General features: G+C 55.3%; 28 protein-coding genes (1 of these 28 running past the window's edge). 2 read left to right on the plus strand and 26 right to left on the minus strand.

The genetic code is table 11. The features are described 5' to 3' along the window. Positions 1-286, minus strand: partial view of a glycoside hydrolase family 43 protein gene (locus tag F556_RS0126205; protein ID WP_020619978.1) — the start only. It extends 692 nt beyond the left edge of the window; only the first 286 of its 978 coding nucleotides appear in the window; the start codon lies at positions 284-286; the stop codon falls past the left edge of the window. A gap of 276 nt (positions 287-562) precedes the next feature. Here F556_RS0126205 and F556_RS0126210 point away from each other — a divergent pair, with 276 nt between their 5' ends. Further along, complete coding sequence (locus F556_RS0126210; protein WP_020619979.1) at positions 563-1,318, plus strand: helix-turn-helix transcriptional regulator; 756 nt, start codon at positions 563-565, stop codon at positions 1,316-1,318. Between the two features lie 25 nt (positions 1,319-1,343). Here the strand turns inward: F556_RS0126210 and F556_RS0126215 are convergent, their stop codons facing one another. From F556_RS0126215 to F556_RS0126340, 24 genes are all read right to left on the minus strand, one after another. After that, on the minus strand, positions 1,344-2,618 hold the full coding sequence (locus F556_RS0126215; protein ID WP_020619980.1) for an endo-1,4-beta-xylanase: 1,275 nt from the start codon (positions 2,616-2,618) through the stop codon (positions 1,344-1,346). Positions 2,619-2,652: 34 nt separating this feature from the next. Further along, positions 2,653-3,600 carry a carbohydrate ABC transporter permease gene (locus F556_RS0126220; RefSeq protein ID WP_020619981.1) on the minus strand — a complete coding sequence of 316 codons (948 nt, stop codon included), beginning with the start codon at positions 3,598-3,600 and terminating at the stop codon, positions 2,653-2,655. A gap of 24 nt (positions 3,601-3,624) precedes the next feature. Continuing rightward, the gene (locus F556_RS0126225) at positions 3,625-4,536 is read right to left on the minus strand and encodes a carbohydrate ABC transporter permease (protein WP_020619982.1); all 912 of its coding nucleotides are present in this window, start codon (positions 4,534-4,536) and stop codon (positions 3,625-3,627) included. Then, positions 4,536-7,088, minus strand: a complete 2,553-nt coding sequence (locus F556_RS0126230; protein WP_020619983.1) for a DUF5696 domain-containing protein — start codon at positions 7,086-7,088, stop codon at positions 4,536-4,538. Before F556_RS0126230 ends, F556_RS0126225 begins: the two co-directional genes overlap by 1 nt. Positions 7,089-7,103: 15 nt before the next feature. After that, positions 7,104-7,730: a Yip1 family protein gene (locus tag F556_RS0126235; protein WP_020619984.1), complete on the minus strand. Its 627-nt coding sequence runs from the start codon at positions 7,728-7,730 to the stop codon at positions 7,104-7,106. Continuing rightward, complete coding sequence (locus F556_RS0126240) at positions 7,727-9,187, minus strand: NHL repeat-containing protein (RefSeq protein ID WP_020619985.1); 1,461 nt, start codon at positions 9,185-9,187, stop codon at positions 7,727-7,729. Before F556_RS0126240 ends, F556_RS0126235 begins: the two co-directional genes overlap by 4 nt. Before the next feature lie 206 nt (positions 9,188-9,393). After that, a complete protein-coding gene (locus F556_RS0126245) occupies positions 9,394-10,269 on the minus strand; it encodes a carbohydrate ABC transporter permease (protein ID WP_020619986.1) in 876 nt (291 codons plus the stop codon). A gap of 1 nt (position 10,270) precedes the next feature. Beyond that, positions 10,271-11,227 carry a carbohydrate ABC transporter permease gene (locus F556_RS0126250; protein WP_020619987.1) on the minus strand — a complete coding sequence of 319 codons (957 nt, stop codon included), beginning with the start codon at positions 11,225-11,227 and terminating at the stop codon, positions 10,271-10,273. 12 nt (positions 11,228-11,239) lie between these two features. Next, positions 11,240-14,137: an extracellular solute-binding protein gene (locus F556_RS0126255; RefSeq protein WP_020619988.1), complete on the minus strand. Its 2,898-nt coding sequence runs from the start codon at positions 14,135-14,137 to the stop codon at positions 11,240-11,242. Positions 14,138-14,256: 119 nt separating this feature from the next. Continuing rightward, on the minus strand, positions 14,257-15,621 hold the full coding sequence (locus tag F556_RS0126260) for an ABC transporter substrate-binding protein (RefSeq protein ID WP_020619989.1): 1,365 nt from the start codon (positions 15,619-15,621) through the stop codon (positions 14,257-14,259). An 824-nt stretch (positions 15,622-16,445) separates the two neighbouring features. After that, entirely contained in the window at positions 16,446-18,068 is a 1,623-nt protein-coding gene (locus tag F556_RS0126265; RefSeq protein WP_020619990.1) for a glycoside hydrolase family 43 protein, read from the minus strand. Between the two features lie 9 nt (positions 18,069-18,077). After that, positions 18,078-19,715: a helix-turn-helix domain-containing protein gene (locus tag F556_RS0126270; protein ID WP_020619991.1), complete on the minus strand. Its 1,638-nt coding sequence runs from the start codon at positions 19,713-19,715 to the stop codon at positions 18,078-18,080. Further along, the gene (locus F556_RS0126275) at positions 19,690-21,480 is read right to left on the minus strand and encodes a sensor histidine kinase (RefSeq protein WP_211222640.1); all 1,791 of its coding nucleotides are present in this window, start codon (positions 21,478-21,480) and stop codon (positions 19,690-19,692) included. Before F556_RS0126275 ends, F556_RS0126270 begins: the two co-directional genes overlap by 26 nt. Positions 21,481-21,523: 43 nt before the next feature. Continuing rightward, positions 21,524-23,197, minus strand: coding sequence for an extracellular solute-binding protein (locus F556_RS0126280; RefSeq protein WP_020619993.1), 1,674 nt, complete (start codon positions 23,195-23,197; stop codon positions 21,524-21,526). Positions 23,198-23,383: 186 nt separating this feature from the next. Continuing rightward, positions 23,384-23,884, minus strand: a complete 501-nt coding sequence (locus F556_RS0126285) for a DUF1854 domain-containing protein (RefSeq protein ID WP_020619994.1) — start codon at positions 23,882-23,884, stop codon at positions 23,384-23,386. After that, positions 23,884-26,073: an ABC transporter ATP-binding protein gene (locus tag F556_RS0126290; RefSeq protein WP_245583139.1), complete on the minus strand. Its 2,190-nt coding sequence runs from the start codon at positions 26,071-26,073 to the stop codon at positions 23,884-23,886. The genes F556_RS0126285 and F556_RS0126290 overlap by 1 nt, the downstream gene beginning before the upstream one ends. A gap of 779 nt (positions 26,074-26,852) precedes the next feature. Continuing rightward, on the minus strand, positions 26,853-29,489 hold the full coding sequence (locus F556_RS0126295; RefSeq protein WP_020619996.1) for an exo-rhamnogalacturonan lyase family protein: 2,637 nt from the start codon (positions 29,487-29,489) through the stop codon (positions 26,853-26,855). A 17-nt stretch (positions 29,490-29,506) separates the two neighbouring features. Beyond that, entirely contained in the window at positions 29,507-30,214 is a 708-nt protein-coding gene (locus F556_RS0126300; protein ID WP_020619997.1) for a DUF1961 family protein, read from the minus strand. Next, complete coding sequence (locus tag F556_RS0126305; RefSeq protein ID WP_020619998.1) at positions 30,207-31,481, minus strand: rhamnogalacturonan lyase family protein; 1,275 nt, start codon at positions 31,479-31,481, stop codon at positions 30,207-30,209. Before F556_RS0126305 ends, F556_RS0126300 begins: the two co-directional genes overlap by 8 nt. 210 nt (positions 31,482-31,691) lie before the next feature. After that, on the minus strand, positions 31,692-33,278 hold the full coding sequence (locus F556_RS0126315; protein WP_020620000.1) for an extracellular solute-binding protein: 1,587 nt from the start codon (positions 33,276-33,278) through the stop codon (positions 31,692-31,694). A gap of 132 nt (positions 33,279-33,410) precedes the next feature. Further along, positions 33,411-34,295: a carbohydrate ABC transporter permease gene (locus F556_RS0126320; RefSeq protein WP_020620001.1), complete on the minus strand. Its 885-nt coding sequence runs from the start codon at positions 34,293-34,295 to the stop codon at positions 33,411-33,413. 39 nt (positions 34,296-34,334) lie between these two features. Then, entirely contained in the window at positions 34,335-35,303 is a 969-nt protein-coding gene (locus F556_RS0126325) for an ABC transporter permease (protein WP_020620002.1), read from the minus strand. A gap of 197 nt (positions 35,304-35,500) precedes the next feature. Further along, on the minus strand, positions 35,501-37,870 hold the full coding sequence (locus F556_RS0126330; protein WP_020620003.1) for a helix-turn-helix transcriptional regulator: 2,370 nt from the start codon (positions 37,868-37,870) through the stop codon (positions 35,501-35,503). Between the two features lie 383 nt (positions 37,871-38,253). Further along, positions 38,254-39,420: a DUF418 domain-containing protein gene (locus tag F556_RS0126340; protein ID WP_020620005.1), complete on the minus strand. Its 1,167-nt coding sequence runs from the start codon at positions 39,418-39,420 to the stop codon at positions 38,254-38,256. 89 nt (positions 39,421-39,509) lie between these two features. Here F556_RS0126340 and F556_RS0126345 point away from each other — a divergent pair, with 89 nt between their 5' ends. Next, on the plus strand, positions 39,510-40,103 hold the full coding sequence (locus F556_RS0126345; RefSeq protein WP_026297507.1) for a TetR/AcrR family transcriptional regulator: 594 nt from the start codon (positions 39,510-39,512) through the stop codon (positions 40,101-40,103). Positions 40,104-40,197: 94 nt separating this feature from the next. On the opposite strand, the gene F556_RS0126350 is transcribed toward F556_RS0126345, so the two are convergent. After that, positions 40,198-40,872 (minus strand): hypothetical protein, encoded by a 675-nt coding sequence (locus F556_RS0126350; RefSeq protein WP_020620007.1) that lies wholly within the window; start codon positions 40,870-40,872, stop codon positions 40,198-40,200. Positions 40,873-41,533 lie beyond the last annotated feature (661 nt).

Raw genomic sequence — 41,533 nt, forward strand, 5'->3', positions numbered from 1 at the left:
CGCCCTTGTAGGCAGCATCCGGCGCCCATAGCTGCTTGGAAGCCCACGGAATATCTCTCAGATGCAGGGCTTCGCCATGATCGGTCACCGGCGAATCGAAATCATCCAGCGACAGAATATGATAGTCCTCCATTTTGTACTGGTCGCCATTATCATTGGATGGTCCGTCATGATCAAGATCATGGGAAGGATAGATATACAGCTTGCCTTCGAAGACGTGGGCCGATGGATCGGCGGTGTAGATATGGGTAACCAGCGGACGGTGCTGTTGCGGTAGTTGGCTCATAACGTCTCTCCTTCATTTCCGTAGAATGCAATCAACCCCATTGTAGCGCTTACACGTACGTCCAACAACCCGTCAAACCTTAGATAATCTATCAAAAACTATAGGTTTCTCTGTTCGGAATGCTCCCTTCTCTCGGCGCTGCAGATCAGGTAAACGACGGTGAGCGATCCAAAGAATAGCACATTGTGCAGCATCTCTTTTCAGATGATAATGAAAGCGTACTCAATTCTGCTGCGCCTGGAACGGCAAGCGAACTCACCAAGGAGGGGATTGATTGTGTTCAATGCACTACTGGTGGACCCCAGTATCTATTCCCGGGAGAAAACGCGCTTGATTCTCGAGCGGCACCCGGCTGAATGGAGAATATCCGGCTATGCTGACGGTTACGAGGAAGCGGCAGCCATGCTGGCGGCCGCATCAGACGATATGGCTTATGCACTAATCATCATCCAGATGAACGGGGGTCCGGCGGAGCAGCGTCAGCTCTTCGCGCGCGTGAGCCAGTCGGCCGCCCTGCCTGTCATTCTGCTGGGTGGCCATGCCAGTTGGCTCGAGGAGGTGCAGGCACCCCGCGGATGCATCCGCGCAATCCTGCCGGAGCCTGCCGGGCCCAAGGCGCTCCAAGCGGCGCTGGCTGACATCCGGCGCGACCTGGAGCAGCCGCCGGGAGCGGGCACGCCCAAGAGCTGGACGGGTGGAACACCTTGTCCGGATATTGAGAAGGTCAAGAGCTACGTCGAGCAAGAGCTCCACTGCCATGTGACGCTCAAGAAGATTTCGAATCGGCTCCACTTGAACTGCGCCTATTTGGGCCAGAAATTCAAGCTTCACGAGAACATCACCTTCCATGAATATCTGCTGCGCCAGCGCATGGAGAAGGCCAAGACGCTGCTCGCCCAGACCAGTCTGAAGGTGTACGAGGTGGCCCGGGAGGTCGGTTACAGCGAGACCGACTGGTTCTACAAGAAATTCAAGGCGTACACCGGCGTCAGCGCCAACGCCTATCGCAAACAAACGTCCATCACCGCTTAAGGGGATGGACGTTTGTTTGTGTTGCTCAAGATTGAGACGCTTCGAGGATCGCCCAATAGGCCGGTTTGGGCTGCAGCTCACGGTCAAACGGCATCGGCGCATCGGTTCGCTCCACCGGAAAACCATTCAACCAGGTATGATTGTCGGCTATGCCCCAGAACACAACACCGTCTATGATGTCGCTGTGTTCCTGCAGGGCACGGAACAGCTCGCCATATCGCTGAGCCTGTGCTTCCAACCGGTCTTCCGGAATCGGCAGCCCCAGATCGCTGCGGTCTTGGTATTCGTAGACGCTCATGTCCAGCTCGGTAACCTCATTGACAAGTCCCAGCTCAGCGAACATCTGCATGGAGGTAATAATCGAATCCACGGAAGGCCAGCGGTAGTTAATATGCGTCTGATGGCCGACCCCGTCAATGGGCACACCATCGGCCAGCAATGACTGGACCAGCTCGTGGAGCCGATCGCGCTTGCGTAGTTCATTGGTGTTGTAATCGTTAATATAGAGCCGGATATCCGGCCCGCCGGCCTCGCGAGCGGCCCGGAACGCCGTGGCAATATAATCGGTACCGGTCAGCTCATACCACAGGCTGGCCCGCATGCCATCGGGATCGCCCGGCTCGATGACCTCATTGACGACATCCCAGGAGACGATGTCATCCTTGTACCGCTCCACCACGGTACGCACATGCGTCTCCAGTCGCTCCAGCACCAGCTGCTTGTTGGCTTCCCGCTTGGCCTCATCCGTCTCCTCCGCCATCGGCTGCCAGTTCTCATCGAGGAAGAACCAGTCTGGCGACTGATTGTGCCAGACCAGCGTATGAAAGCGGAGCGCCATCCCGTTCTCGCGGGCAAAAGCAACGATTCGGTCAGCCGGCTCAAAGCGGAATTGGCCTTCCACCGGCTGTAATGACGCCGGCTTCATCGCGTTCTCTGCCACCAGGTAGTTGACATGCTGCTTGAGCAGCTCCGCCGTCGGCCCCTCCGTCTGGAAGGGCTCGATGGCAGCGCCAATCGGGAAGCTTGCTGTATACGCATCTGCCAGCGAACGCAGCTCCTCCGGGGCGATCTGCTCTGCTGGCTCCGGCTCCTCTGCTTCTTCAGATACAGGCAGCGGCTCCGCTGATACAGGCTCAGCACCGGCTGTCTCGCCTTCAGGCACGGACGATTCTTCCGTGATCTCCGTGTCGTCCTTGGCAGGCGGCTCCGTTTCCGGACGGAGCGCGATTACCGCCAGGATCACCACGACAGCAGCCGCCGCACTGAGAATGGCCAGCCTTCGCTTGCTTGATTTGTTCACGTACACGCCTCCTTCCCCTAATTAGCGCTTGCCCTTAGCCAACCAGTCCCGTTCTTTCAATACTCTCGACAAAGTAGCGCTGTACAAACAGGTAGATAATAATGAGCGGCAGGATGGCCATGAGAATGCCGGTGTCCTGCACCATGCTTAGATAGAATGGATCTGTCGTCGACGCATCGCCGCCCTGCAGCAGGATGGCCAGATTATGCGGCAGCGACGAGAGCTGCGTGGCCATGACCTTGCTGCTGGTCAGGTACGTGGTCGTGTAGAAGCTGTCGTTCCACTGCCAGACAAAGGAGAACAGCATGACAGTTACGATAGAAGGAATGGCATTAGGCAGCATGATTCGGGCAAAGGTTGTGCTCACGCCCGCGCCATCTACGTAAGCCGCCTCCTCTACTTCCTTGGGGATGCCCCTGAAGAACTGGCGGAAGATAAAGATGTACAGCCCCGCCTTCAGGGAGGTCGCCGTCAGCGAGGTCAACAGAAACGGCCAATACGAATTGAGCAGGTTGACCGGCTTGCCCGTCAATAGCGGGATAATGCCCATCAGCGTGAAATCCTTCAGATTCAGATACATCGGAATCAGGATCGTTGTCGGCGGGACCAGGATCGTCAGAATGACACCGGCGAACAGCAGATTACTGCCCCGGAACTTCAGCCGGGCGAAGCCATACCCTGCCAGTGCGCAGGAGATAGTCGTCAGTATTGTCGTTGTCCCTGCCAGCGTAAAGGTGTTCAGCAGCGTCTGCCAGTAATCCATCACCGAGATGACTTGCCGGAAGTTTTCCAGCGTATAGTTCTGTGGAATCCATACGACAATTGGCGAATAGAGGTCGGCCTTGTCTTTGATGGCGGTGGCCAGCTTCTGAAAGATCGGGTACAGAATGACGAATGACAATCCTACAATCAATATAAACCGGACCACGGTCCAGAGCCAGCGTTTCCAGTTTTCCAGCGATAATACCCGGGTGGCTTGCATGCGTATACGTCCTCCTTTGCAAGTCTAGTCTTGATAGAACACTCTCTTGGACACAAGGTACGAGATAATGGCCAGGATGAGTGCAATCGCCAGAAAATAAATCCAGGCCATCGCCGAGCTGAGGCCGAAGTTGAACCGGGTGAACCCCGTTTCGCGTACCAGATCCGTCAGCGTATTGCGCGAGAACGAATCGATAATGGTGTAGATAATATTGACCAGGATCAGCGGACTGACCATCGGAAACGTAATTTTCCAGAACGCCTCGTAGCCAGTCGCGCCCTCAATCTTGGAAGCCTCATAGAGCGCCGGCGAGATGGTCTGGATGCCCGCCAGGAAGATCAGAATCTGCACGCCTGATTGGCTGACGATCTGGTAGATCCGATCCACCGCGCCCGTCAGATACACGACGATCCATTCGCTAACGCCAGCCTGTAGCATGATTCGCTCCAACTCGAAGCTGCCCAGTGCGTTGATGACCCCCGACCCACTGTTCTGATCATTCACAGCCTGGATCAGACTCGTGCTCTCCAGCGCCATGATGACGCCGGAAGCCAGGATGACGGGGAGGAAGAAGATCGAGCGGGCCACCGAACGGCCAAAAAACTTCTGATTCAACAGGACCGCCAGGAACAGACTGAAGATGACGATAAGCGGTACATTGACCAGCATGTTGATAATCGACTCCGTCAAGGCACGGTTGAAGCTGGTGTTGACCGTGAGTGCCTCGATGTAGTTTTTCAGACCCGTGAACTGAATGGACAGCCCCTGGGCATTGGCCTCCACTGTGCTGAGACTGTAGCGGAGTGATGTCAGGAGTGGCGTCAGGAAGAAGAAGATGAAGCCCAGCAGCCAGGGCAGGACGTAAACGAAGCCCCAGATTGCTTTTTGCTGTGCATACGTTTTCGGTTTGGACTTGAGTTTCAGTATGGCCTTCATCAACGCTCACCTCCTGTCACATAGCCTTCTGCCTCGATCTGACGTCCCTCTGCCGTTACGGGCACCGTATTATAGTTGACGATGAAATAGATGCCATTCTCATACGTAGATTTGAATACTCCGTCCGCCAGTTTTTCATGGCCTGTCAGACGCTGGCCCGCCACCTTGGAGAGCGCTTCATTGACTTCGCTGTACATCTCGGAGGCGGTGTCGATCCACCGCTCATAGTTGACGGCGTACAGATAGTCGAATTCGGTTTCTTTGACCTTGTGGCTCGGCTGGTAGATCCAGGTGAAGTACACATGGGAGCCGAACTCCAGACTTTTGAGTACATACTGATTGGTATTCGTATGGGTCGACAGATTATAAGGCGCACCCGTGTAGTCGATCGAACCGCGAATGACCATCTGATAGAACGGAATGTCCTCATCCTCCAGCTTGAAGCGGCTGCTGTTCAGCGGTGCATACGTAATATCCGTCAGATACGGGAGGGCATAGGCATTGCCGCCCTGGGCCATCACACGATCCTGGGTGCTGCTGATTCGCGTCAATGCGTCCACCGCAATGGCTTCGGCTTCCGTCCGGTCGATCTGGTTATTCTTGCGCATGTCGCTATTCAACTGCTCAGCCAAATCCCGGAGCGAGATGCCATTCGAAGCATACGGCTCCAGCCCCTTCAGCAGGGAATCGACGTAGCCCGGTACCACTCGTGGCGAGACAAGATAAGCTGGCGAGCGGTTGCGGTCACGGCGGTTAATCGCCTGGTTCATCGGATACAGCGCCGCCGGCGCTTCACTCAGCATCCGCGAAGCTTCGCGGGATACGCGGAATCCTTCCGTCCGGTGAGCTGTCAGCAGTGCCGTGTCCGGGTACAGCTCGACGTCCTGCTCCTCCAGGAACGTAGCCAGCTCCTGCAAGCCCTGCTTGCCGCCAAGCGCACCATCCACTTTTATGCGATCCGGCACCTTGTGATCCAGTCCTTCATTAAACCAACCCGCATATTGCAGCTTGATCTGGTCGACCTGTCGTTCCTTGAGCTGGCTGATGATTGCTTGGGCCTCCTCAAAGGTCGTCAGAGGCTCCAGCGCTTGATACGGAATACCAAGCCGGTGCTTCTGCTTGGGGATGCCACCCACCAGCTGCAGATAAAACGGCGTGTCCCCATCCTCGGAGACCTCGCTGGCAGGAGCCAGTTGTCCGCGCTCGATCAATAGCTCGCGGTAACGGGCGGCCATCCCTACATACGTCGCCTCTTCGCCATTCAGGAATACATAGCGCACCGCGAAGTCCGACCTGGTAGGCGCCTCCTGGAATTTAGGCAGCGTACGTACGGCTCCATCGGCATTCAACGTAATATCGTCCTTGTTGATGACGACAAAGCTCGGGTACGCATAGTTGAAGCTATTCACTTTGCCGCTGATGTCGGCAGTGATGGACGCGACAGCCGCGCCCTGCTCGATCATCCCCAGCATCGCCCGATCCTCCTTAATAATTCCGAAGACCGGCAGACGCACCTTCTCGTCCCTCGAATACGTCTGTGTGCTGTTCATCGTATTATCCATCCCGTATACCGCCTGGCGGTAGGCTGGATAGGCCCGCTTGCCATTGTTGAAATGGATCAGTGCACCGGAGCCGTCGGGAACGAGCATCGAGCCCTCTTCATCCGTGCCGCCGGCGCCGAAGAAATCGAGCACCGAGATGGCGTTAATCGGATAAGCCTCCGGAAAGCGGATATCGGACACCGGCACACGCACCAGCAGACTCTCATCCTCCAGCGTGTATTCGATGGACAGATTGAACATCCGCGGTGTAGGCTTGGGCTGGTCCAGATTATTGTCCGCAATATCCTGCTCCAGGTCCTCCGGCGTATAGCCCGCTTCCTCAAAGGCCGCGAGTGCCCGCTCCAACTGCAGCCCCTGCAGCGCCGAATCGTTCCGGTTATAGAACGGGGCTTCCCGGTCCTCGGTGTAGGCAATGCGCAGGGCGCGCTGTCCCGTATTGTCCAGCTTGCTCAGCACCATCTCCTCGAAGCGCTCCTTGCTGATCCGCATGGGCATATCATCCATCGTTTTCTTGTTCGTGCCGAACTGATAGGACACCCGAAGTCCGTCCGGGATGCGTTCATACTTCATCTGCTGATGCAGGACACTGTCCGTGTACGAGTTGACCGTGCTGATCTGCCCGAGGTTGTTATAGAAGCTCATACGAACCTGTGAGGAGAGCATATCCTTGTTGGTCCCCGTGGCCAGCGTGTCAGCGTACGGATCAGCCGGATTGCTGCGCCAGATCTCTCCGCTCGCCCGATCCAATACGGCAATGCCTGCGTTCGCTTCATCGACGTACAACTGCAGCGATCCGCTCTCGGCAATTCCCTTCATGCCCTGCATCTGTGGATTGGAGAAGGACGCCTCGAGCCGTTCCCCGTCAGCGACAGCAATCACCTCAGGCTCGGCAGCGGCCTGCATGGCTTCCGAATCGCCCCCCGAGCAGCCTGACAGGAGCAGGGCGGTCAGCAACAGTGCGACCCCCAGGTAAGTTTTCGTTACTCTCATCCGTTGCCTTCCTTTCTAGCTTCTTAGCGACAGCTCTTGGTAAATCGTCGAGACGAACGAAACGATCTGCTGGACCAGACTGAAGAACAGCAGGCACAAGAACGCCATGAACCCCATAGCGAGTACCGTGAGCGCCATGGTGACCAGTGTCTTGGATGGCGAGAACTGGTGTACCGTCATATTCCCTACGAATAGCAGGAACAGACACCAGACGACGGCGATGCTTCCCGAGAAATAATAGAAGGCTGTCTCCTGCAGCGTGATATAGTTGCTGAGCCAGATCCAGGGGAACTGAATCAGCACGAGCGGCACCAGCGCAAAACAGGTGGCCATAAAAATCTCGACGAACTTGCCTTCCCCATCCATCAACGTAGTCAGCGACCAGTTCGCTACGCACCAGAACAGCACGGGCACAACAACGTACATCAGCTCCATCAGGCTGTTCAGGTATTTCGGATTGGTGAAATTGACGAGAAAGCCGCTGTACTGGCTTTGCAGAATCATGGTGAGGGCAAGCAGGGCCAGAATGACCCAAGCCGCAATCAAGTTGCCCCTGCGTTCGTGCTCATATTTCATATCCCAGAACCCGTTAAAGGGACGCACGATCAGGTGCAGCGGATACGTAATTCGCTCTCGGTTCATACGGACACGACCTTCTTTCTGGCCTTCATTTTGCGATATCTGCTCACCAATACGAGCAAGACGACCGCCAGCACAATACCGGACATGATGACGGAGAAATGCTCGCGCAGCACCTCTTTACGCAGCAGCTGGAATGCCTTGGAGTAATTCCCGTGATCCATACTTTGTCTGAAATAATGTACCGCATCGCTATAATTGCCTTGACGCAGCTCCGCTTTGCCGATGCCGGCATAGGCGTATTCCAGATTGGCATTCAGGTTAATGGCCTCATAGAAATACTGGGCTGCCTCCGCTTCATTCCCCCGGTAGTAGCTGCGAACCGCTTCGTTCAGTACGCGGCCATATTCGGTCGTCTGAAACCGGGTGATCTCGCCAAGCGCCTTGTCGAGGACGAGAATGTCGTCGCCCGAGCGGGTAATCGCGATCGGGGTGTTGAACTCGCCCAGCCGGTTGCCGAGTCCGCCGAAGATGTACATCAAGTGTCCATCTCCGTTATACGTGAAGATTCTGCCCAGCTTGGCATCCAGGACCGAATACATCTCGCTGTCACCGACATCGATGTCGATCAGTCGCGAGGGCCCGGTGCTGCTCGTGTAGAGGAGGTCACCCATGGGGGAATCCATCCCCTCTCTTCGCAAAATATCAGTTCCCTGGGCATTGAGTTTCTTGATGGGGTCGCCGAAGCGGTCGCCGTTCGTCGCATAGATGAACCCCTCTTCATTAATATCCAGGCTTGTGAACTCTGTCGGCGTGAACATGACCATCTGGCTGCGCTGCTGCCGGGTCGCGAGCATCTTCCACAGGTATTCCACCGGATCCACATAGACGCGGTTCGCACCGATGAAGGTGGAGAAGGTGCCGTCCGAATTGAATTCCATGAACCCGTCGAATACCCCCGCTGCCATCACATAGACCCGCTCGCTATTATCCACGACCAGCCGCATCGGCTGGAACACAAAGTTGGCCTGCAGCAGCTCCGATTCCGGGGAATCAATGATCTTCACCAGCTCATCGTTCTCGTCGAGATGGACGACGCGCCGGTTGCCGGTATCCGCGATGTACAGATGACCTGTCTCTGTAACGAACAATCCCTGCGGATTGGCGAAGCCTTCCTGGGCACCGCCATTCACGAAACCATCGATGACATCAATCGGCTCAAGGCGCTCATCCAGCCGCACGACCCGGTTGTTGCCGGAGTCGAGGATGTAGATCGTGCCATCGGCCCGTACGTACAAGTCGTTTGGTTCCTTGAACGCTCCCAGCCCCAGCGACTGTCCGTCATGCAGATCGGTCGCCTGGTAGGCTGCCGGAGCGGCGACCGCCTCGCCCCAGAAGGAATACATATAGGAAGCCGAGACCTCGGCCGCCTGTGCCCGCTGGCCGCCCCATACGCCCAGGCACAGGCAGCAGCAGAGGGCAACGAGCGTCAATTTGGTAAGACGCGCACTCTTTGGCATCTTGTCGGTCCCCCTTTTTAATCCGTATAACAACGAATGTAATACACGTTCCATTGTTCGCTTTCGAGTACCAAGAAGGTTGGAGGCAGGAAGGCACTGAGGAGCGGAGCGTAGCTGGAAGCTACGTGAGCACCGGAAGTTCCGACTGCATTCAAGATTCGCCGCCGAATCCTCATCCTGAACCACTTCCGTAATCGGAAGCGAACCTAGTCTTTCATGCCTGAGGTGGCCATCGTTTGGATGACACTACTCTGGGAGACGATGAACAAGCTGATCGGCACGATCATGATAACGAGCGCAACCGCCGCCCCTACCCCGGCCCTGGCTATACCGCCCTGGATAATCTGGCTCAAGGCGTAGTTCAGCGGCTTCAAATTCTCACTGTAGATAAAGTTGCCGCCATCCGTTCCCCATAGGGCAGGGAACTGGAGAATCATCAGCGTCAGCCACGCCGGCTTGACATTGGGCATGACAATACTCCAGAAAATGCGATATTCACTGGCACCGTCAATCTTGGCCGCCTCCAGCAGCGCATCCGGGATCTGCTCCATGAATTGCTTCATCAGGAACAGTCCCAGCGAGAAGGCCAGCGACGGCACGATAATAGCTGCATGCGTATTAATCCAGCCGAGCCAGGACATGACCATGTAGTTCGGAATGGCCGTGACATGCGGCGAGAACATGAGCGAGAGAATGACGATGGTGAACAGAATTTTTGAGCCAGGGAAGCGGTATTTGGCCAGTGGGTAAGCAGCAGCCGAGGCCAGGAAGATATGGCCCGCCGTCCCCAAGCTCGTAATCAGAATCGTATTGGAAATATACCGGGTGAAGGGCACCCAGGAATTGCCCATCAATGCCACCAGATCATAGAAGTTATCCATCGTCGGATTGTTGACGAAGAAACGCGGCGGGAAGATAAACAACTCATCCAGTGGCTTGAAGGCATTATTGATGGTATAGACCAGCGGCAGCACCATGAAGGAGCCGAATATCGCCAGCAAGCCAAACAGCAGGAAGCTGACAGTGAACGAGCGATTCAGCCGCTTGCGAACACGCAGCACCGGGAGTACTTTGGTCGACATCTTACTCCCCTACCTTTCGAAGCAATTTCTGCGTCACAATATTGGTGCCCAGCATGAGACCGAAGAGCACCGTTGCGATCGCGGACGCATAACCCATCTCGAAGCGAATGGTACCGAAGTCCATGAGATGCGTGACCACCGTATGGGCCGCATAGTTGACACTCGGGAAGCCAGCCAGCGCGATGGAGATGTCGGCTACCGCGAAGGCGGCCGTAATCTGCATGACCGCACCGAACATCAGCTGCGGCTTCATCGATGGCAGCGTAATGTACCAGAGCTCTTGCCAGCGATTCTTGATACCATCCACGGAGCCTGCCTCCACCAGTGTCTTGTCAATGGTCTGCAAACCGGCGATGAACGCCAGGAAGCTGGTACCCAGGCTTAACCACAGCTGGACAATGATAACGATGGCAAGAATGTATTTCTCGTCCTGCAGCCATTGGATCGGCTCCAGAATGAAGCCGACGCGCATCAGGAAACCATTGAGATAGCCGTAGCTGTCACCGGAGAAGATGATCAGCCAGATGAAGAACACATTGCCTGAGATCGATGGTGCATAGAACACCAGTGTCATGAAGGCCCGGACCTTGGGCGAGAGCTCGTTGATGATCCAGGCAAACAGGAAGCAGGCAACGTAACTGATTGGCCCCGTAATGACGGCGAACAACAGGGTGTTTTTGAGCGCGATCAGGAAGACATCATCGTTCAGAAACAGACGTGCATAGTTCTGCCACCCGATGAAGCGGGGGAACTCCAGCATATTGAAGTAGAAAAAGCTGAGCACGAGCGACATAGCCACCGGGATGACAGTAAATAAGAAGAAAATGAGCATGAACGGACTCATCAGCACGTACAAGTGCCTGTGGGTATGCAATTGCTTCCGCAACAGGGCCCAACGGGAGGTTTTCTCCGGCGGGACGGCATAGACTGCGACGTTCTCGGTTCTTTCAGCTTGCAACGTATTCCCTCCCTACCGGACTGGCAGATCGAACTCCTGCCTCTTGATCGTAATCTCGTCATTAATGTAGACAATATAGTCGGATAACGCCTCGCGCGGATTCTCGCCCGCATTCACGACTCTTCGGAAGGCATTGTCCAGGTGACGGCCGGTAAAATATCCGCCAGGGATTTGAGGAATCCCTTGCACCCATTGCCATTGGCTTTCCAGGTTATTGTAATCCTTGACCGGCCAAGGCAGCTGCTCCAGCGCCTCGATATTGGCCGTTGGGTAGCGGGCTGCCGCTCCCATCAGGCCTTCCATTTCGCGGCCGTATTCAATCTGCGTCTGCTTTTCCGTCCACCACTTCATGAATTCCCAAGCCGCGTCTTTGTCCTGGGCATTCTCCAGCATGAGAACGGCGCTGGTCGAGCTCGCCACTTCATGCGTAATCGAGCCATCGCTCTGCTCCGTACCCGGAACAATCGTGAATTCCCACAGGTTGCGGATCTCAGGTGCCATGACGGTCAGCATATTGTAGGTGATATAATCGGCGATGCCGATTGGCATCTCTCCTGTCCGGAAGCGGTTCGGGAAGTCTGCCCGCAGCGGGAACTTGTAATTGGTATAGAATTGCGTCCACCGCTTGAACGCCTCCATCGAGATTTCCGAATCGAGCGCACTGGCCAAGTGATCTTCCTGATAGAACTTGCCGTCATTCTGATACATCAGCATGGCAAACGTGGCGTTGGGGACCAGTGCCGCATTGTTAATCGTATCCTCGATCGGGAGGAAGAACTCCATGTTGTGCTTTTGCAGCACGGAGATCATCGTGTAGACTTCGTCCCAGGTCTTGGGCGGCGTCAGGCCCAGTTCGGCCAGAATGTCCTTGCGGTAGAACAGCATTGGGAATAGCTGCTGCTCTGGCAGCGCATAGACACCGTCATTGTAACGGTAAGGCGTGATGGCGCTCTCCCTGAATCGTGAAGCGACATTCTCAAAATCGGCAAATCCGCTCAGATCAGCCGCTGCCCCACGCATGGCATAGTTGACCGGCACGTCCTCGCCCATCTGCATTGCCACGTCAGGACCTTGCCCGGCCAGCGTAGCTGGCAGCAGGATGTTAGGGGGCACGAGCCGCAAGCTAACGGAAATGTTAGTTGCAGGTGTGAACGTATCGTCAATCAGGCCTTTCAGCACCTGAGCCTGGTCCCGACCGGTGGTAATCCACACCGTGATGGAACGCTGCATTTCCTCGACGTTCCCGATGCTGTCATAGTCTTCTGTATATGACGCAATGTAAGCCCCAAGCTCATGGCGGGTTTTCTCCAGCAGGGTCGCCTCTGCCCGTGGCAGCTCAGCCCCCGGCGTGGAGACGACCAGGTAATCCAGCGACAGCGGCTGCTCCCGTACCGTCAGAATCCAGGTGCCCAGACCGCCTACATTGATCTTGAAGCTGTCGAGCCTTCTGGCAACCGTCTCTGGGCGCTCGGCCATGTCGTTGAGCTGATGCACCAGTGCATGCAGCACAGCGACTTTGTCACTTGCCTCTCCTGTCACTAATTCCAGATGGTCTGCGACGGAGCCAACAATCTCCGCCTGCTCGCGGAACACCTCCGTCATCTCAGGAATTCGCCGTTCCAGTTGATAGTCACGAAGGGGATCTGGATTATTGGAAGTAATCATCAGAATGTTGCGATACATCTCATTAAGGGCAAGGACACTGGACTCAATTGTCCTCAGCAGCGGGGCAATATCGCCAAGCGTTACCGTCATCCGCAGCCTGTGGGTCCCCTGGGTCAGATGGAACAGGTACGGCTCCTCTTCTCCGCCGAGCACATCCGTCTGCCATTCCGTCCCGTGATTGAAGCGCAGGCGCTTCATTTCCTCAAACGGGAACTCGCCATTAATGGTCAGACTGCGCGTGGAATAAATGCCCCTCAGTTGGTCCTGTTTGCGCTTGAGAGCGATTTGATAGAGTCCATCCTCCGGTACTTCAATGTCCCATTCGATCCATTGTCCTGGTATTTTCCAATTGAGACCACCGATGCTGTTGATGCGAATCTTCGACACATCATAGGGCTCGACAGTCGGTGAAGAACGATCCGACTCGGGATAGAGCGTCGGTGCCGATTTGCTGACCGCATCCTCCGCCTGAATCTGAATGAACTGTCCCTGTGCAGGCTGCAGCCCTTGTGCCTCATAGTCCGCCTTGACCTGCTCATACGTCTGCAGTCCCTTATCCTGGTAGAGCTCAATATATTCAATGACCATGGGCTCGCGCTGAGCCTCCAACGCGATCGTCCGCGTCCCCGCGTCGAAGTGGAACAGATAGGAATCCTCATAGTAGCCTTCACTGTCCTGGAATTCGGCCAGCTGCCATTGCGGACGCTCGACTTGTCGTGGGCGTAGATCATTGCCCCGGTCATCACGCCGGATATAATCTTCGCGATTGTCCCACACCCGGTCGAACAGCAGCAGATCAGCCCCACGGAAGGGCACTTCGCCGTCAATGGTGAGCACTCGCTCGATGGACGAGCTCTTGCCGCTGACCGGATAATAGTGGACGCGCATATTGTACATGCCGGTGGCCGGCACTTCGACCTGCCAGCTAATCGTGCCCGTCTCTGGCGTCAATACCGCCTGGCCTTGCGCACCCATATAATTCTCGACAATCTCGAATTCGCCGCCTGACGTCTCTACGAAATCGGCCCCTGGGATGCGGATGATCTCATCCGGCCTCGCACTTGAGGCATGCCGGTTATAATACTCGTCATAGCTGTCCTCACCCGCCGAGTCCGATACCGCTTCAAAATCCGCCTGCGCTTGGACCTGCCACGACTCAGACTGGTTACTGGGCCAGGCCCAGATGGAGACGAGGAGCGTGAAGGCCAGCAGAACGATCGTATAAGTCTTCCAACGACGCTTCATGATTTACCTCCTAACCTGTAAATATCCCCGAAAACTTATAAATTCTATAATAAGAACAAAGTGCACAGTCCCCATTTCGAAGAATCAAAATGGGGACTGTTCAATGATTCTTATAATCGTTATTGATAGACCTCGTCGATTGCGGCCTGGATCGGCGATTTATATTTCTCAATGACCGTCGATACCGAGACGCCCTGGAGCAGCTCATCCACCATGTCGTAGTAAGGAATGGAAGGGAACGAGTTGCGGTCGATGATGTTCATGTTATCCCCTGCCATCCGTGCATTTGCGATATCATCTTCATTGTCGAAGTTCGTCTCCAGTCCTGCTTGACCCGGATAGTCGTAGATCGACTCGATTTCGTTAATCTTTTCCCAGATGTACATGATCTGCTCCGGGTTCTCCGTCTGCTTCGGAAGCGTCAGGAACTGAACCGCTGGCTCATGTGCATGGTATGTGGAAGCGCTCGGGCCTTTCGGGAAAGGTACAAAGCCGATGTCAAAGTCCTGCATATCCTGCTTCAATCCACTCGTTTCGTATTCAGCCCCGGCATACATCAGTGTGTTGCCCTGACGGAAAAACTGTCCTGGCTCTGTCCAGTCGCCGCCTTCGGTTGGTCTCCCTACCTGTTCAGTTGCCAGTCGGGAGATGAAATTGAAGACTTCCAGCACCCGAGGGTCATCCAGATTCTGTTCTGTGCCGTTGACCAGATCCGTCTCGTTGGCTGCCAGTGCTTGCTCTGTCAGTGAATGACCCGCGAGGCCCCACGTATCCAGCTTGGAGTCGTTGTTCGTGTCCTGATTAGCTTCCTTGGCAACCTGGATAAAGGTGTCCCAGTTCCAGTTGTCTTCATCCACATACTCCTGCAGCGGCTTGAGGCCGAGGTTTTTCATCAGTGTACGGTTGTAGAAGATACCCGTGATAAGGTTGGTCTGGCCTTCCGAGAAGCCGTAGCCTTTACCTTCGTATTGCGAGTACATCGAGGTTATCCGCTGATTGAAAACCTGCTCGTTGGTGGTGTACTCATCTACCGGCCAGAACAGGTCTTGCTTGGTGAGCGCCGGAATCATGTACGCTTTACCCATGCGAACGATATCGCCCAGCGGCTCGCCAGCCATCAGGGAAGCAACCACGCGTTCCTGGTATTCGCCGTAATCGATGGCGATGTATTCGATGTCGAAGTTATGCTTTTCCTTGAGCGCCTCCAGATTTTCCAGACGCTGAATATTGTCGGGGTTATTGTCGGGAATCGTCATATCCCACCAAGAGACGACCTTGATTGTCCGTCCGCCCATATCAAAATCCATCTCGTTGGCCGGTGGCTCCTCTTCCTCGGGAGTATCTTCTGTGTTTTCGGTCACTGCGGGATCTTCGCCCGGTCCTTCATTGACCGGCCCGTTACCTCCGGTATTACCACTGCACGCGGCCAGAGTAATTGCTAGCATCAAACTCAGAAGCATAAACAAATTCTTTGTTGTCTTCATCGTTATCCCCCTCAAATGGATGATCTACTTCGAAAGTGTAGCGCTTTCATTTAGGGTCTACAACCTGCGTAAATACAGGTTTTTTCACCTGTCTATGTATAGGTTTTTTGCGTTTTTTCACCCTTCTGATTTATGGCTCATTGACGAGGCAAAGATCGGGATAGGTAAGTAAAGGATTGCTGCTTCCCCTCGGCCGATTTTCCTGAGATACTAGTAGAGATTTGCAAATTTCTCTTTACCCTTATCGTCCTCTCGCACCCACACTGCGCCACCTGTAGCGCACCTTTCTTCCTCTATTCGCTCGTCCTCCCGCCGATCGTCCTCTGTAGCGCACCTTTCTTCCTCTATTTGCTCGCATTCCCACCACGCGCACTCTGTAGCACACCTTTCTTCCTCTATTCACTCGCATTCCCGCCACACGCACTCTGTAGCGCACCTTTCTTCCTCTATTTACTCGAACCCCTGCCCCACGCCGTCTGCAACGCACCTTTCTTCCTCTATTTGCACGCATTCCCATCACGCGCCCTCTGTAGCGCACCTTTCTTCCTCTATTCGCTCGCACTCCCGCCACACGCACTCTGTAGCACACCTTTGTTCCTCTATTTACTCGCACTCCCGCCGCACGCCGCTGTAACACACCTTTCTTCCTCTATTCGCTCGCATTCCCACCACGCGCACTCTGTAGCACACCTTTTTTCCTCTATTTGCTCGCACTCCCACCCGCCACGCGCCTCTGCAATTCACGCTGGACCAATAGAAAAGGCGCATGCCCGCCAAGCGGACATACGCCTTCTCTGTACAATGGTAGTTACGTGCGGTTAAGCTTACTTGTCGAACGTCCACTCCGCCAGCTGGAACAGCTCGGTCTCCTGCTCGCCCCGGAAGACCAGGTACAGGTCATGGGTGCCAGTCGCGCCCGTAACCTCTGTCGACAGGTCGGCTGCTTCTCCCGATGCCAGCTCCGAGACGCTGAGCGTGCCTGCCAGCTCGCCCTCGGGACTGCCCAGTCGCAGCTCAATGTTCCCTGCTGCACCAGTGCCCAGGAGACGGGCCCGGAACGTGGCTGCACCGTCGCCAAAATCGACCGAAGCCAGCGCCAACCAGTCCCCGTCCTGGATATCGACTGCCTGCGTGCGCGCGTGCGTGTCTGCCGGCGCTGTCAACAGTCCGGCGCTCCAGGCCATGGTGCCACCGCTAGTTGCTGCATAGGGATCATAGGACTGCAGCTGCTCTACGCCTTCGTAGGTCGCTGTAATCTCTGCAATCTTTCCGTCCGCAGGGTCGAACTCCACTTGGTTGAGATGCGTCGAGCGGTATCCCTTGGCTACCCCCATCGCTTTCGATAATGTCTGTGCATGGTAGGCGATGTACCAGCTGTCACGAAATTCAAAGATGGCATGATGGTTGTTGCCGCCAACCCCGAAGAAGTGAACCGGGTTCTTGAGAATCGAGCCCTGATACGTCCAAGGCCCCATCGGATTCTCGCTCGTCATATAGATAATTTCGCCCGCCCGCGGGCTGCCTTCTTCACGGACGCCATCGTAGAAGTTGGAGCAATACGTGTAATAATACAAGCCATTCACCTTATTAATTCCGGCATTCTCGAACATATAAGGGGCAGGGATAACCTCTGCTGTACCGATCACGCTCGTCATATCAGCGCCCAACTGCATGACTCGGGCCGTGTCGGGACGCGCATACTGTCCCTCAGGCACGCCGCCACCAAAATAAATATAGGCCTCGCCGTCATCGTCCACCAGTACCGCCGGGTCGAACAGCCAGGTGACTGACTCCACGCCCGGCGTCTGCCGGGTAATGAGCGGCTTGCCAATTGGATCAACCCAGGGACCCTCGGGACTATCACTCGTCAAGACACCGATGCTGGTTGCATTGTTGGCGAAATACAGGAAGAAACGATCTTTGCCATCGATAACTTTGTGAGCAGCGGCTGGCGCCCACGATTGGGACGCCCAGGTAGCGGCGCCTTGTGGCCCAGCCACCGGAATGGCGCCATGATCCGTCCAGTTCATCAGATCGGCGGATGAGATGACATTCAGCTTGTTGATCGAGCTATACGAATTCTCCTTGATCTCCCCCGCTGCATCATACTCCAGTTGATCACCCGTCATATACAGGTAGACGCGGTCGTTATAGACCAGGGCATACGGGTCAGCACCGAATTTGTGTGCCATCAATGGGTTGCCATGCGGTGGCAGCTTGCCCAGCGGTTTGGTGATCGCCTGCTCTGCTGGTGTCACCGATTGTTCGTTCTGCTCGTTCTGAATGGTTCCGGAATCTGAGTTAAGATGAGAAGTCATCATTGCATCTCCCTTTTGTTTGATAGTATCGGACTGCGTTTCTATTATTACATACACGACGATTGCCAATAGAGTCATAATCGACAGAATGCCTGCCCATGCCCGTGCCCCTTGTCCCCAGCCGCTCATCGTACGCCATCACTCTCCTACGCTACTTAGGGTGTCCCTGTACTCCTGGGGTGTCATCCCCGCTGTTTTCTTGAAAAAACGCGTGAAGGAGTGTGCCGCCTCATAGCCTACCGCCGCAGCAACATCCCGCACCTTGAGCTCTCCCTGCTCCAAGAGCTGCTTGGCCTGACGGACGCGGCACTGATCAATATAGTCGGAAAGATTGATGCCGCACTCCTGCTTGAAAAACCGGGATAAATACGATGGATTGAAATAGTGGATTTCGGCAAGTCGAACCAGCGACAAATCATCCCCGAGATGATCCTGGATATAGTTGCAGATTCGCTCGATGACATGAGCAGTCCTGTCCTTGGCATCCATCCGTCTGACTGCGAAAATACGCCCTGCGATTAATGCGAGGTAATCCACGCCCTTGCGCAGTGAGGCGTGCTCCTCCAGCCGCATCAGCATGCCATAGTCGCCGACATGGGTGTGCAGCCCCCAACGATTAATGAAGGACAAGAGCATGAGGGCCACCGCATAATAGGCCTCCTGGCTCCGCTGAGCCAGCGCTTCAGGCTGCTGCAGCTTGGCCGCAACCTCCTCAAAAAGCTGGTTGAACTCTTCTTCCCGGCCTGCCTCCAAATGCGCCGCCATCTGCTCTACCTTCTGGTTGACCCGTCCGCCGTCTCTAACCGATCCGCTGTCCTGTGCCTCGGTGCGATCTGTAATGATCATGGAAATGCCGTCGCCAATTCGCATCTGCTGTTGCTGCCGCAGCCTTTCGTGCTGCTCCCGGACATCTCTCCAGGCGCTGGGCGCGCCGCTGATGGTGAAAGAGCTGGGCAGTCCAAGCGACTCCATGCAGGCCTCCTGGACCAGCTCCAACGTACCTTCCAGATAACGCACCATATGCTGGGCGACCTTCTCCTCCGCATAGATCGAAGGCTGGATATACCATACCATGTCGCCATGCTTGTCGGTCGTGCCTGCGCTGCGGGTAGGACTGCCCAGGAACTGGCGCCAAATGACGCCAACCGCAGCCGTCATCTCCTGCTTTGCTGCATACGATGTGCCTGCCGGGAAGAACAGATGTCCCAACGCCAAGAGCACTGGGGTTCGCGGGTCAAGCGGCAGCTGACAGCGCGCGAAATCCCGCTCCATGCTCTCCGGATGCTCTGCCAGGGTTGGGCTCTCGTGCAACAGATGCCGCAGATAGTCGCCCTGGGCCATGTATGTGAGTGCATCCATCTGCTCCTGCGACTGCTGGACCAACTCACTCATCTGATTGCTATGATCGATCTCGCGGATGACCTCTGCAATCGTCTCCGTCACCTTGGAGTAGCCTTCCGTCTTCAGCAGATACCGTACATGCGGCATCTGAAATGCCTGGTACGCATAGTCGAATTCGCTGTAGCCCGTCAGGAAGACAATTCGACAACGCGGCCAGTACGTCAGAATTTCCTGGGACAGCTCCAAACCGGACATGCCGGGCATCCGGATATCCGTCAGCACGATGTCGATCCGCGTCCGCTCCATCCACTGCAACGCTTCCTTGCCAGAATAGGCCCGGCAGATGTCCAGCTTCTCCGGCATCAGACGGTGAAACACCTCGTAGAGTCCATCAGTGATAATCTCCTCATCATCCACGATCAACAGACGATACATCACGCGCCTCCTCCCATCCGATTCGAATCACGACTTTCAGTCCGCCCAGCTCGCTTCGGGAGAGCTGCAGGCCGCTGGCTTCGCCATAAGTAAGGATCAGTCGCCGGTGAATATTCATAATTCCGGTCATTTCATACGATTCCGAAGGGTGATGTAGCCGGTACCTCAGATCCTCCAGCGCTTCTTCACTAATGGGTTCCCCGTTGTTTTCAATGATGACACAGACAGCATCCGCTGCTTCTTCGAAGGTTACGCGCAATCGTCCCTCGTCCAGCATCTTCTCCAGGCTGTGCTCGTAGGCATTCTCAATAATGGGCTGGATAATGAGCCGCGGTACGCGAATTCGGTGCATGGACTCTGGAAGCTCGTCGAATTGTACGGTAATCCGCCTGGAGAATCGCAGCTTCTGAATCTCCGTATACATACGGGAATGGCGGACTTCCTCTGCCAACGGAACATGATCCTCGCCATTGCGCGTAATAAATCGGAAATACTCGCCCAGCATGTCGGTGAACTCCTCGATCCGCTCGACATCGCCGGTTTTGGCCAATGAATTCAGGATGAAGAAGCTATTGTAGAGAAAGTGCGGATTGATCTGCGATTGCAGCTGTTTGAGCTCAGCCCGCTGCATCATCATCTTTTGCTTGAAGTCCTGGTCGATGAGACTTTGCAGTTTCTTGAGCATGTGATTGAATCGGTGGTACAAATAACCGAACTCATCCTGCTGCTCGTGCTTGATTGGAATATTCAATGCGCCTCCCTCCATTCGTTTGAAGCCCTGAACAAGTAAAAAGAGCGGCTTGTGAATGAACTTGTAGGTCGAGTATGAGATCAAGATGATGGCCATCAGCGAAGCAATGGCAAAGATCCAGGCCCAGTTGTAAAACTTGGAGAGGGGCAGTCTGACCGTCTCCTCCGGCAAATAGGTCGCAATGGTCATCTCCAGCGGCTCCGAATACACCTGATCCACTTGGTATAGCACGCCATCCATATCCAGCAGAGCCGTAAGCTCGCGGTACGACTTGCGCTCTGAGAGGTAGCTCTGGATAATGGTGGCGGAATCAGGATCACTGCTCAGGACAAAGCCTGAACGCTCAGACATGAGGAAAGAGCCGCTTTCCGGGTATAAATGCACTTGCTGCAGCGAGGAGCGCAGCCGTTCTGGGTCCAGCTCGATCTGGACGATAAAAAGCGGCAGCTCCCCTCGGCGTCCGCTAAATTTGGCCGCACTCAGATGCAGGGTGTCCCCCCACCGGATGAGCCGGTGCTCCCTGCGGATCGAGGCGGCATCAAACCGCGAGAATCGCTCCGAATCAAAAGCGGTGACAGCGTTCGAAGCGGAAACGGTTTTGTTCATCGTCCGGATATGGACGTAAATATCCTTGATATAGGCGCTGCTGTTTTTGAACGAGGTAAGCCGCTGCGCGACATAATTTAAGCGCTCCCGTTGCTCAGGCGGGTCCATACTTGACCAGGTCACCGCGAGCTTGTTCAGTATTTCATCCTCCAGGATGTCGAATTGCTGCAGCCCCATCCATTCCACTTCTCTCTCGAGCTCATCGAAATAATGGGATAGCTGCATATTTGTAGCCCGCGAAATATCCTGACTGGCATTCTCATAGCTCCATTGGTAGAGATAGAAACCGAGCAGGATAATCGGCAGGATGACCAGCACATAAGTGACGACCAGTCGGGTAAATATGGTTTTGCGAAACCGGATCGCAGAAAAGGTACGCAAGCTTCCGCCTCCAATGCGTTCATTCATAGATGCTATGGCCGTCCTTTGCTCCAGTGGCAGCGAAGTTGGATTACGACCTGTCTTTGTCCCGCAGCCAGCGATTGACTTCCTTGGTGGCCGCCTCTCCGCCCAGGGCGAGCCAATCCTCCACAAACCGGTCAAACTCCTCCAGCGGGCGGCCCATAATGATGTTAATGTAGGTCTCGTGCTGGAGATTCGAGAGAATGAACTGACGGTCAATCATCGTCTCTGTGGGAGCACCCGTAAAACCATCCATCAGGAATTGTCCGTTCTGCTCGTACTGATGGACAATACTGAAAGCCCCCTCCGAACCATAGGTACGCTCCCATCCCCAGCCCGACTCGCTATCCTCTCCGCCAGCTTCGTAATCGGCAATGTTATTGTAAATGGCCCTTGCCTCTGCCTGTAGATGCGAGAGATCGCCCGTCCGTCTAGCCTCCTCTAGTTGAAGGAAGGCATCGAGATTTTTCCGGCCGGGAAATGGCGTTACCGGAGATAACTGCCATACGGGACGCGGCGTGCTGTAATACGTCTCATACTCGGCGGTTTCGCCCCAGTTCTTCTCCAGGTGCAGGTTAAACAGCTTCACCAGCGCCTCCGGGTGCTCATAGCCTTTGCGTACGGCGAAATACTGGCTCGGGCTTACCTTGAGCGGCACACGCGACAGCTCCCCGGTATTGGAGACAATCGGGTAGGCCTGCCACTGCGCATCCGGGTCTTCCGTCCGGCTAGGCTGGACAAAAAACGAGCTCCATTGTTCCCCATAGACCAGGCCGATCCGGCCCGCAGTAATATCCTTGAGCACCTTCGTGCCATTCTTCAGGCCAAACTCCGGATCCAGCTGTCCCTGCAAGTACATCTGCTGCAGGACAGCCAGCGCTTCTCGGACCTGGGGCTGAATTCCGCCATAGACCAAGCCACCCTGTCCATCCTCGACCCAGATGGTCGGATAAGCGTTGTAACCAGCCATGAACCCGGTTAAGCCCGCTACCGGATCCCAGATATGGCTGGCAAGGCCGAGCCCATACGTATCCTGAAGGCCATTGGCATCAGGGTCCTTTTCTGTAAACGCTTCCGAAATAGCTAAAAGATCCTGCATCGTGTCAGGAGGCTGCAAACCGAGTTCTTCTAACCAGTCGGTCCGGACCCAGATAAACATGGCTTGGCCGATCGACCCGCTCGTCTCGGGAATCCCCATCAGCATACCATCAATAGTTGCTGTATCGAGCGGCCCTGTTCCCTCCTCGCTCATAATTGTTCGTGTGAGCGGCGAGGCATACGTCTCATATACAGATGTCAGATCCTGCAGCAGATTGGCGTTACTTAATCTCCGCAGCTGCTGCGCGTTCACCCGTACCACGTCGGGGATGTTGCCGGAGGCCAGCGATATACCCATCTTCTGATGGTACAACACGCCTTTTTCGACCCAATCGTACGTAATTTGTATCCCCAGTTCCTCTTCATAAAGCTGGCTCCACCGATTGTCCAGCAGCGTCTCTCCTGGCAGAGCGGCTATCAGCTCCTCGAGTGCATCGGTTGTCTCGCGGACCATGCCAATCTTGATTGGCGGATCGTACGCTGCAAAGGGGCCATCAGCTTCCTGCACGGCCTCTGGCGGAGTCTGAGTCTCCACCTGCTCGTTGCTACGCTTATTGCAAGTCAGGGCCAAAGGCAGCAGCATCACTACCGCAAGTCCCAGCTTCACGGTGTTTGCCAATACCATCCGTCAGCAGCACCCCATCTCCCCTGATCTGGAAAGAGCCTATCTGTATCTTTAATTATCAAAAACGGCTCTCCGAATAACAAGCAGCATTTCTTTGTATAATTACCTTCCTTTTACTCTCTTGCGCGCACTGGAGCGGACGAGCCTCTTCATTATACATGGTTCCTCCCCGTATCGTTATCTCTCTTACAAAAGCTCGCTGAGCTGCCTGCGGCTATGCGCGTCCAGCCTTCGCCAGTCGGGAATCTCACACCGCTTGCCACTCTGGTCGGTCAGCACAATCCGATTGCCCCCGGCATACTGCAGATGCTCATGAAGATTGCGCATGACCAGACGGGTTGGACCCAGATGGGTCTGCAGCTCCCAAATCCACAGATCGGACTGAAAATCGACCCGCTCCACCCGCTCGACCCTCGGAAGAAAGTAGCGGAACTCCAGCTCCAAGCTCAGCTCCTGCCTGCTCTCTCCGTCCAGTTCAGCGATATCGTCAATGATGCCGAGCTCCTCGCCCTCCGGCGTACGGATGGAGAGGTAGCGGCTCGGATAGCGGAAGGGGAAGGTCCGGTAGACCACCAGCTCCTTGTAAGACTTGCCATGGAGAACCCCTTCCAGTACGCCGCCTCTGCTACGACTGAAAGAGACAGACTCCGGCTGCAGCACTCGTACTCCATCGTGTATATCCTGCATCAGCTCTCTACCCCCCTAATTTGCGACAGCTCCTTCTGCGCGTCCACCAGCTTGCGGTAGACACCGCCCTTCTGCTCCAACAGTTCCTCATGCGTGCCGACCTCAACGATTTTCCCCTGATCCAGCACGACGAGCCGATCGGCCCCCCGCAGTGTGGACAACCGGTGGGCAATGGCAAAGGTCGTTCTTCCCCGGATTAACCGTGCGATTGCCTCCTGAATCTGACGTTCGGTCTCCGTATCGACGGATGCCGTTGCCTCGTCCAGAATAAGAATTCGTGGATCATGTATGATGGCCCGGGCGATTGCCACGCGCTGTTTTTCGCCGCCCGAGAGCTTGTGGCCCCGTTCGCCGACTCTTGTGTCGTAACCATCGGGCATTTTAACGATAAAGTCGTGGGCGTTCGCTACCTTGGCAGCCCGCATAATTTCCTCTGGCGTAGCATCCGGCTTGGAGTACGCGATGTTGTCTGCAATGGAACCGTCGAAGAGAAAGGTCTCCTGCAGCACGACGCCAATCTGACTGCGCAGCTCGGACTGAGCAATGTCACGGATCGAGACGCCATCGATATGAATCGCTCCCTCATCCGTATCATAGAACCGGCATAACAGATTAATAAAGGTCGACTTGCCAGCCCCTGAGTGGCCCACCAGCCCTATCATTTCGCCGGGCTTCACATGCAGATCGACGTTTTTCAGTACGGGATGATGCTTCTCATAGCCGTAGGTAACGCCTGCGAATCGAACCTCGCCTTTGATCAGTCCGGGCGAGACCGGCTGGGCCGCATCCGGAACATCCGGGGGTGTATCCATGATTTCAAACACACGATGCGCAGCCGCCATCGCATTGCCTGCCCAGCTGATCATCTGGCTGAACCATTGCAGTGGACCGAATAGCATGCCGAGATAAGCAATCATCGCGATCAGCGTACCCAGTTGCAGCTCGGCCCCCAGTACCTTGGCACCGCCAGCGTACCAGATCAGCAGCGTGCTCAGGCCAGCGATGAAGCCGAAGGCCGGGAAGATGAACTGCCACATGCCTTCGGTCTTGACGTTATTGCGAATGACCTCAGCATTGGCGATGCCATAGCGCGAGGTCTCTTCGCCTTCGCGGCCGAAGGCCTTGATGACGCGGATGCCCTGCAGGGAATCGCCGACCAGCGTGTTGAGCCGGAAGATGGACCGCCATTGCTGATATAGGCGCCGGCCTATCTTGGGCCAGATCTTCATCGACGCCACCAGCATAATCGGCATCGGCAGCAGGGCGAGCAGCGCCAGCTGCCAGTCCATCGACAACAGAATTGCGAAGATCGCCACGATTCGCAGCGTTTCACCGCACACATAGATCACGCCGTCGGTCATGAACTGGCGCATGGACTCGGCGTCATTGTTCACACGGCTAATAAACTGGGAGGTCTGGCGGCGGTCAAAGAAGGCTAACGACAGTTTCATCAGCGAGTTGTAGATGTCACGACGGATATCTCCCATCAGCTTGGAGCCTACCCAAGCCCCGATATAGCCTCGCACGGCCTGCATGATCGCCATCATCAGCATCGTTGCTCCCAAGCCGGCCACTACCGCCAACAGGAGGGTCTCCCGACCTTCCGACTGCAGCACATCGTCAATCATAACCTTAGTCAGATACGGCGGGATGAGCTCCAATACCGTGGTGAGAATTAGCAACACAGCAGCAATCACCATCCGCAACCGATAGGGCTTGGCGTAACGGAGCATGCGGACGGCGAGTTTGCCGTTATTGGCGCAGAGCTGACAGACCTGGGTGGACTCGGGCAGCGGCAGGCCACAATCCGGGCAGTAGCGCGGACAATCCCGCTCGGAGATGGCTGGCGGCTCTTCACTCTTGGCCAGTGCACGGATGAGCTTGGCCATATAATTAAAGACCGACGTCAGTGCCGCCGTGTAACGGACCAGCACCACTGGTCCTGCATGGGTATCGGCTATAAGCATCCCGCCGCCTACCGCCCCCGCCGCCCGGGCATCCTTCAGCTCCGAGACAGACAAGCGATAGACCGGCGTTCCTTCCTCCTTCCAGACGAAGACGTCCTGATCTGTGACCGCAATCCACTGGGAACCGAACCTGCCGTCAGCAAGCAGATCGGTCCGGTAGCTGAATAGCAGCTGCCTGCCTAATAATTGGTTGCGCAGCCGCTCTGGTAATTGCTCTTGCATCGTCATGTAATGAAGTGTCGCTCCTTTTAGGAAATCAAAGTCAGTAACCGCTTACACACTTAACTGAACAGGACCCTCCTTCTTTTAATCTCTTCCCTATTAAGTATGTGAATCCGGCTGAATCACAACAACCATCACTTCTTTGTTTTATTACCTATTGTTTACTTCTTCGCGTTGGTCCTGCTCGCCGTCCATTCACCTGTAGAGGAAGAAAAGTTCGTTACAGCGGTCGTGTGGCGAGAATGCAGGCAAATAGAGGAAGAAAGGTGTGCTGCAGTGGGCGCGGAGTGGGAATGCGGACGAATAGAGGAAGAAAGGTGTGCTACAGCGGGCGTGGGGCGGGAATGCGGGCAAATAGAGGAAGCAAAAGGTGTGCTGCAGAGGGCGCGGTGCGGGGTTACGAGCAGAACGAAAAACCGACATCCCATTTTTGCTCATTCGTAGGTTACTTGCGGGAATACTGGGAGGTAAGTGCAACCCAAAATCCCACAAAGCAGAGCTATAAACAAAAAAGGAGTCGGTTTACTATGAAGTCTTTCACAAAATGTATCGTTTTAAACGTAGCTAAAGCAAAATTAGTGTCGCCACTCACGCAGAGCAAGGTCGCGACGAAGCCGGTTCTATGGAACCATTCATCATAAGAAGACGCTGTGCGGAAACGCATGCAGAAACTGAGTTCTTCCGAAGAGGTCCATTCTGTTGCCTCGATGCGTTACCGTTTACTACCATCGTTCGCCAACATTGTACGCTCCTCCGCCGCGTCGCATTAGCGCATTTCCCTACACCGGGCGGTTCCCCGGCAGTCGCTCGCCAATCAGCTCCAGGCAGACGATGACATTGATCGACCACTGGGAGGCGGTATTGGTGGAGATCCAAGGCAGCTCCTTTACCGCTCGGGGATATTCCGTCAAGGGTACGGGCTGCGGCTGGAGCGGCTGATCCATGCCCCAATGCGTACGGTCCTGAAGCAGCAGCTGCCACGCCTCATCGGCCAACGCCTCTCCCCCGTCCCGCTCTGAGGCATAGGCCATCATGGCTGTCGCCAGCATCGGAATGTTCCAGTCCTTGCCGGGAATGTCGCCGCCGGTGCGCCGCTGCTTCTCTTCTGGAGGCAGCGTGTAGAAAGCTCCGAATTCTGCAAGCATCGCAGACCATTCCTCGTCCTCCAACCACTCGGCCAACTCCATCCAGACCTGTGCACCACCCATGCAGATCATTAAATGATGGCCATAGTTCTCGTGACTAATCATAGCCAGCTCGCTCGTTTTCGGATCATAACCGAAGACCGGCCCGGTCAGCAGGCGATGCGGCGCTTGCTTGAGCGAAGCGATGCCCCGTTTGATTTTGTCCCGGTATCCCGTATCCTCGTATCGCTCCCACTGCACCATCCAGTTGGAGGCGAAGGCCGCCCAATCCGGTCCGCTCCGCGCGTGTGTTGGATGTTCATCCCGGGGCATGTAGGCTCGCATCGGATCGATACCCACCGTTCTGAAGTCGGCATCCTTCACTTCATCCATAATCTCGCCTATGCGCTCATCAGCCGTCAAATAGTAGTAATACCGGTGCAGCCCGGCCATGGCGATCCGGGCCTCCTTGCAGCCGCAGCCCCAGTGGATGACGTTGTGCCGGGAACCGAGTCCTGCATATTCCCCAATATGATAGGTGTCCGTCTCGCTCGTGTGCCGGGTCATCGCCTCCGCCATGCGGAAGAGGTCAGCGCGGCCGGATCGCAGGAACATATACCACAGCCAGATGTTCGGCACCAGTTCGGCGTTCTGCCAGGCACACCCGCCAATATCATACCGCCACGTGTGGCGGACCGGGTCGTAGCTATGCATTACATCGCCGTAGTTCCAGAACCCATACCACCCTCGCTGTTCAATCTCTGCCTGATAAAATGCAATGATCTCATCCAGCTTCTCTTCGATTGCGGCTCTGGCTGGTGTGCTGTCATCCCGCAGACTCCAGATGCCCAGCGTCTGCGTGCTATGGTAGCGCGCTGGCTCGCACACCGGCAATACCGGGTACTCCTTGTGCTTATCCATCCCATCCAGCTCATCCTGGGAGGGGGTGCGTTCACAGCACCAAATCATGCACTCGCTCGTATGTCCAACGCCATAGGGGGTACTGCGCAGCTCATCAGCACCCTCGTAAGCAGATGCCACATGGGTGCGCGTATCATAGTGCCGCAGATCCATCGCAGGTACATCAGGCGGCCAGAGCCATACCGTCAGCTCCGCCTCATTCGTGGAGGCGCCAGCCACCTCCAGCGCCGCCGGCGCCTGCTGCCAGAAGTGGCGTACGCCCGCTGCCAGTCCACCGTCCTCGCCCCCGGCGTAGAGCATGCCCCCTGCCCGCCGCCCGGATACCGCCGGCAGCCAGCTGCAGCCCTCGCCGGTCCGCTTGGCGATGCTGTACGCGTCAGGACTGTGCTGCACCAGCCTGTAGCTATCCCAGATTGCGACATCGTCCAGCAGCCGCAGGAAGTCCGCATCGTGCTCCCGGTCAAAGGCAATGGGCCGACCCTCCCGCTGGCTGCGATACAGGGCGGCAATCGGATCGGTCAGCCGATGCGTCATCAGCCCTTGGGGCGACTCGGCGAACCAGCCGGTATCGCCCTTGAATCGGATATGACGATTATATAACTCGCCGCGCATCGGCACGCTCAATCGTATCCCTATTCCCTTAACATAGTCCTGGTGCGGATTGCCGTCGTAGAGCACCGTATGCATCAGCCGAATACTTGCTGTTCCTGCATAGAAATACAATCGCACCGTGAACGGCAGCCATCGCCGGTCCGGCCCGCCGCTGCGCTGTCCGCCTGGTGCGCCGGCTGCCCGGTGACGGCCTGCTACCCTAATCACTGCCCGCAGAGGGCCCGCTTGCTCGACCTGTACAGATTCAATTGTGCCGTCATAGGGCTCTTCCACTGTGGTCTGCAGGCCAGCCGTCAGGCCCCGCCGTTCGCGGAGAACGACCAGTCTCCCTCCGCTGCACACCTGACTGGAACCGCGGCTGAGCTCGCGGATCAGCTCACTCCCTGTGCGGCCCAGCCGGCAGCTGATAGCCCCCGTATCTATCCACACCTCTGACTCACTTTCCACAACCGTCACGACTGCAGCAGGCACGACCGACTCCCCTTTGACCACCCGCAGCCTTGCTTCGTGCGCTGGACCGAATACAGACGCATGCGCCGTCCATTTGACGCTGCCATCCGGCCAGTACGCGGTTGGCCAGCTCTGCAGAGGCAATCGCTCCTCCCCCGCCAGCAGAGCCAATGGCTCATCCTTGTGCAGCTCTCCGCGATGCCACGGTACCCCCCATGTCGTCCCAACAGCAGCCGCTGATGGCGCCGAGTTTCCCAGCCACGCCAGCTCAGCCGCCCCCGCCGCTGCATTCTGACCCTTGCTGTCCATCTTCCTCTCCCCTTTCCTCATTCGTCGATCCACGCCTCTACAACTTCCAGATCCGAATACTCCGCAATTAGCGGTGCCATCTGCCGCAAGCCCAGCCAGCCCGCCCCCAGCGGCGGTCCCGTCTGGATCTCTCCGAGGCGGCCGGTATCCCGGAAGCGGAACAGTTCCACGCCTTCGATTGAAAAGCGGACATGCTCCCCGCTCTTGATGATCTCGAGCTGATATGGAGGATCACAATCCGGGATGGCAGGCAGCGGATCCGCTCCCTGTGCTGCCAGATGAAAGCCGTAGCTCTTGCGAAGATTGCACAGCTGCAGCCGCCTCTCCTCCGGATAGCTCTTGCGGAAGTAGGAGATGTGATAGGCATCAATGTCGCCGTGATGATATTGGTCGTAAATTCCTGCGCGCGGTGCCAGGTCCGGATCGAACACCCCCTCACCGGATCGGCCTTGGGCCGCAAAGAATAAGATGGCCAGCCCCGGCTGCCGGACCGGCCAGAACCGCCAGCGGATGGCGATGTGATCCGGGAATCGCTCCGGGCACCAGTAGACGAGATTAGCGGCTTGCCCTTCCTGCGGACTCCGTGTGCTCTCCAGCCGCAGACGGCCCTGGGGGAAAGAGATCGCCCCGTCCCCCTCCATAACAAACCCTGTCGTATCAGCAGCCCTAGCCAGCGGGTTGGCATACAGAAGGCGCCCATATCGGCATATGGCCTGATCAGGCATCCGTATACTCCCCGCCCGGATAGAGCGTAGCATGGTGCAGCCGTTTCGGCTGTCGCAGCGGGGTACCTGCGCTGGCTGCCGTCAGTTCGCCCGGCTGCGAGGCAAAAATGGATACCGTATGCTCGTTGTAGATCAGCACATGCGTGCGCCCGCCACCGGTTAAGTCGCCGTACTGGACGTAGCCGTCGATTGGAAAAGTGCAGACGGTCTGTCCGTAACCGTCCAGCAGCGAAGGCAGTACGCCCCCGCCGCGGCGGTAGGCAAGAATATAGTCCAGCTCGCCGTCATCCCACCCGCGCAGCGTCTCGATGATGGTCAGCCACCCTTTCGTCTGGCGGTCCTCCTTCCATACCTCACGTCCTTCGCGATCCAGCAGGAAAATGCCGTCGCGCCCACTCGCGTGCCCCTGATCACCACGCTCGATTCTGTCGAGACCAGCCACCTGCAGACCTGGCTCCCCGCTTCGGAATCGCCCCAGCGCCACATGCTGCGACTCGATGGAACCGTCATAGCGCCAGAGCTCACGTCCCTCCAGGTCATACAGCACAGTGACACTGCCGCCGACGACCAGTTGGCGGCTGCCATCCCCCAAGACATCTCCAATCCAGAGACAGTCCGCGTGATCATCGAGGTCCTGGCAGGACCAGAGCGGCGTCCCATCATGATCCAGCATCGTATAGCCGGCCATCACCTCGTCTCGGCCGTCCCCATCAATATCATGCACCCACGGATAGTGGCCGGGATTGCCCTCATGCGTCCATAACAGCTCCCAGTTGGCATCCATCGCCCATAGCCGCCTGTACCGATCCTTCAGGATAATATCCTGTGCCCGCTCGCTGCCGCTCAGATTGGCGACAATAATGCAGTCATGGGCCAGCTCATCCGGGAGCTCGCGGACCGTCCGAATCGCCCCTGTCTTGCCGTCCACAATATGAAATTGCTTGTTCATGACGCACAGCAGCTCACAGCAGCCGTCACCGTCGATATCGTAGAGCTGGGCCGGATAATCGGATCCCGGACCGCCGGCGTCCTCATCAGGCGTCCCCACCTGCCAGAGCAGCTCGCCCTCCAGGTTATAAGCTGTGGCGCATTGGACTTGATGGGGCACATAGCGGTCATCAATGCCGCCGTCAGCCTGAATCATCACGATCTCCAACCGGCCATCCCCGTTGATATCCCCCAGCAGCATCTTGCATCGCTTGCCAGCCTCTCTAATATCGAGCGTTCGCAGCAGGGCCGGTGTGTGCAGCATGGTTTTTGAGCTCATGTCTTTTCCTCCTCATAGAAACTGTTAAACAGTGAGGCCTCGAGGTAGCAGATCATTCTTACGATCGCTGTTGTCCCCAGATTTCTTGTTATTTCTCCAGAATTGATCAGCACCTCTTCGGCCCTCTTTTAACAAGGTTTACCCGTTTCAAAAGTCATTTCGTAATAAGGAACGGGACGCAGCTTGTGCTGCGCCCCGTTCGCTGGTTAGTTATGAATTCGTTTGGGCTTCCTGATGCAGCTTGTTGATCTCGGCGATATAGTCGTCGCCGCCGCTCGTCCGCCACAGCTGGAAGGCCTCCTCCAGCCCTTGCTCATCGATTTGGCCCACAATGTATTTGATTCGGGCGTCATTGACGATGTTGTCCAGCTGCTGACCCTTCTGGGCGTAGACATCAGAGATCAGCGGCTCTGCCGGGTTGGCCACGACGATTTCTTCGTTCAGCGCCTGCACTTCGGTTACTTTGTCATTGATTTCTGTAGACTCCAGAGTCGGTGTCTCCGGCCCAATGAACATCAGCATCTGGTTCATGGAACGCAGCTCCGTGGACAGTGCTACGTCCTCTGGCGTAACCAGCGGATGAATATAGCCATCCACCATTTCGTAGTGGCGGCCCTCGATACCGTAGCCGAGCAGCATCTGCATGTCTTCATCATTCAGCTGATCCAGGAATTTCAATACGCGCTGCAGCTCTTCCTCCGTCTTTACTTGCGATTTGGAGACGGCGATGACATTGGCGTAGCCGGATGTCGGCATATCGCGGTGTCCCTTCGGCCCCACTGGCGCCTGGAACACGTTGACGTAAGGCTTCTCCCGCTCATTGGCATCCTGCATCTTGTCATTGATCCGTCTGGCGGCATCCGCCACATCGACCATCACGCCAGCCTCACCGTTGGTGATGGCGTCGTTCCAGACCGCAGGGTCCATGACAGCAAAGTCCGCGTTGACCAATCCTTCCTCATACAGCTGGCGGAAGAATTTGAGCGCTTCCATATATTCCGGTGTGGTATGAGCTGGTACCAGCGAACCGTCGTCCGACTCGCCCCATTTGTTCGGAGCGCCGAACCAGGTCTGCATGATATCCCAAGGACCGGCATACTTCGTCACGACAATGCCATACGTATCGTCCTTGCCGTTCCCGTCCGGGTCATTCTCTTTGAAGGCCTTGAGCAGCGCATAAAATTCATCAATAGTCTTGGGCTCTTCAAGTCCAAGATTCTCCATCCAATCCCGGTTGACCGTTACACCCATCCGGCCCAGCACCCGGCCACGGTAGATGCCATAGGTTTTGCCGTCAATGGAAGAGTTGTTCAGAATAATCGGATTGGCCTGACTGAGGTTCGGATAGTCCTGCAGATAAGGCCCGAGCTCCCAGAATGCGCCTGTCCGCGCCGCGTTGATGAAGCTTGCCGAGTTGCGGTCTACCACCATCAGCGTGGGCAGCTGTCCGGATGCCAGCGTAATATTCATCTTGTCGCCATACGAGCTGTTCGGCACGAATTGCATGGTAATATCGGTGTTCGTCGCTTCCTGCAGCGCCTTCAGCACCGGGCTGTCCTTGCTGGGCAGCTCTGTCTCAAAAGCAGGTACCATGAAGCTCAGCTTGAGCGGCGCTTCCTGCGTTTCGCCGGTTCCCTCCTGCCCGTTGCCGGTTCCTGGCGACTCGCCGCCGGTACCTGTGCCGCTGCCGGAGCCGCCTCCGTTATTGCCGCTGGAGCATGCGGAGAGCAGCCCCAGTACCAGGACTGCGCTGAGCAGCCACGTCATCTTGCGCTTCCAACCTTTGCTTGTCTTCATCTGTAAACCTCCCTTATATAATGGTTCTGCACTGTTACAGACTGGTCCGGCACCCGTGAGCACCGTTCTATCGTGAAGCCGGCAGCGGCAGGCAAGTGCTAGGCAGCCTATCTGCGTATGCCGGACTACCAGCTAACCTTTGATGGAGCCGAGCAGCATGCCTTTGGCAAAGTGCTTCTGAAGAAACGGATAGAGCATCAGAATCGGCACGGTGCCCACAACGATGACTGCCATCTTGACCGCTTGGTCCGGTGGTCGGACAAAGTTGGGGTCCATATTGCTCATATCCCCGACGGCCAGCTGCGAGAGCATGACCATCTCGCGAAGGACGACTTGGAGCGGCCATTTCAGATGATCGTTGAGATAGAGCAGCGCGGAGAAGAAGTTGTTCCAGTGCCCTACCGCGTAGAACAGCCCGAAGGTCGCAATGATCGGCTTCGATAACGGCAGCACGATACGCCATAGCACACCCAACTCCGTGCAGCCGTCAATCCGTGCGGATTCTTCTAGACCCGGGGGCAGGTTCTGGAAGAAGTTTTTGATAACGATGAGGTTAAATGCACTGATCGCACCAGGCAGAATGACTGCCGCATAGCTATCAATCATGCCCAGTTCCTTAACGACCAGGTAGGTCGGAATCATGCCTCCGCTGAACAGCATGGAGAAGATGACAAGATTCATAATGGTGTTGCGGCCCATCAGATCCTTGCGCGATAGGGAATAGGCCATGGTCAGCGTAAAGGCCAGATTGGTGATTGTGCCAACGACTGTAATGAATATGGAGACGCCGATACTGCGAAAGATGGTGCTCGAAGAAAAGATATATTGATACGCAGCGATGGAGTAATCCTTCGGGATAATGAAGAAATCCCTTGCGGCCAGCTCCGCTTCCGTCGTGAATGACCCTGCGACGATATAGACAAAGGGGAGAACGGTCACGCAGGCAAAGATCGTCAGAAATAAATAATTGGCTACATCGAAGACTCTTTCGCCCAGCGTGTCATGACGCGAATGCATGGAATCCGCTCCTTTCTTCTTGTATGAACTTCAGGTTATTTAGTACAGCCCTTCTTTACCCATGCGCTTGGCCAGATAGTTACTGCCGAAGATCAGGACAATACCCACCAGCGATTTGAACAAGCCGATTGCGGTACTGTAACTGAAAGCGCCCTGGGTGATACCGACAAAATACACATACGTATCAAAGACATCAGCAACGGTCCGGTTGAGCGAGTTGGTCATCAGGAAGATTTGCTCGAACCCGTTGTCGAGAAAATTGCCCAGTCTCAGGATAAGCAGGATTGAGATGACACCGCTGATGGCTGGCAGGGTAACATGCCACAGGCGCTGGAAGCGACTGGCCCCATCGACGACGGCAGCCTCGTACTGCTCCACATCTACCGAAGCTAACGCAGCCAGGAAGATGATGGTGCCCCATCCTGTCTCCTTCCACATAATCTGTAGAATGATAAGTGGTCGGAACCAGTCGGGATCTGCCAGGAAGTTAAAGCTGCGGCCGGTCAACTGCTGGATGAGATCATGCAGGACGCCGCCCTGGGTTGTCAGAAACACATAGGTCATACTGGCCACAATAACCATCGAGATAAAGTGCGGGACGTAGACCATGGTCTGAACAAAGCGCTTGAAAATGCCAACTCGAATCTCATTGAGCAGCAGCGCTACAATAATCGGTGCCGGGAAGAAGAACACCAGATCATAGACGGCTAAGATAAATGTGTTGCGCAGCAGCCGCACGAAATCCGGGTTGCCGAAGAAGTTGCGAAAATGGTCCAGTCCCACCCAGGAGCTCTCCCAGAAGCCAAGGAAAGGCTGGAAGTTCTGAAAGGCAATCAGTACGCCCCACATGGGCAGATATTTAAATACGAGAAAATACAGCAAGCCCGGCAATAACAGGACGTAGAGCCAGCGGTCCTTTTTAATGCGAGTCGTCCATGAACGCTTTTGCCGGACGGGCAGCGGGCGCTGCGGGTTGCGTTTATCGCTTGCTTGAGCGGTTGTCTCCATCGGCTCTTCCTTTCTTATCGAAATCGGGATTTATTTTCCTGCTCCGAGTATTGCAGATTCGATCAAGCGCTTTCAATTCCACTTTTTTGCCAGCTACTACGATCGATGAAATCCCGCGCCAGGCTTGGCTTTTACGGCGGGATGGTACTTTTTTGGCAGCTTGTTCCTGCCTACGTCCACCCGCACATCGCCTCCCATCATCCTGAGGAAGACCTGGCAGCCTGACCCCGGTACTCGCTCGGTGTGACACCGGCATGCTTCTTGAAGATCCGGTTAAAATACCGCTGCTGGTAGCCAACCGCCTCCGCCACCAGATTAATCTGCAGCTCTGAATCCCGGAGCAGCTCCTTGGCCTTGGCGATCCGCAGCTCAGTAAGATAATCGATGAAGTTGACACCTGTTACCGACTTGAACAGCTTGCTTAGCGTATAGGAATTCACGCCGGCCCGATCCGCACACGATTCCAGCGAGACTGGCGTCATGTAGTTATCCTGTAGATAAGCCACCGTCTGATCGACTACTTCCCGCAGCTGACGGCTGGCCCGCGCTTCGCGTTCAGCTATAAAGGGAGCTATGACGCGCTGCTTGAGCCAATCCACCATCTTCTCAGGGTCACGAATCTGCGAGAGCTCCTCATACAGATTAGCCCCTTCAAATAATTGAAATGGCATAATCCCGCTCTGCAGCATCATGTGCTGCAAGGAGCCGAGCAACTGCAGAAGCGTCTGCTGAATCTGCACCTCGGAGCCCCGATAGCTCAGAATTTCCTCATAAAACCGATCGACCAGCAACAAGACCGCACTTGGTTGCCCGCCGCGCATCGTCTGTACAAGCTCCAGCTCTAGTGCGAATGGATACCGAGCCGACTGGGCCTCGAACGATTGATCGTACTCATCCAGCCGAATCGTCTGATTCTGATTCAGGAAGGGACGATTGGCGGAGGCCCGTTCGACCTCCATGAACGTCTCGGCAACGCGGCGCATCTGTTCAATCGGCCGGCTGATGGTGAGCGTAACCTGCAGCTGCAGAATGCGATTTACCATCTCGGTAATCCGATCACCCAACTGCATGACCTGCTCCGACACTTCGCTGCCCGCCTCGCTGACAATCATGACGCAGACCGAGAGATCGTGGAAGTTCATCACATCGCAACGTTGGAATGCCTCCTGCGCCAGCTCATCGATGATATTGGCTGCGGCAAAGGTGACCAGACTCTCATCGCCACGCGGGAACCGCCCGCTGAGCCGGCTGTAGCCGGTTAACCGCACATGCAGCAGATGGCTCTGATAGCCCTCCGTTTCCCAACCGTAGCGCTGCAGCCGGATGCGCAGATCCTGCTCGCTGTAAGCATAGAGATGACCCTGCAGCAGTTGCAGCAAAAAGCCTGATCGCAGATGAGGCAGCTGATCATCGAGTTTCTCCTGTAGATGCAGGCTCCGATGCTCCGCGGACTGCCACTGCTTCTCGATAAACTGGAACTCGTCAAGCTCCCGGGGGTGCGGCTCTGACTCACCAAGGCGGCGCAGCAAGCGGGCGATGGGCGAATACATCCGAATCGAGGCCAGCCATGATAATAGCAAGGCCACGATCAGCCCGACGCTGCTGACGATCAGTATCGTATTGGACAACATCACTACCGGGGCTGTAATGGCGGTGACGGGAGCAGCAGAGACGTAGGTCCACGTTTTGTCCACCCGCATGAAGCTGCCGTAGGAGACCGAGTAGGTCTTGCCTTCCCGTTCCCACAGAAACGTATCCTTGCCGACCGTCCCCACCCGCTGTGCCACTTCTTCCCGAAGCTCACTATACAGCGCTTGAGAGGACGCCCGGTTATCGGAGACAACCACACTATCGGTTCCCTCCATCAAGAAGGTCGCCCCTTCATTGTAAGGGGTCATGGTCTTCAGTAAATTCACCATTTTCTCATGATTCAGCGTAATCGAGAGCACGCCGAAGGGACTCGTACTCTCCCCCGGAATCTGGTGAACAAGCCGAATCGGCTCTCGGCGGTCCAACCCGTCCGAAATCCGATCCTGCCCGATTTTCTTCCAATACATGCTGCGCCTGTCTTGCATCAGTTCCTCATAGGGTTGAATCTGTGCCTCGTTCTTCAGCATGTGGAAGCCCGTATTGAACAACACCGGCGCGCCGCCAGCCTGCAAGGGCTGAATATACAAATTGACATCCTTGATGAGCGGATGGGAGCCTTGGAGAATGACAAGGGATTTGCTTATATCCCAGGTCTCCTGGAAGTGGTAGACAAAATCCAGCTCCTGCAGCGGGAAACCAAAGCGCGGACTAAACGCCCAGTGCGATAGGTCCATCTCCAGGTAACTCAGTTGATCATCAATATTGTCCACTCGCTCATCAATTTGCCGCTGATGCATCTCATTCAGGTCCCGCTCAATCCCGGCAACCGAAAACCAATAGATGCACACCCCGGTCACAAAGCCCGGAATACTGGCAGTGAGCAGAATCAAGATCAGGCTCTTTCGGTAAAACGTCCCCCTGCGGGCATTCCGCCACCCCGCCAATTTTCCCACTTGACCTTGTAAGCGCTTCAGCATTTTGGGCCACGCTCCTATCCTTCTATTGCTTCACAGGCTATTCTCATTATAGGGATGTGCCAACATGGGTTATAGTACAATTTCCAGTCAACTCATTTGCCTTCCACTTTTTTGTGGCTCGTTATCCCCGGGTTTCTCTTTTCTTGCTTCTTCTATTTTCACCTCACCAGTACTTTGCGTTCAATTGGACTTTTTTGCCGGCCTTAAAAAGCCAGGAATGGCGCCTGCTCTGGGTTTTTGGGAGCATGTCCAGATCCAGGCTATGGTACGCTTTTGCGTGCTGGGCTTTTCTTGCAGCGGGTGTTCTAACGCAAAAAAGCGATGCTCCGATCGTCTGGAGCATCACTCACATCCCACTTTATTATTTCATCTAGACTAGGTCATCACGCCCTTGGTGAAAGAAATCGGCGCGCCGCTTCCATCGGTCCGTTCCGAAAAAATCGCAGCCAAATCATCGCAAAAGCAATTTGCAGCACCCCGAGAATAGCCCACAACCCAACAACCTGATAAGCATTGAGCGTCCCTCCAAGCCCCAGGCCCCAGCCATAAAATAACCACGCACATAATAGATTCTGTCCGACATAACAGCTGAGTGACATTCGCCCTACTCGTTCAAGACTGTTCCATAAGGAAGCTTGCGCGTAGCGCTCCAACAGCCAGCCAATGATCCCCAGATAGCCTACGGATAAGAGCGGTGCAAATAAATAACGCGAGGGCAGGTCGAATACGCCGCCCGGCACTAACAGCAACAGATTCAAAGGTAACCCAATGAACAGGCCAATGCGCATCATCTTCCCGCGCAAACGGCGTCCCTTCTCTCCGGGGGAGAATGCACCGGCACGCATCAGCAGGATACCAATCAAGAACAAACAGACATTCAGCGGTAACGCAATGATTACCTCGAGCCTCAGCTCCAATAGATGCGTCAGCCGGTACTGCACTTGCTCCACCCAGGTTGCCTCCGCGTACAGGGTGACGATGGAGCTCATGTCTCCCATAAGGGCCGCCCCCGTTATTGCCGCAAATCCTACAGCGAGTAATACCAATAGCACGACCAACGCATACGCACCGCCCAGCCAATACAACGTTCTGCGCATCGCGCGCTCTCCTGCTTTGACAAGATAAGCGACGATGACCGCTGCGGCGGCGTAGCCCATCAGAATATCAAACTCCATGACCAGCGTATAATGGATGAAACCCTCCAGCATCAGCAGCCCCGCTGTCCACAGATACATTCCGGGCCAACGCCGTCCCTTCCGAAGTGATTGCTGATATTTGAGCTCCAGTCCTGCACCAAACATCATCGCCAGCAGTCCAAGAAATTTACCGTTTACCAGGGCCAGGAAGACGAGCCGGACCAGAGTTTCCGGATTGTTCCACCAATCATTGTTTTGAAAGGTGAACAAATAGTTGAGGTCCCCCAAGTAGGCAAAGATCCAAATATTCGTGCCTAATGTCCCCAGTATCGCGAATCCGCGCAGCACATCCAGAAGCCTGATCCGGGCTGATGGTACAGTAGTTTTCGTTGTCGTTAGTCCTTCAGGTGTCATAGACAAATCAAATATCCCCTTTATTTAATACAGTGTGCTGTTTAATTTAGCACGTCGTATTAAAAAAGGCAATATGGTATACTGAAATCATGCCAAAAATTGTAGATCATGACTCCCAACGACAACGGGTGGCCGAAGCGGCCATCCGAATTATACGGCGTGACGGTATTGAACAAGCTACCGTACGGAATATAGCAGCAGAGGCCGGCCTTTCTGTGGGTTCCATGCGTCACTATTTCAGCAGCCAGCTGGAGTTGTTCTCGTTTGCCATGCATCTGTTTCTGGACCGTATTGTAGAGCGTATCCAGCGGATGTCATTTGAGGGCCCGCCTCTTGATTCGCTCGTCCTGCTACTGCTTCAATTCATCCCGCTGGATGAGGAGCGCCGCTTGGAGATGGACGTGTGGCTGGCTTTCATGGCCAAAGCTACCGTGCATGAGGAATTGAAACCCCTCAGCGACAAGCTCCACTCCGGGCTATATGACAGTGCACATTACGTCGTTCAAGCCCTGCTCTCCGAGGGACTGGCACACCCCGGCCTGGATGTCGAATTCGAATCCCAACGGCTGCACGCCCTGGTCGACGGTCTCGCGCTCCAGCACATGCTGCAGCCAGATACGCTGCCGCCCGAACGGATCCGCGAGCTGCTCACCCGCCATCTACGTGGGCTTGAACGCGAGTAAGAAGAGGCAGGGCGGCTCTGGCGTGCTTAGGTTACATACTTATTAAAGACAGACGCCGCCCAGTAAGGGTGACGTCTACAATTGATACAATCGACTAACGCATCGCTAGAATCAACTCCCGTGCTCGATCGGTGAGTTCGTAATAATGATGCCTTTGTGTACCAAGTCCTGCAGGATGAATTAATTGTTTGGCTGTCATCGTCCGAAGAATATCCCTGCTTGCCTTAGTGCTGTAATTCAAACATTGGGCTGCATCTCTAGCATTGAATTTGCGGTCCAGACGGCTCATATAACGAAGCAGCTCTCTTTCTTGGATTTTTAAATTCATGAATGCCGGTGACTTAGCCGTTGATTCGAACTTGCCCAACAGCATATACAAATAAGCTTGGCACGCCTCTGCTTTTTTCTCCAGCTCGTCATAGCTGAATGGAATATACGTGATCCCTTTCATAGCCATGCTTCGAATTCGCATTCGCTCAAAAGTAAACCGTTCTCTCGTGATAAGCTCGGCATGAACCACATATCCATCGCATTCAAATGCAATCCCTAAAGGCTCATAATAAATGTCGATGTATAGCTTCACCCCACTCACGCTCTGCATTTCATACTCCAGATGAAACCCGTCAAAGGATTGAAAGACATGCCAGAGAATCCGGAGCAATAGCTTTTCTCCTGGTCCTATTTTGTCTAATCTTTCGCGTCTTGCTCCGGTAGCGCCAAGCTTCTGCTGTTGCAAAAACAGTTCATACGCCTTGTCAAACTCGTCCATAACCTGCCCTCCAGTATTCATGACGCAAAAAAGCCGCAAGTCTCCGAAGAAACTAGCGGCGTGTGCTTCACGCATGAACGTTTATTTAAACCTAGCATACCAAACACTGGTTAGTTTGCCAATCCCCTTTTCGTAGCGCCCCCTGTAGCACACCTTTCTTCCTCTATTTGCTCACAAACCCACCACGCGCCCCCTGTAGCGCACCTTTCTTCCTCTATTCGCTCGCTCACCCGCCACGCGACCTCTGTAGCGCACCTTTCTTCCTCTATTTGCCCACAAACCCCAGAAACCTTGCAAACAATTTAACATGCAAGGACGAAAAGTGTTCAATCAAAGGCCTCATGTTCCATGCAGTTGGAGGCATCGTACTCTTTTTATAGTTACGCCCGCATGGAGTGGTCTTTGTTACTACCGCACGAGCAGTAACTTTAAATGGACACACCTCAAATAAGCTAGGAGAACAAGACTTTTTTAGTTAGTTATGCAATTAAAAACCTCATCACTTGGTTCTAATAGAAGAGTAACCGACGCTTGGGATACCGTTTGGGATGAATTCGGGGACGGCCTCCTTTTTTACGTCGGCCTTTACTGGTGCGGAGGCTTTCTGGATGAAGAGCCTCTACAAATGCATCCCATGGTTTCATACGGTAGAGATTGAGTT

It is taken from the genome of Paenibacillus daejeonensis DSM 15491, assembly GCF_000378385.1.
GTDB lineage: Bacteria > Bacillota > Bacilli > Paenibacillales > Paenibacillaceae > Paenibacillus_D > Paenibacillus_D daejeonensis.

Excerpts from the sequence above, each read along its gene's own strand:
- F556_RS0126285 (WP_020619994.1), bottom strand. The coding sequence starts at position 23,884 with ATGCAGGATATACACGATGGAGTACGAGTGCTGCAGCCGGAGTCTGTC.
- F556_RS0126325 (WP_020620002.1), bottom strand. The coding sequence starts at position 35,303 with ATGGAGACAACCGCTCAAGCAAGCGATAAACGCAACCCGCAGCGCCCG.
- F556_RS0126290 (WP_245583139.1), bottom strand. The coding sequence starts at position 26,073 with ATGCAAGAGCAATTACCAGAGCGGCTGCGCAACCAATTATTAGGCAGG.
- F556_RS0126260 (WP_020619989.1), bottom strand. The coding sequence starts at position 15,621 with ATGAAGACAACAAAGAATTTGTTTATGCTTCTGAGTTTGATGCTAGCA.
- F556_RS0126305 (WP_020619998.1), bottom strand. The coding sequence starts at position 31,481 with ATGAGCTCAAAAACCATGCTGCACACACCGGCCCTGCTGCGAACGCTC.
- F556_RS0126235 (WP_020619984.1), bottom strand. The coding sequence starts at position 7,730 with ATGAACCGAGAGCGAATTACGTATCCGCTGCACCTGATCGTGCGTCCC.
- F556_RS0126270 (WP_020619991.1), bottom strand. The coding sequence starts at position 19,715 with ATGTATCGTCTGTTGATCGTGGATGATGAGGAGATTATCACTGATGGA.
- F556_RS0126265 (WP_020619990.1), bottom strand. The coding sequence starts at position 18,068 with ATGAGCGGCTGGGGACAAGGGGCACGGGCATGGGCAGGCATTCTGTCG.
- F556_RS0126220 (WP_020619981.1), bottom strand. The coding sequence starts at position 3,600 with ATGCAAGCCACCCGGGTATTATCGCTGGAAAACTGGAAACGCTGGCTC.
- F556_RS0126330 (WP_020620003.1), bottom strand. The coding sequence starts at position 37,870 with ATGCTGAAGCGCTTACAAGGTCAAGTGGGAAAATTGGCGGGGTGGCGG.
- F556_RS0126350 (WP_020620007.1), bottom strand. The coding sequence starts at position 40,872 with ATGGACGAGTTTGACAAGGCGTATGAACTGTTTTTGCAACAGCAGAAG.
- F556_RS0126320 (WP_020620001.1), bottom strand. The coding sequence starts at position 34,295 with ATGCATTCGCGTCATGACACGCTGGGCGAAAGAGTCTTCGATGTAGCC.
- F556_RS0126240 (WP_020619985.1), bottom strand. The coding sequence starts at position 9,187 with ATGCCAAAGAGTGCGCGTCTTACCAAATTGACGCTCGTTGCCCTCTGC.
- F556_RS0126340 (WP_020620005.1), bottom strand. The coding sequence starts at position 39,420 with ATGACACCTGAAGGACTAACGACAACGAAAACTACTGTACCATCAGCC.
- F556_RS0126345 (WP_026297507.1), top strand. The coding sequence starts at position 39,510 with ATGCCAAAAATTGTAGATCATGACTCCCAACGACAACGGGTGGCCGAA.
- F556_RS0126275 (WP_211222640.1), bottom strand. The coding sequence starts at position 21,480 with ATGAATGAACGCATTGGAGGCGGAAGCTTGCGTACCTTTTCTGCGATC.
- F556_RS0126245 (WP_020619986.1), bottom strand. The coding sequence starts at position 10,269 with ATGTCGACCAAAGTACTCCCGGTGCTGCGTGTTCGCAAGCGGCTGAAT.
- F556_RS0126280 (WP_020619993.1), bottom strand. The coding sequence starts at position 23,197 with ATGGTATTGGCAAACACCGTGAAGCTGGGACTTGCGGTAGTGATGCTG.
- F556_RS0126300 (WP_020619997.1), bottom strand. The coding sequence starts at position 30,214 with ATGCCTGATCAGGCCATATGCCGATATGGGCGCCTTCTGTATGCCAAC.
- F556_RS0126230 (WP_020619983.1), bottom strand. The coding sequence starts at position 7,088 with ATGAGAGTAACGAAAACTTACCTGGGGGTCGCACTGTTGCTGACCGCC.
- F556_RS0126255 (WP_020619988.1), bottom strand. The coding sequence starts at position 14,137 with ATGAAGCGTCGTTGGAAGACTTATACGATCGTTCTGCTGGCCTTCACG.
- F556_RS0126225 (WP_020619982.1), bottom strand. The coding sequence starts at position 4,536 with ATGAAGGCCATACTGAAACTCAAGTCCAAACCGAAAACGTATGCACAG.
- F556_RS0126315 (WP_020620000.1), bottom strand. The coding sequence starts at position 33,278 with ATGAAGACAAGCAAAGGTTGGAAGCGCAAGATGACGTGGCTGCTCAGC.
- F556_RS0126295 (WP_020619996.1), bottom strand. The coding sequence starts at position 29,489 with ATGGACAGCAAGGGTCAGAATGCAGCGGCGGGGGCGGCTGAGCTGGCG.